Source organism: Massilia brevitalea, from assembly GCF_030711405.1.
In the GTDB taxonomy this organism is placed as follows: domain Bacteria; phylum Pseudomonadota; class Gammaproteobacteria; order Burkholderiales; family Burkholderiaceae_D; genus Telluria; species Telluria brevitalea.
Genome location: NZ_JAULSI010000018.1, coordinates 57429 through 114137, shown reverse-complemented (window position 1 = coordinate 114137; position 56709 = coordinate 57429). Strand labels below are relative to the sequence as shown.

Sequence of the window (56709 nt, the reverse complement as noted above, 5' to 3'; positions counted from 1 at the left end):
TCGTCGAAACGGTCGGCATCGACGCCGAGCCGTTCCAGGATCGCGCTGTGGTGCAGCGCTTTCATCTCGGATGGGGCCAGGTGGCCGTCCACGATCATCGACAAAGCCAGCAGGCGGCAGACGGCGTCGGGACTATTGGTGGCACAGAATCGCATGGTGTTCTCACTCGTTGTTGTTGATGCATCCAGCTTAGGGGCCGGCGACAAAATGAGAAACCGAGGTTTCCTTGATGATTACTCAGGTTTTTTCGAAGTATCCGGCGCAACTGTTGCGCATCTGGCTTGACGATCTTGAAAAGTGGATCTGCATCCCAATTTTCTTTTCCATCCAAGAACAACTCTCCAGGGAGCACTACCATGCGGCAAGACNTTCGAAGTATCCGGCGCAACTGTTGCGCATCTGGCTTGACGATCTTGAAAAGTGGATCTGCATCCCAATTTTCTTTTCCATCCAAGAACAACTCTCCAGGGAGCACTACCATGCGGCAAGACAAATTGACGACCAAGCTCCAGGAAGCGCTGGCGGATGCCCAGAGCCTGGCAGTCGGCAACGATAACCAGTACATCGAACCGGTCCACCTGCTCAACGCCCTGCTGAACCAGGACGACGGCAGCGCCCGCTCGCTCTTGCAGCGCGCCGGCGTGAACGTGGGCGGCCTGACGAATGCCCTGCGCAGCGCCTTCGAGCGCCTGCCGAAAGTCTCGGGCAACGGCGGCGAAACCCAGGTCGGGCGCGAACTGATGGCGCTGCTGAACCTGGCCGACCGCGAATCGCAAAAGCGCGGCGACCAGTTCCTGTCGAGCGAAATGATCCTGCTGGCGCTGTCCGACGACAAGTCCGACGCCGGCCGCCTGGCGCGCGAACACGGCCTCACCCGCAAGGCGCTGGAAGCGGCGATTGCCGCCGTGCGCGGCGGCGAATCCGTGAATTCGCAGGGTGCCGAAGGCCAGCGCGAGGCGCTGAAAAAATACACGCTCGACCTGACCGAACGTGCCCGCCTGGGTAAACTCGACCCCGTGATCGGCCGCGACGACGAAATCCGCCGTGCGATCCAGGTGCTGCAGCGCCGCACCAAGAACAATCCGGTGCTGATCGGTGAGCCGGGCGTCGGCAAGACCGCGATCGTCGAGGGCCTGGCCCAGCGCATCGTGAACGGCGAAGTGCCGGATTCGCTGAAGGGCAAGCGCGTGCTGTCGCTCGACATGGCGGCCCTGCTGGCCGGAGCAAAATTCCGCGGCGAGTTCGAGGAGCGCCTCAAGTCCGTGCTGAAGGAACTCGCCCAGGACGAAGGCCAGACCATCGTCTTCATCGACGAAATTCACACCATGGTCGGCGCCGGCAAGGCGGAAGGCGCGATGGACGCCGGCAACATGCTGAAACCGGCCCTGGCACGCGGCGAGCTGCACTGCGTGGGCGCGACCACGCTCGACGAATACCGCAAGTACGTGGAAAAGGACGCCGCGCTCGAGCGCCGCTTCCAGAAGATCATCGTCGACGAGCCGAGCGTGGAGGCGACGATCGCCATCCTGCGCGGCCTGCAAGAGAAATACGAGCTGCATCACCAGGTGGAAATCACCGACCCGGCCATCATCGCCGCGGCCGAGCTGTCGCACCGCTACATCAGCGACCGCTTCCTGCCCGACAAGGCCATCGATTTGATCGACGAGGCGGCCTCGAAGATCAAGATCGAGATCGACTCCAAGCCGGAGGTGATGGATAAGCTGGAGCGCCGCCTGATCCAGCTGAAGATCGAGCGCGAAGCCGTGCGCAAGGAAACCGACGAATCCTCGCTGCGCCGCCTGGACCTGATCGGCGAAGAGATCGCACGCCTGGAACGCGAGTACAACGATTTCGAGGAAATCCTGAAAGCGGAAAAGGCGGCGGTGCAGGGCACGACCCACATCAAGGAAGAGATCGAGCGCATCCGTCACCAGATGGAGGAAGCCAAGCGCCAGTCGAACTGGCAGCAGGTCTCGGAACTGCAATATGGCCGCCTGCCCGAACTCGAGGCGCAGCTCAAGCACGCCGAGGAAGCGGCGATCCGCAACGAAGGCGAGGCCGAGAAACCGAAACTGCTGCGCACGCAGGTGGGCGCCGAGGAAATCGCCGAAGTGGTGTCGCGCGCGACCGGCATTCCGGTGTCGCGCATGATGCAGGGCGAGCGCGACAAGCTGCTGCACATCGAGGAAAAGCTGCACGAACGCGTGGTCGGCCAGGACGAAGCCATCGAGGCCGTGTCCGATGCCATCCGCCGCTCGCGTGCCGGCCTGTCGGACCCGAACCGTCCGTACGGCTCCTTCATGTTCCTGGGCCCGACCGGTGTCGGCAAGACCGAGCTGTGCAAAGCCTTGGCCGCTTTCCTGTTCGATACCGAGGAAGCGCTGATCCGCATCGACATGAGCGAATTCATGGAGAAGCATGCGGTCGCCAGGTTGATCGGCGCGCCGCCGGGCTATGTGGGCTACGAGGAGGGCGGTTATCTCACCGAAGCCGTGCGCCGCAAGCCCTACAGCGTGATCCTGCTCGATGAAATCGAGAAGGCGCATCCGGACGTGTTCAACGTGCTGCTGCAGGCGCTCGACGATGGCCGCATGACCGATGGCCAGGGGCGCACGGTAGATTTTAAAAACACCGTGATCGTGATGACCTCGAACCTGGGTTCGCACAAGATCCAGTCGATGGACACCGACGAGCCAGCGGTGGTGAAGATGGCCGTGATGGCCGAGGTACGCGGACACTTCCGCCCCGAGTTCATCAACCGCATCGACGAGATCGTGGTCTTCCACGCGCTGGACGAACGCAATATCGGCGACATCGCCCGCATCCAGCTGCGCAACCTGGAAGGCCGCCTGGCGAAGATGGACATGGCGCTCGACATCGACGACGCGGCCCTGCAGAGGATCGCGGAAGCCGGCTTCGACCCGGTGTACGGCGCGCGGCCACTGAAGCGCGCGATCCAGCAGCAGATCGAGAATCCGCTGTCGAAGGCGATCCTGTCGGGCCGGTTCGGGCCGAAGGACACGATTCCGGTGCGCGTGCGTGGCGGCCAGCTGGTGTTCGGCGAGGATCCTGCGGTGGAGCTCGCGAAATAAGCGGTGTCTGGCGGTGCGGTCCTGTCTCCGCACCGCCAGATACGGCTGTTCGTTTGTGCTGATGCGGCATCGCCAGATACAGCTGTTCGACTGTGCTGATGCCGCACCGCGTGGACTCGGAAGTCCACCCTACAGGATTGCAGTGGTAGGGTGGACTCCCGAGTCCACGCTGTACTCCGGTTGCACATCGCGCCTTTTTATACGTCCAATCCTGCAGCTCAGCCATTGTTTTCGACGGTCCGTCTCATCCTGCCAACCTGGCGCCCGGCCTGATCCTAGAGTGCAGTTCCGATCCCGACACACGACCAGGCACCGATGAAGATCTCACACTGCACACTGCTCCCCCTGGCTTTCCTGTTCTCCCTGCATGGCGGCGCCCAGGCCGGCGTCGTCGCAGAGCATCCCGGCTACTGGATGGGCAACCTGACCCTGCCTGACGGGAGGGTCCTGAAAAGCGGCGTCGAGTTGTTCCAGCGTGCCGACGGTACGCCCTGGGGCAGCTTCTCCAGCCCCGACCAGGGCGCCTACGACATTCCGGTCCGGGCCTTGACCGAGGGGGGCGAAACGGTCGAGCTCGACCTGGGCTTCGGCAAGATGCAGATGGCCTGGCAGGGCGATCGCTTCAAGGCTGTGTGGAAGCAGGGCGGCGCCAGCTTCCCGGTCGAGCTCAGGCAAGTGGCGGGCTTTCCGAAGAAGCCGCGCCCGCAGGACCCGGTCGCGCCGTTTCCGTACACCGACGAAAGCCTGGCCATCCGCAGCAAGGGTGGCGTGCTGCTGGGTGCGACCCTGTCGCTGCCGAAGGGGGTGAAGAAACCGACCGTCGTCATCCTGGTGCCGGGCTCGGGTCCCCTGACGCGCGACGAAGAAGTGGCAGGCCACCGCGTCTTCGCGGTGCTGGCCGACTATCTGCTGCGCCAGGGTGTGGCGGTGCTGCGCTACGACAAGCGCGGCGTATCGCGCTCCACCGGCGACTATGACAATCATACCCAGGCCGATCTGGCGGACGACCTGGAAGCCGTGGTTGGCGCGGTCAAGGCGCGCGGGCAGTTCGGCCGCGTGGGCCTGGTTGGCCACAGCGAAGGGCCAATGGTCGCGGCCAGCGTCATCGGGCGCCAGCCGGCCGCGGCCGACTTCCTGGTGTCGCTGGCCGGGGTTGGCTTGCCGGGGCTGGAGATGCTGCTGTTGCAGGACGGCCTGCTGGCGAAAGACCGCGGCGCCTCGCCTCAAGAAGTCAAGCAATTGCTCGGTTATATAAGCCGCTGGTACGCCATCGTCATGGCCGAAGCCGACAGCACCGCCCGCGTCGGGGCCCTGAAAGCCTTGCAGGCTTCCTTGCCCGAGAGCGACAAGGCCCTGATCTCCAAGTACAAGATGCACGGCGGCACCTTGTCGCTGGAGATGGCAGCGCAGCCGGCGCTGGCCGCGATGCTGAAGGCCGATCCGCGCGCCGACTGGCGCCGCGTGGCCTGCCCGGTGCTGGCGCTGAACGGCAGCCTGGACCTGCAAGTGCCGCCGCAAAGCCTGGACGGCATCGTGGCCTCGCTGAAAGCAGGCGGGAACCGGCGCGTCGAATCCGCCGTCATGCCCTCGCTGAACCACCTGTTCCAGACCGCGCAGACCGGCAGCGAAAGCGAGTACGCGGTCATCGAGGAAACCATCGCGCCGGCGGTCATGCAGCGCATCGCGGCCTTCGTTCGCAAGCAATGATCCTGCAGGAAGTGCACAGCAGGGCCGGGTTGCGTGTCCCGGCGCCTGTATTCCCGCCTCGTATGCTTCCCGCATACGCGCACGCCGCAGATCAAGCCGATGCCGGCAAAGCCACAGGCTTTTGACTTACACTGGCAACCACATCGATTTCCAGTAAAAAAATGACGACTAGCCTGCGCCAGGACGCCCGCGTCATCGGCCTGGTCGGCACCTCGCACGGGGTGTCGCACTTCTACCACCTGATCCTGGCCGGGCTTTTCCCCTGGCTGAAGGAAGCCTTCGCGTTGTCCTACTCCGAGCTGGGCCTGTTGATGACGGTGTTCTTCGTCGTCTCCGGCGTCGGCCAGGCCTTGTCCGGCTTCGTGGTCGACCGGGTCGGCGCACGGCGCGTGCTGTTCACCGGCCAGGCGCTGCTGGGCGTGGGGGCGCTGGTGCTGGCCTCGGCGCCGAGCTACACCGTGCTGGTGGTCGGCTCCTTCGTTGCCGGCTGCGGCAACGCGGTGTTCCACCCGGCCGGCTACACGCTGCTGAACAACGGCGTGTCGAAGGAGCGCCTCGCCTACGCCTTCTCGGTGCACGGCATTTCCGGCAACATCGGCTGGGCCACGGCGCCGATCTTCCTGGCCGGCGTCGCCACGCTATCGAGCTGGCGCGTGGCGCTGGTGTCGGCCAGCGCGATTCCCTTTCTCATGCTGCTGGTGCTGTTCCTGAACCGCAAGGTGCTGCCGAACGAGGCCACCGTGGCCAGGCCCGGGGCCGAGGGCGGCAGCGCCTTCGGCTTCCTGCGCCTCAGGGCCGTGTGGATGTGCTTCGGCTTTTTCTTCCTGACCTCGATTGTGCTGGGCGGCATCCAGGCTTTTTCGTCGACCAGCCTGGTGGCGCTGTACGGCATCACCTTCGCCACCGCGGCTACGGCCTACACCACCTTCATGCTGTCCTCGGCGGGCGGCATGGTCGCAGGCGGCTTCCTGGCGGCGCGCGCCCACAACTACGACCGCACCATCACGGTGGCCTTTTTATTTGCCGCCGCGGCGGCGCTGTTACTGTCCGCCAGCGTCGTGCCGGGACCGCTGGTGGTGCTGGTGATGGGGGCGATCGGTTTCGCCACCGGCATTGCCGGTCCCTCGCGCGATTTGCTGATCCGCGCCGCGGCGCCGCCGAACGCCACCGGGCGCGTGTTCGGCGTCGTGTATTCGGGGCTGGACACCGGCATGTCGGTCGGCCCGCTGCTGTTCGGCATGCTGATGGATGGTGGGCATCCGGCGTCGGTGTTTATCGGCGTGGCACTGTTCCAGACACTGGCGATTGCCACCGCTGTCGGGGCGGGCAATAGCCGCCGCTCACCGGTAGTCAGCAAGACATAAACCTGGCGCCCTGCGGGCGGCAAGACAAGGACGCGCGTCGCTGCACAGTACGCGCGTTTTTTATTGCCCATTCTCAACGCGCGGAATGGTATGCACGCGAAGATGCAGCGTTGCGCAGCCGCGTTTAGCTTGCCGTTGTTTCACATTGTGAAACAGTCATGTCATCCAGTGAAAAGCCTGCGCCAGCTCATCCTTGCATCATCTCTCATTCTGAGAAATTTGGTTTCGTATCATGGAATGAAGCACGCAAGCTATTGAATTTGAAAAGTAAAAAAATCATTTACTGTCTTATATAAGAGTGATTGTGCTGTGCACAATCAGGTCTATCATTGATCTAACGGATTTCACTTCGCACACAGCTAAACTTTTCATCAGGAGAACAACATGGCAACTCGTGAACAGCAAATCGCCGCACTGCAAAACGACTGGGATACCAATCCACGCTGGCAAGGTGTCGTGCGCAATTACACCGCCGAAGACGTGGTACGCCTGCGTGGTTCGGTCCAGATCGAGCACACGCTGGCCAAGCGCGGCGCCGACAAGCTGTGGACGCTGGTCAACGAAGAGCCTTTCGTCAACGCCCTCGGCGCCCTGACCGGCAACCAGGCCATGCAGCAGGTAAAGGCTGGCCTGAAAGCGATCTACCTGTCGGGCTGGCAAGTCGCTGGCGACGCCAACCTGGCCGGTGAAATGTACCCGGATCAATCGCTGTATCCAGCCAACTCGGTGCCGATGGTCGTGCGCCGCATCAACAACACCTTCCAGCGCGCCGACCAGATCCAGTGGTCGGAAGGCAAGGACGACATCGATTACTTCGCACCAATCGTGGCCGATGCCGAAGCCGGTTTCGGCGGCGTGCTGAACGCCTTCGAGCTGATGAAGTCGATGATCGAAGCGGGCGCCGCCGGCGTGCACTTCGAAGACCAACTGGCCTCGGTCAAGAAATGCGGTCACATGGGCGGCAAGGTGCTGGTCCCGACCCGCGAAGCTGTCGAGAAACTCACCGCCGCGCGCCTGGCGGCCGACGTGATGGGCACCCCGACCCTGGTCGTGGCCCGTACCGACGCCGAAGCAGCCGACCTGCTGACCTCGGACGTGGATGCCAACGACCAGCCGTTCTGCACCGGCGAGCGCACCGTCGAAGGTTTCTACAAGACCCGCCCGGGCATCGAGCAGGCGATTTCGCGCGGCCTGGCCTACGCACCGTTCGCCGACCTGGTCTGGTGCGAGACTGGCAAGCCTGACCTGGCATTTGCCAAGCAGTTCGCCGACGCCATCCACGCCAAGTTCCCGGGCAAGATGCTGGCCTATAACTGCTCGCCTTCGTTCAACTGGAAGAAAAACCTGGACGACGCCACGATCGCCAAGTTCCAGAAAGAACTGGGCGCCATGGGATATAAATTCCAGTTCATCACCCTGGCCGGCTTCCACGCGCTGAACTACGGCATGTTCAACCTGGCGCACGGTTATGCACGCCGCCAGATGTCGGCCTTCGTCGAGCTGCAGGAAGCCGAATTCGCCGCCGCCGAGAAGGGCTTCACCGCCGTGAAGCACCAGCGCGAGGTCGGCACCGGCTACTTCGACGCCGTCACCCAGACCATCCAGCAAAACCAGAGCTCGACCACGGCGCTGCACGGCTCGACCGAAGACGAACAGTTCTTCGACGAGAAAAAGGTCGCGTAAGCACCGTTCCGGGCCAAGCGATGCGCTTGGCCCCGGATGATGACTTGATTTGACGTTCCAAAAGCCGCAGCTCCGCCTGCGGCTTTTTTCATTTTCCCGCGATTATTTTCGGCGCCGCCCGGTTGTGGTGGATAATGGCGGCAATTGCGCCGCCTCGCGCGGCCGCCGCATTGACCTCTTTGATTGGAATTCCCCCTTATGTTGAGCTACCGCCACGCCTTCCACGCGGGTAATCACGCCGACGTCCTCAAGCATTTCGTCCAGGTGCAACTGCACCTGTACATGAACCAGAAGGACGCCGCCTATACCTATATCGACACCCACTCGGGGGCCGGCGTGTATGCGCTCGACAGCAATTTCGCCACGAAAAACGCCGAGTTCGATACCGGCATCGGCCCGCTATGGAATCGCAGCGACCTGCCGCCGGCGCTGGCCGAGTACCTGAACCTGGTCAAAGCCATGAACCCGAGCGGCAAGATGCGCTACTACCCGGGCTCGCCATACGTCGCCGACCAGATGACGCGCCTGGAAGACCGCCTGCGCCTGTTCGAACTGCATCCGGCCGACAGCAAGATTTTGGCGGATAACTTCCGCAAGGCCGAGGCGCACCGGGCCGAGCAGGGCGAGCGCGCCCGTGGCCGCCGCGTGATCATCGAGCGCGGCGACGGTTTCCAGAGCCTGAAGTCCCTGCTGCCGCCGCCGTCGCGCCGTGCGCTGGTGCTGATCGACCCGCCGTATGAAATGAAGGACGATTACCGCAAGGTCAAGGATGCGCTGGAAGAGGCGCTGGGCCGTTTCCCGAGCGGCACGTACGCGGTCTGGTATCCGGTGCTGCAGCGCATGGAATCGCGCCAGTTCGCCGACAGGCTCAAGCGCCTGCCGGCCAAGGAATGGCTGAACGTCACGCTCACCGTGTCGACGCCAGGCCCGGACGGGTTTGGTTTGCACAGCAGCGGCATGTTCATCCTGAACCCGCCGTACACGCTGGAACCGATGCTGCGCGAAGTCATGCCTTACCTGGTGCAGGTGCTGGGCAAGGATGCGGGCGCCAGCTTCGTCATCGAGACCGGCACGCAAGTGACCGGCGCAGCGGCCGCGCGCCTGGGCAACAGCAACGGCCCGCGCGTCCCGGTCGGGAATGCGCGCCGCGCCAGCCCGCTGTCGGGCACCGGCAGCCTGCGCCTGCCGGGCCAGGCGATGCCGCAGCGCTCGGCCGAGAAGGCGCCTGCGGAAACTGCGCCGGGCGCCAAGGCGGGCGCGGCCAACCGGGCGAAGCGCTTCTCGCGTCCGGAGGGTGGGGCTGTTGAGCGTGCCGAGGGCCGTCCGGTGTCGCGTCCGCGCGACAATGCAGCGGGCGCCAAAGCACGTCCCGACGAACGCTTCGATCCTTCACGCGGCAGCGACCAGCCGCGTTATGCCGACCAGCGCCGTCCTGCTGCTGCGGCCAAGAGTGCCGGCCCGCGCCGCGAGGCCGGATCGGGCGGCGAGGGCGCCCGCCCTGGCCGTCCAGCGAATGGCCGGCCGCGCAGCGGTGGTCGCGGCTGAGGCGATACGGGACGACATATTTGACGCAGCTGTGACATTCAGCTGTGGAGAGCAGCTGTGCCATTCAACTGTGCAGCACGTCCCCTGACGCACCAGCATCGCGCACGTTTCGATGTAAAAATATAAATATTTACGTTCTGTAGTATAGTCGGCAAAGGCTCGCGTGCTGCGCGGGTCTTGTGCTGCGCGTGCCGCACTTCAAAGTTTCCGGGAGTTTTTACATGCATGCCGAAGTAACGGCAGTCTCATCCATGCCGTCCGACGAATTCTTCCTGGCGCGCCAGCCTATCCTGGGGCGCGACCAGCATCTGGTTGCCTTCGAGCTGCTGTTTCGTGCCGCCGGGGAGCATGAAGATGCACGCCTGACCGACGGCACTGCCGCCACCGCGGCCGTCATTTCCCACGCTTCGCAGCTCGGCCTCGAGCAGGTGGTTGGGGAGCAACTGGCTTTCATAAACGTCGATGCAGACGTGCTGATGAGCGATTTTGTTCGTTTTCTGCCGCCGCATAAAGTTATCCTTGAAATCCTGGAAACCGTCAAACCGACTGAGCCGTTGTTGGCGCGCGTGGCCAAGCTCAAGGAGCTCGGCTTCACCTTCGCGCTCGATGACGTCATCGACCATACCGAAGAGGTCGACAAGCTGCTGGGCCTGGTCGACGTTGTCAAGATCGATTTGAAGGGTGTAGAGCGCAACGCGCTGCCGCAACTGGCCGCCTCGCTGCGTGCGGCGAATAAAAAACTGCTCGCTGAAAAGGTCGAGACCGTCGAGGAATTCAACCTGTGCATGGAGCTCGGCTTCGAGTACTTCCAGGGTTATTACTTTGCGCGGCCGGTCATCCTCAGCGGGCGCAAGATCACGCCATCGGAATTGATGATCCTGCGCTTGCTGGAACTGTTGCATGCCGAGGCCGACGATGCCGCCATCGAAACCGCCGTCAAGCGCGACGCCCTGAGCAGCCTGAATCTGCTGCGCCTGGTAAACAGCCGCGCCGCCAGCAGCGGCCGGCGCATCGAAACGGTGAGCGAAGCGATTGCCAAGCTGGGCCGCAAGCAATTGCGGCGCTGGCTGCAGATTTTGCTCTACGCTACGGCGGGCAGCCCGGTGGAATTGCATTCGCCGCTGCTGCAGCTGGCCACCACGCGCGGCAAGCTGCTCGAATTGATGTCGCTGCATGTGCACCGGGACAATGCCGTGTGCGCCGAGCGGGCGTTTACGGTGGGGATCATGTCGCTGGCCGATGCGCTGTTCTCGATGCCGATGGACGAGATTCTCGAGAATGTCGAGCTGGCCGACGACGTGTGCGCTGCGCTCCTGCACCGCGAAGGCACGTTCGGCGCGATGCTGGATGTGGTCGAGCGGCTGGAGAAGGCGGATACGGGGCCGGTGTTCTCGGCGGCGCTGAAGCGGCTGGGCTTGACCGCGAAGCAGGTGCGCGAGATCGAGCTGGAAGCATTTGACTGGGTGCGCGAGCTGGCCTGCGAAGCGGCGTAGACGTTTGACGATTTTCGTAGGGTGGGCACTTGTGCCCACGCGGATTCATCGACGGATCATAGGCAACCTTACCAGCGATGCTAGTCGCGGAGGTCCTTTGCCAGCGTCGCATTTGATCAAAGGGTGAGACCGCGTGGGCACAGGTGCCCACCCTACGAAACCCCGAAACTCCGAAGTCCAGGGATTGTTGAACCGAAACCCAGCTGCTTACTGCCCCAGGAACAAGAACACCGTCGGCTTCTTGTGAAAATCCGGCGCCTTGCCTGCCGCCAGTTGCGCCTTCCACTTCGCCGCCGTCATCGTGCGCACCGATTCGCTCGCCAGCGACAAGTCCGTCGCCACACACACCAGCGTCCCCGGTTGGCAGCTCGCCACCAGCGCCTCCAGCATCTGCCCATTCCGGTATGGCGTCTCGATCAGCAACTGCGTCTGCTTCTCGTTTCGCGAGCGCGCTTCCAGGTCGCGAATCCGCTTGCTGCGCGCCGCTGCATCGGTCGGCAAATAGCCATTGAAGGCAAAGCTCTGCCCGTTCAGCCCGCTCGCCATCACCGCCAGCAACAGCGACGACGGCCCCACCAGCGGCCGCACCGTGATCCCGTGCTGGTGCGCCAGCCGCACCAGGTCGGCGCCCGGGTCGGCCACTGCCGGCACGCCGGCTTCCGACACCAGTCCCGCATCCTCGCCCGCCAGCAAGGGTTCGAGCAGGGCCGACAAGGCGGCCGCAGGCGTATTCACGTTCAGCTCTGCAATGCGAATCTCTTGCAGCGGACGCGACAGGGGATGGTCGACTGCCACCAGTTTTAAAAATGCGCGCGCCGTCTTGGCGTTCTCGGCCACGAAGTAGCCGAGCTGCGAGGTGATCGCCTGCACCTGGCCGGGCAGGACGCTGTCCAGCGCGCCGGCTTGGGCTTCAGTCGGGCCGAGGGTATTGGGAATCAGGAAAAGGGTACCGGGCATATCGTGAGTGAGAAAAATCAAACGCCAAAAAAGGAAACACCGGCGCGGCGCAGCATGCCGGTGAGTGCGATCAGGGGCAGGCCGGTGAGGGCGGTCGGGTCGCCCGACTCGATGCGTTCGAGCAGGGCGATCCCCAGGCCTTCGTTCTTGGCGCTGCCGGCGCAATCGTAGGGCTGCTCGATGCGCAGGTAGGCGTCGAGCTCGGCATCCGGCAAGTCGCGGAAGCGCACAAAGACCTGCACATTCTCCACCTGCGCGGCCGCGGCGGGATCGGCCACGCGCCCGTCCCACAGGCACAGCGCCGTATGGAACACGACTTCGCGCCCGCGCATGGTTTGCAGCTGGGCCAGGGCGCGCGCATGGTCGCCCGGCTTGCCGATCTGCGTACCATCGAGGGTGGCCACCTGGTCGGAACCGATCACCAGCGCGCCAGGGCGCAGCCGGGCGATGGCCTCGGCCTTGGCGCGCGCCAGGCGCAGGGCGGTCTCTTGCGGCGCTTCGCCGGCGAGCGGCGTTTCGTCGATGTGCGGGGCGATCGCTTCGAACGGCAGTTGCAGGCGCGACAATAATTCGCGGCGGTAGCTGGAACTGGAAGCAAGAATGAGGCGCGGCGGGGCAGAACTTGGTATCATGTCGGCGCTGTCGGGATAAAAGCGGAAGTATAAGCAAAACAGATAGATCGCTGGTCCCGGCAAGCAAAGCTGATAGTTCATCGGCAGATGCGGCTGGTCTGCGCGCCATGCGGGCACATCCTGCAACAGCGCGCCGCCACCATCCCGAAAAATCGCGTAAGTCTTTGACTGCACGAGGACAAGCCTGTTATTATCGCAGGTTTTCCGGGGACGTTTTCTGCAATGAGCGCTTTTGTCATCGACGCCTTTGAATTTTGCCGCAACCAGGGCTATCGCGAAGGTGTCACGCCAGTGGCGGAAATGACCCGCCTGGCCGCCGACTGCGCAGATGCCAGCGGCGATATTACCTGGTCCATCCAGGGCGGCACCACCCCGCAGGGCTATCCGACCATGACCTTGTCGGTCGCCGGTGTGGTCCAGTTGTCTTGCCAGCGTTGCCTGGCGCCGTTCGGCTACGAGATCGACTCGTCCACCCAGTTGGTGCTGGGCGTCGACGACGAGGAAGCCGACGGGATCGAGGAAGTCCTCGACGATGAAAGCATCGACGTGATCGTCGGCAGCCGTGAGTGCGATTTGCGCCAGCTGCTCGAAGACGAAGCACTGCTGGCCCTGCCGCAGTCGCCGAAGCACGATGTGTGTCCCGACACGAAGCTGTTGGATGCACTGAAGTCCGACAAGGTATCGCCGTTCGCCGGCTTGAAGAACCTGAAATCCGAATAAGTTTGTTTTTGTAGTTGTAGTACGTCAGAACGTGTCAAACGTGTGCACAGTCGAGTATGTCAGGGCAGCGTTTCATACAGAGTCGGCAATCGAAGGATTGCCGGTGGGATACTCGATGCGCATGTTTTTTGCAAATCGAATGTGTTAGAATTTTAGAACTTTAGTATTAGGAGTCATCATGGCAGTTCAGCAGAATAAGAAGTCCCCATCGAAGCGCGGTATGCACCGTTCGCACGATTTCCTGGTTGCCCCAAACCTGGCAGTCGAGCCAACCACCGGTGAAACCCACCTGCGTCACCACATCAGCCCGAACGGCTTCTACCGTGGTCGCAAAGTCCTGAAGACCAAGAACGACGAGTAATCGCCGTCTTGTTTTTCTGTACCATGAAAGCGGTGCAACGTATGATGAGTGCGTGGCGCCGCTTTTTCTTTATCCCCGGCTGCACCATCCGCACCGTCATTGCCCTGGCCTGGCGCCCCGCCGGCTTGTATCCTGCCGCCCGCTCCTGAGCCGCGGCTCGCATTCCCAAAATGACAATTAAAATTTCCATCGACTGTATGGGCGGAGACCACGGTCCTTCCGTGACGATCCCTGCAGCAATTTCCTTCCTGAAGAAGCAGCCCGAAGCCGAACTGATCCTCGTTGGCCTCGAAGATGTGCTGCGCGCGGAACTGAAAAAACACCATGCCGACGCGAATCCGCGCCTGACCGTGAAACACGCCTCTGAAGTAGTGGCGATGGACGATCCGGTCGAGGTTGCCCTGCGCCGCAAGAAAGATTCCTCGATGCGCGTGGCGGTCGAGCTGGTCAAGGACGGCACGGCGAACGCCAGCGTCTCGGCCGGCAACACCGGCGCCCTGATGGCCGTCTCGCGCTATGTGCTGAAAACCATGGCCGGCGTCGACCGTCCGGCGATCTGCTCGATTTTGCCGAACCAGAAGAACGGCCCGACCTACATGCTCGACCTGGGCGCGAACGTCGACTGCTCGCCGCATCACCTGCACCAGTTCGCCATCATGGGCTCGGTGCTGTTCTCTGCCATGGAAGGCGTCAAGAAGCCCACCATTGGCCTGCTGAACGTCGGCACCGAAGAGATCAAGGGCAACGAAGTGGTGAAGAGCACCGCGACGCTGCTGCGCGCCGACCACGAGCGCGGCTCGCTGAATTTCTACGGTAATGTCGAAGGCAACGACATCTTCAAGGGCACCACCGACGTGGTCGTCTGCGACGGTTTCGTCGGCAACGTCACCCTGAAGGCAATCGAAGGCCTGTCGCGCTACATGAAGTCGGTGTTCAAGAGCAGCCTGCTGTCGATGCTGGGCGCCCTGATCGCGCGCGGCGCGCTGAAAAAACTGAACCCGGAACGCTACAACGGCGCCGGTTTGCTGGGCCTGAAGGGCCTGGTGTTCAAGAGCCACGGCGGCGCGAATGCCTATGCTTTCGAGTGGGCGATCAAGCGCGCCTACGATGCAGCAAAATATAATGTACAAGAGCAATTGTCGGCGATGATAGCCGAACTCATGCCAGAAGCACCTGACGCCCCGCGCCAGGTCTGATTCATTGAATACGCGGAACAAGGTGGAGACGCAATGACTGTCTACAGCAAAATCATCGGCACCGGCAGCTATTTGCCTGAGCGCAGGGTTACGAATGCGGACCTGACCGCGCAACTGGCCGCCAAGGGCATCGAGACCTCGGATGAGTGGATCAGCTCGCGCAGCGGCATTTCCGCGCGCCACTATGCCGCCGTCGGCCAGAACTCCTCGGACCTCGCTGTCGAAGCGGCAAAGCGCGCGCTCGAGATGGCCGGCAAGACTCCGCTTGACGTCGACATGGTGATCGTCGCCAGTTCCACGCCCGACTTCCAGGGCAGCTTCCCGAGTACCGCCTGCATCGTCCAGCGTAAACTCGGCATGAACAACAACAGCGCCGCCTTCGACGTGCAGGCCGTGTGCAGCGGCTTCGTCTACGCTGTCGCCACCGCCGACGCCTTCATCAAGGCCGGCGTGCACAAGACCGTGCTGGTGGTCGGCGCAGAAGTGTTTTCGCGCATCCTGAATTTCGAGGACCGCACCACCTGCGTGCTGTTCGGCGACGGCGCCGGCGCCGTGGTCATGAGCGCCTCCGAGGAGCCGGGCATCCTGGCCACCAGGCTGCACGCCGACGGCACCCATGCCGACATCCTCTCCATTCCGGGCCATCCGGAAGGCGGCCCGGCCGCGGCAAATGCCGGCTTCCTGCACATGGATGGCCAGGCCGTGTTCAAGCTGGCCGTGACCGTGCTGGAGCAGGTGGCCGGCGAAGTGCTGGATGCGGCGCAGATGGCGCCGTCCGACGTCGACTGGCTGATCCCGCACCAGGCCAACATCCGCATCATGAAGAGCACCGCCAAGAAGCTCGGCCTGCCGATCGAGCGCATGGTGGTCACCGTCGACGAGCACGGGAATACCTCGGCCGCCTCGATTCCGCTGGCCCTCGACATCGCCGTGCGCGATGGCCGCATCAAGCCGGGCGACAATATTCTGATGGAAGGCGTGGGCGGCGGCTTCACCTGGGGCGCCATCGTGGCGCGTATGTAACTGCGCGCATGTAATCAAAGGGAAAATAACAAGATGAGCAAATTCGCATTCGTATTCACCGGCCAGGGCGCGCAAGCGGTCGGCATGCTGAACGGCTTCGCCGGCATCCCTGTCGTCGAGCAGACCGTGGCCGAGGCCTCGGAAGCGCTGGGCATGGACATCGGCCGCCTGATCGCCGACGGTCCGAAGGAAGACCTGGACCTCACCACGAATACCCAGCCGGTCATGCTGACCGCTGCGGTGGCCGTGTACCGCGCCTGGATCGCGGCCGGCGGCCCGGTGCCATCGCTGGTAGCTGGCCACAGCCTGGGCGAATATTCGGCCCTGGTGGCTGCCGGCGTGATCGACTTCAAGGATGCGGTGCCGCTGGTACGCTTCCGCGCGCAATCGATGCAGGAAGCGGTGCCGGTCGGGCAGGGCGGCATGGCCGTCGTGCTGGGCCTGGGCGCCGATGACGTGCGCGCCGTCTGCCAGGAAGCGGCCCAGGGTGAGGTAGTGGAAGCCGTGAACTTCAACGAGCCGACCCAGATCGTCATCGCCGGCCACGCCGCCGCGATCGACCGCGCCTGCGAGATCGCCAAGGCCAAGGGCGCCAAGCGCGCCATGAAACTGTCCGTCTCGGCGCCGTTCCATTCCTCGCTGCTGAAGCCCGCTTCGGACCGCCTGCGCGAGTACATGGCCGGCCTGACGTTCAACGCGCCACGCATCGATTTGATCAATAACGTCGATGTCGCTATCCTGAACGATCCGGAGCAAATCAAGGATGCGCTGGTGCGTCAGGCCGCCGGTCCGGTGCGCTGGGTCGAAACCATGCAGAAGATGGCGGCCGAGGGTGTGACCCAGGTCATCGAATGCGCGCCGAGCAAGACCTTGATCGGCATGGCCAAGCGCATCGATCCGGTACTGGTTGGCGAAGCACTGGTCGACCAGGCGGCGCTCGAGCGCGTGCTGGCCAGCATCCAGGGCGCCTGAGCCCTTTTGAACAGATAAGGACACGTAACACATGAATTTGCAGAACCAAGTTGCTCTCGTCACCGGCGCCTCGCGCGGTATCGGCAAAGCCATTGCCCTCGAACTGGCCCGCCAGGGCGCGAAAGTCGTCGGCACCGCCACCAGCGAGTCCGGCGCCGAAGCGATCACCGCTTACCTGGAAGAATTCGGCGGCAAGGGCGTGGTCCTGAACGTCACCGATGCAGAGCGCTGCGGCGCCGTCGTCGACGAAGTGCAAAAGACCTTCGGCAGCCTGTCCATCCTCGTCAACAATGCCGGCATTACCCAGGACAACCTGGCCATGCGCATGAAAGACGACGAGTGGGACAGCGTCATCACCACCAACCTGACCGCCGTCGGCCGCCTGTCGCGCCTGGTGCTGCGCGGCATGATGAAAGCCAAGGCCGGCCGCATCATCAACATCACCTCGGTGGTCGGTTCGAGCGGCAACCCGGGCCAGATGAACTACGCCGCCGCCAAGGCCGGCGTGGCCGGCATGACCCGCGCCCTGGCGCGCGAAATCGGCAGCCGCAACATCACCGTCAATTGCGTGGCGCCCGGTTTCATCGACACCGACATGACCAAGGGCCTGGGCGAGGGCCAGCACGAAGCGCTGCTCACGCAAATCCCATTGGGCCGCCTCGGCCAGCCGCAAGACATCGCCAATGCGGTGGCTTTCCTGGCCGGTCCGACCGCTGCTTATGTCACCGGCACCACGCTGCACGTGAATGGCGGCATGTACATGAATTGATGCGGAAAGTGCCGGGTGCGACGTTTATAGGACGCGTGTGATTTAATAACCCGGCGAATTCTCATCTTTTAGCAGGAGTTTCGGCTGACTTAGCGTCAGACGCCGAAAATAGTTTTTCGGCGCGCAAACCTGATAAAATGCGCGCACTTTCCGCAACACATACCTAATGGAGCCTTAACATGTCGGATATCGAACAACGCGTTAAAAAAATCGTCGCTGAGCAACTGGGTGTTGCAGAAGCCGACATCAAAATCGAGTCCTCGTTCGTTGACGACCTCGGCGCAGATTCCCTGGACACCGTCGAGCTGGTGATGGCCCTGGAAGACGAGTTCGAAATGGAAATCCCTGACGAGCAGGCTGAGAAAATCACCACCGTCAAGCAAGCCATCGACTACGCCACCGCGCACGTCAAGGCCTAAGCTGTCTTTAGTTTTCGGGAGAATCGCTTGAGTCGTTCACGCAACCGCCGCGTCGTCATTACCGGCCTGGGCTGCGTTTCACCTATCGGCAACACCGTTGCCGAAGCGTGGGATGCGGCACTGGCAGGCAAGTCAGGCATTGCCAACATCACCAGGTTCAATGCCGAACCGTTTTCGACCCGTTTCGCGGGCGAGGTGAAGAACTTCAATATCGAAGATTACCTGCCGGGCAAGGAAGGCCGTCACATGGATACGTTTATCCATTACGGCATGGCTGCCAGCATCCAGGCCCTGCAGGATTCCGGTATTCAGGTCACCGAGGAAAACGCCGACCGCATCGGCGCCATTGTCGGTTCGGGTATCGGCGGCTTGCCGATGATCGAAGCGACCAAGGAAGAATACGATAGCCGCGGTCCGCGCCGCATTTCGCCATTCTTCGTGCCGGCCTCGATCATCAACATGATCTCGGGCGACCTCTCGATCAAATTCGGGTTGCGCGGGCCGAACCTGGCCATCGTGACCGCCTGCACCACCGGCCTGCATTGCATCGGCGCGGCGGGCCGCCTGATCGAATACGGCGACGCCGACGTCATGGTGGCCGGCGGCGCCGAGTCGACCATCTCGCCGCTGGGCCTGGGCGGTTTCGCCTCGGCACGCGCACTGTCGTCGCGCAATGACGATCCGGCCACGGCTTCGCGTCCCTGGGACCGCGACCGCGACGGCTTCGTGCTGGGCGAGGGTGCAGGCGTGCTGGTGCTGGAAGAATACGAGCACGCGAAAGCGCGCGGCGCGAAGATCTACGCCGAGCTGCTCGGTTTCGGCATGAGCGCCGATGCGAACCACATCACGGCGCCGGTCGAAGACGGCAGCGGCGCGAGCCGTTGCATGGTCTCGGCACTGGCCAACGCCGGCCTGAACGCCGACCAGGTGGATTACATCAACGCGCACGGCACCTCGACGCCGCTGGGCGACCTGGCCGAGGTACAGGGCATCAAGCGCACCTTCGGCGACCATGCCCACAAGCTGGTCGTCAACTCGACCAAGTCGATGACCGGCCACCTGCTGGGCGGCGCCGGCGGCATCGAGTCGGTGTTCACGGTGCTGGCGATCCACAACCAGGTCTCGCCGCCGACCATCAATTTGTTCAACCAGGATCCGGCCTGCGATCTCGATTTCGTGGCGAACACCGCACGCGATATGACGATCAACTATGCCGTGAAGAACAACTTCGGTTTCGGTGGTACCAACGGTACCCTGGTCTTCGCCAAAGTCTGAACCTGCCGCGCACGTTCCTGTCTAAAGGAACGGGCGCCTGACCCTGCCGCACCCCGCGCGCGGCAGGCGTTCCGTTTCATATCCCCTTTTTGTCATGTCTTCGATCGCCGTCAGCGCGCTCGTCGTTCCGTCATGCCGCCTGCGCCTTGCGCTCGGTGGGTATGCGCTCGCCCATCTCGGCGCAAGCTGGCTCTGCCTTGCAATTTTGCCGCAACGCCTGCTTTTTTCTTCTGTCTGCGCATTGTTTTTCCTCATTGCAGCGCTCTTCTTGCTGCACGGATGCACCCGCCTCGATAAGACGCACCGGATTGATGTATCTGGAACCGGCGCCCTGCGCCTGACGGTACAACAGAAGCTGGGAACCGGCCCTGCGGCCGCTACCGACATCGCCGTGAGCTTGTTGCCTGGGAGCCTGTTATGGCCGCAACTCATGCTCTTGCGGCTTGGCGATGCGGGTGGCGCCACGCACACGGTGCCGGTGCTGCGCGACAGCCTGAGTCCCACCGAATACCGGCGCCTGCGCGTCGCGCTCGGCGTCCAGGATGGGCGCGTGGCGCGTTCTGCGGCAGGCATCGAAATACTTTGAACTTATTGCAGCGGGCCAACTCTTAAGCGAGAGGTGGTTCAAGAAACCGTAGCGGGCCGGATGGAAGGGGCGAGGGCGCAGCTGGTAGGCCGCGCATCGCAGGCCGCCAATCCGGCACGGCAGGTCGATTGAGCCATCTTGCCCGGTTGCGAGCTGAACGGGATGCGGTCAGTGACAACAGAGCGCGAGGGTGATCAATTGCTGGTCGAACGCGTCCAGGCCGGTGACAGGCAGGCGTTCGATTTGTTGGTGGCGAAGTATCAGCGCAGGCTGATGCGGCTGGTGTCGCGCCTCGTGCACGACCCTGCCGAGGCCGAAGACGTGGTGCAGGAAACCTTTATCAAGGCTTTCCGCGCATTGCGCCACTTCCGCGGTGAGTCGGCGTTCTATACCTGGCTGTACCGAATAGGCATCAACACGGCAAAGAATTTTCTCGTCACACAGGGCAGGCGCGCGCCGACCTCGACCGAGGCAGATACGGAACGTGCTGAAGCGTTTGACGATGCGGACAGCTTGCGCGACATTAACACACCCGAATCCGTGTTAGCGAGCAAGCAGATCGCGTACACGGTCAATGCCGCGATGGAAGCGCTGCCGCTGGAATTGCGGACCGCGATTGTCCTGCGCGAAATTGAGGGTTTGAGCTACGAGGAAATCTCCGAAGTGATGGCGTGCCCGATTGGCACGGTGCGCAGCCGGATCTTCCGCGCACGCGAAGTCATCGCCGAAAAATTGAAGCCCTTGCTCGATATTTCAGGTGATAAACGTCGGTAGCGATGATTGCACCACAACCTGTTTAACTTTTTGGATCACACGACTACCGTGACGGAATTACCGATGGATACGAACAAGAAAGCCCGCGAACACATCTCCGCGCTCAGCGACGATGCGTTGCCGGAAGAAGACCTGGAACTCGCGGGCCTGGCCCTGCGTACAGCCGATGGGGCCGGGGCGTGGGGAGTCTACCACCTGATCGGCGACACCTTGCGCACGCTTGAGACGCCGCCGCTGTCAACCGGTTTCGCAAGCAGTCTCGCGTCGCGCCTGGCCATCGAACCCCTGCACGCGCGGCGCAGCAGCAGCGCCGAGGCCGAAGCCGGGAAGCCGGCGGCCCTGGCAGCGTCTGCACCCTCGTCCTGACCCGGCCGGGTGGGCGCATCGGGGCGGCGCCCGCTCCGCTCGCCGCGCCCACGCTTCATTCTTCATTTGCGAAGGCCGGCCTCGCTTGCCGGCGCTTTGCTCGCCGATGCCGGCGTGGCCACTTTCATTGCCCCCTCGGCAGCGTCCACCTTCCGGGTTGCAGCGATTACCATTCCTGGGGCCGCTTCCATCTTCCTGCTGTCGCTTTCATCGTTCTGGCAGCGTCTTCCTCCTCCCTCAGGCCGCCTCCACCGCTACCGCGGCAGCATGCGCGACAAGGCGCCAGGATTTGGCTTACCATAACGTCAATTCCCGACCTGAGTCCCCACTCCCATGACAAGCACATCCCTTCGCGTTGTCCTCTCTGCACTGCTGATGGCCGGCGCCGGCCTGTCCGTTACCGGCACGGCCCTGGCCGCCGCGCCGGTGCCGACCCCGGTCGTGACCGGCCTGCCCGATTTCTCCGACCTGATCGACAAGGCCGGCCCGGCGGTAGTCAACATCCGTACCACCGAGAAGGTGCGCCTGGGGCAGGGCGGTCCGGGCGAGGAAGAGATGCAGGAATTCCTGCGCCGCTTCTTCGGCCAGCCCATCCCGCGCCGCCGCGCGCCCCAGCAGCAGCCCCAGGAAGAAGTCGAGCGCGGCGTCGGCTCCGGTTTCATCATTTCCGACGACGGCTATGTCCTGACCAATGCCCACGTGGTCGAAGGCGCCGACGAAGTCACGGTCACGCTTACCGACCGCCGCGAGTTCAAGGCCAAGGTGCTCGGCGCCGACCGTCGCTCCGACGTCGCCCTGCTGAAGGTCGGCGCCACCAGCCTGCCCTACCTGCGTACCGGCGACTCGAGCAAGATCCGCGTCGGCGAATGGGTGATCGCCATCGGCTCGCCCTTCAACCTCGACAACACGGTGACCGCCGGCATCATCTCGGCCAAGTCGCGCGACACCGGCGAATACCTGCCGCTGATCCAGAGCGACGTGGCGGTAAATCCCGGCAACTCCGGCGGCCCGCTGATCAACATGCGCGGCGAAGTCATCGGCATCAACTCGCAGATCGCCACGCTCTCCGGCGCCTACAACGGCATCTCGTTCGCGGTCCCGATCGACGAAGTCATGCGCGTGGCCGACCAGCTCAAGAAAACCGGCCGCGTCACGCGCGGGCGCCTGGGCGTGCAGATCAGCGAAGTCACGCGCGACGTCGCCGAGTCGCTCGGCCTGGGCAAGGCGCGCGGCGCCGAGGTCTCGATGGTCGAGCCGGGCGGTCCGGCCGAGAAGGGCGGCGTGAAGGTCGGCGACATCATCCTGAAATTCAACGGCCAGGCGATCGACACCACGCGCGACTTGCCGCGCCTGGTCGGCGCCAGCAAGGTCGGCGCCAAGGCCAGCGTCACCGTCTGGCGCCGCGGCGCCCAGCTCGACGTGCCGGTGACCATCGTCGAGCTCGAGGACGAAAAGACTGCCTCCGCGAAACCGGCGCCGAACAAGCCGGCGCCGGGGCCGGCCCCGAACGCGCTTGGCCTGCATGTGTCGAACCTGACGCCTGAACAGCGCCGCGAACTGCGCATCGAGGGCGGCGTGCTGGTCGATTCGAGCGAGGGCAGGGCGGCCACGGCCGGCGTGCGTCCGGGCGACCTGATCCTGCAGATGAACAATGTCGAGATCAAGGACGCAGCCCAGTTCAATGTGCTGGCGGGCAAGCTCGATCCGAAGAAAACCGTGGCGGTGCTGGTGCGGCGCGAGAACGTGACCCAGTACCTGGTCGTGAAGCCGGCTGCCGCCAAGTGATCCGCTTCACTTTGTACTCGCGCACCTGGTGCCACCTGTGCGAGGACATGCTGGCCGCCTTGCGCGCGCTGGAACAGCCCGGGCAGGCGTTTGAAATCGACGTGATCGATGTCGATGCCGATCCGGCGCTGGAAGCGCGCTTCAACGAATTGGTGCCGGTGCTGTATGGCGAGCCGGATGGGCCCGAGCTGTGCCACTATTACCTCGACGAAGCCGCCGTACGCGCCTACATCGAACGTAAGACAGCGCTGCCGGCCTGAACCGTGCGGCGCCCGATGTCCTCGCGGTGTGTGCGCGTTTTGTTGCCAGATGCAAGCAACCGTAGGGTGGGCACTCTGTGCCCACGCAGACGTCTGCATCGTGTTGGCCTATGAGCGCGGCGATGCAGCAAACGGATCAACGCAAGCGTTTCGCGGATCATCCCGAACGCCGCCGCAGTGACGCCGTCTCTCGGTTGCAAACACCGTCAACACAGCGGTGCGTTCCGCGTGGGCACGGGGTGCCCACCGTACGGTTGCTGCCGTCGACTCCGGCCGCTCTGTTCGCCCTCCGCCTCTCCATTGCCGATTTCCCTCAGAAACCGGGCTTTCTACCCTGAAATCCGGTAAAATGCTCCGTTTGGAAAAGCTCCTGTCGACAGCACATCAGCTTCTCATGTTGCAATTAGTAGCGATAAGGCGCTCGCCTGGGGACGGACCAGTCCGCACGGGGCGCTTTTTTCGTATTGCGCTGGCATCATCGCGGCGCCGGTCACCGCCAGGTAACCTGCCTCGCCTTTTTTGGTTTTGAGCTTTGTTAATGAACAACATACGTAACTTCTCCATCATCGCCCACATCGACCACGGTAAATCGACCCTGGCCGACCGTATCATCCAGTTGTGCGGCGGCCTGTCGGACCGCGAAATGGACGCGCAGGTGCTCGACTCGATGGACCTGGAGCGCGAGCGCGGCATTACCATCAAGGCGCAGACCGCGGCCCTGCAATACAAGGCGCGCGACGGCCAGACCTATAACCTGAACCTGATCGACACGCCCGGCCACGTCGACTTCAGCTACGAAGTGTCGCGCTCGCTGTCCGCGTGCGAAGGCGCGCTGCTGGTGGTCGACGCCTCGCAGGGCGTGGAAGCGCAGACGGTCGCCAACTGCTACACCGCGCTCGACCTGGGCGTGGAAGTGGTGCCGATCCTGAACAAGATCGACCTGCCGCACGCTGACCCCGACAACGCCAAGAAGGAAATCGAGGATGTCATCGGCATCGACGCCTCCGAGGCGACCACCTGCTCGGCCAAGACCGGCCTCGGCGTGGAAGACGTGCTGGAAGACCTGATCAAGCGCGTGCCGCCCCCAAAAGGCGACCCGGACGCGCCACTGCAGGCCCTGATCGTCGACTCCTGGTACGACCCGTATGTCGGCGTCGTGATGCTGGTGCGCGTGGTCAACGGCACCCTGCGCCCGAAAGACAAGATCCTGCTGATGGCGACCGAATCGGTGAACCTGGTCGAGAACATCGGCGTCTTCACGCCGCGCTCGGTCTCGCTGCCGGAACTCAAGGCCGGGCAGGTGGGCTTCATCATCGCCGGCATCAAGGAACTGACCGCCGCGAAAGTCGGCGACACCGTGACCCTGGCCAACAAGCCGGCCGCCGCGCCGCTGCCGGGCTTCAAGGAAGTCCAGCCGCAGGTGTTCGCCGGTTTGTTCCCGGTGGAAGCGAACCAGTACGACGCCCTGCGCGACTCGCTGGAAAAGCTGAAGCTGAACGACGCCGCCCTGATGTACGAGCCGGAAGTGTCGCAGGCGCTGGGCTTCGGCTTCCGCTGCGGCTTCCTGGGCCTGCTGCACATGGAAATCGTGCAGGAACGCCTGGAACGCGAATTCGACATGGACCTGATCACGACGGCGCCGACCGTGGTGTATGAGGTCGAGATGCGCGATGGCTCCATCATCCGCGTCGACAACCCGTCGAAGATGCCGGAACCGTCGAAGATCAACGAAGTGCGCGAGCCGATCGTCGACGTGAATCTGTACATGCCGCAAGAATATGTCGGCTCGGTGATGACGCTGTGTAACGGCAAGCGTGGCGTCCAGATGGACATGGCCTACCACGGCCGCCAGGTGAAGCTGCACTACGAAATCCCGATGGCGGAAATCGTGCTCGACTTCTTCGATCGCCTGAAGTCGACCTCGCGCGGCTATGCCTCGATGGACTACGAGTTCAAGGAAAACCGCGCCGCCGACGTCGTCAAGGTCGACATGCTGATCAACAGCGAGAAGGTCGATGCGCTGGCGATCATCGTGCACCGGGCGAATGCGCCTTACCGTGGCCGCCAGGTCGCGGCCAAGATGCGCGAACTGATCCCGCGCCAGATGTTCGACGTGGCGATCCAGGCGGCCATCGGCGCCACCATCATCTCGCGCGAAAACGTGAAAGCGCTGCGCAAGAACGTGCTGGCCAAGTGCTACGGCGGCGACGTCAGCCGCAAGAAGAAACTGCTCGAGAAACAGAAAGCCGGTAAGAAACGCATGAAACAGGTGGGTTCGGTGGAAATTCCACAAGAAGCATTCCTGGCCATCCTTCAAGTGGAAGATAAATGAACCTGCAACCGATCCTGGGGAATTTCGCGCTCATCCTGTTCGTGCTCATGGTGGTCACGGGCATTGTCTGGTGCCTGGACGTCTTTGTATTGGCGAAGCAGCGCCGCGCCGCGGCCGACGCCGCCCTGGCCGAGTACGACGCACGCAATGCCAAGCTGACGCGCGAGGGCATCAAGGTCGACACGAACGGCAACCGCGCCGCCATCGAGGCGGCGCACCTGCGCCAGCCGACCTGGGTCGAGTATTCGGGCAGCTTCTTCCCGGTGATCGCGCTGGTCTTCATCCTGCGCTCCTTCCTGTGGGAGCCGTTCAAGATCCCGTCGAGCTCGATGGTGCCGACCCTGCTGGTGGGCGACCTGATCCTCGTGAACAAGTACACCTACGGTATCCGCCTGCCGATCATCAACAAGAAAATCATCCAGTTGAACGATCCGCAGCGCGGCGACGTGATGGTGTTCAAGTATCCGAAGGACATGAGCCAGGACTACATCAAGCGCGTCATCGGTGTGCCCGGAGACAAGATCACCTATGAAAACAAGCGCCTGACGGTGAACGGCAAGGCGGTAGACTACACGCCGCTCGACGATTATCTCGACGAAGAACGGCCGGTGTACCACAAGCAGTTCGTCGAAAAACTGCCGGGCAGCGAGCACCGCATCCTGAACGACGAACCGGCGCGCTCGTTCAACCTGGACGGCGTGGAGAACTTCCCGAACCGCGAAGCCTGTGACTATTCGTACGACAAATTTACCTGTATCGTACCGGCAGGCAACTACTTCATGATGGGCGACAACCGCGACAACAGCGCGGACAGCCGCTACTGGGGTTTTGTGCCGGACAAAAATATCGTCGGCAAGGCTTTCCTGGTGTGGATGAACTTCGGTGATCCGAAGCGCATCGGCGGCATCCGGTAAGTCCGGTTCGCAAGGAGAAGGCACGATGCAATACCGCAAAATCACTCTCGCCAAGCAGCATGGGATCTCGCTCACCAGCGTGATCCTGGTGCTGATCGTCGTCGGCCTGGTGGCCGTGGTCGGCATCAAGGTGTTCCCGTCGTGGCTGGAATACCGCTCGATCAAGGACGGCATCGTCCGGGTCAAGGCGGAAGGCGGCACCGTCGCCGAGATGCAGCGTGCCTTCGACAAGTTTGCAGACATCAACAGCGTCGAGTCCGTGAAAGGACGCGACCTCATCATCAGCAAGGACGGCGGCGAGCCTGAAATCAGTTTCGCCTACCAGAAACGCATCGTCTTGACCGAGAAGGCCAGCCTGGTCATCGACTACGACGGCACGACCGACCCGAGCGGCGTCGTGGCCGCCAGCGCCGACTGAACGCTGGCGCCAGGCAGGCCGTTTGCAGGCCTGCCGCGAACGCCAAGCCCGGCATGCGCGCCGGAAGCCGAAATACCGGTATCCTCGGTGTTTCGGCTGCGGCATTTCTGGAACCGGCCTGTACTATGAAAAATAAACAATGAATCTACAGTTATTGCAAACCCGCTTGGGCTACACGTTTCGGGACAGCGGCCTGTTGCAACAGGCCCTGACCCACCGTAGCCACAGCAGCTTGCATAACGAACGCCTGGAATTCCTGGGCGATTCGATCCTCAACTGCGTGGTGGCCTCGATCCTCTACGAGCGTTTCAACAACCTCGACGAGGGCGATCTGTCGCGCCTGCGCGCCAACCTCGTCAAGCAGCAGTCGCTCTACGAAATCGCCCAGAAGCTCGAACTCTCGCAGTTTTTGCGCCTGGGGGAGGGCGAGCTGAAGTCGGGCGGGTTCCGCCGCCCGTCGATCCTGGCCGACACCCTCGAGGCCCTGCTCGGCGCAATCTTCCTCGACGCCGGCTTCGAGGCCGCGCGCGGCGTGATCCGCGCCTTTTATATTCCGCTGCTCGACACCGTCGACCCGCGCACCCTGGGCAAGGACGCCAAGACCCTGTTGCAGGAGTTCCTGCAAAGCCGCAAGATTTCGCTGCCGACCTATAACGTCATCGCTACCCACGGCGCCGCCCACAGCCAGGAATTCGAGATCGAATGCCTGGTGCCGAAGCTTGCCATCAAGGTCTTCGGCCGTGGCGGCAGCCGCCGCGCCGGCGAACAGGCCGCCGCCCGCCTGGCGCTCGAAGCGGCGGAACTGGCCTTGCGCAAGACGCCCGCTGCCTCGCGCAAGGCCAAGCCGCGCGTGACCCAACTGAAACTGGCCGGCATCGCCACCGTACAGAGCAATCATCCTGGCGACAGTCCGGGCGACGGCGCCTCCACCAAACAAGCATCCTGATATGAACACCGACATCCAACAAGACGACGCCGACAGCAACGACGGCACGCCAGACAACTTCCGCTGTGGCTACATCGCCATCGTCGGCCGCCCGAACGTCGGCAAGTCGACGCTGATGAACGTGCTGATCGGCGCGAAGGTTTCGATTACCTCGCGCAAGGCGCAAACCACGCGCCACCGCATCACCGGTATCCAGACCCACGACGATGCCCAGTTTATCTACGTCGATACGCCAGGCTTCCAGACGCGTCATGCGAACGCACTGAACAAAACCCTGAACAAGACTGTCTCGAACACGCTCACGGCGTCGGACGTGGTGCTGTTCCTGGTCGAGGCCGGCACCTTCGGCCCGGCCGACCAGCAAGTGCTGGATTTGTTGCCGAAAAACGTGCCGGTGATCCTGGTCATCAACAAGTCGGACCGCATGAAGGACAAGGCCACGCTGATGCCGTTCGCCCAGAAGGTTGCGGCCCTGCGCGACTTCACGGCTATCGTGCCGGTGTCGGCCAAGCTGCGCTTCCAGTGCGACGCGCTGGAGCGCGAGATTCGTTCGCACCTGCCGCAGAATCCGCCGATCTTCGGACCCGACGACATCACCGACCGCAGCGAGAAATTCCTGGCCGCCGAGATCGTGCGCGAGAAAGTCTTCCGCCTGCTGGGGGATGAGCTGCCCTACACCAGCACCGTGGTGATCGAGCAATTCATCCAGGAAGGCAACCTGCGCCGCATCTTCGCCGCCATCCTGGTCGAGCGCGATACCCATAAATCGATGATCATCGGTAACAAGGGTGCGCGTTTGAAAGAGATCTCGACCCAGTCGCGCCTCGACATGGAAAAGCTGTTCGACGGTCCGGTGTACCTGGAGATCTGGGTCAAGGTCAAGTCCGGCTGGGCCGACAACGAAGCCGGCCTGCGTGCCTACGGCTACGAGTAAGCCTTCACGGTTCGCCTCCCACGCATGACGAGCCCCGACAACCACGATCACGACCACGCTGCAGCGGCGCCTGATGTTTCCGAGGCGCCGCCAGCGCCTCCTGCGGTCAACGACATGCCGGTGGCGGAACTGCGCATCACCGAGATGCAGCCACCGGTCCTGCAGGTCGCGGAAGCGAGCCCGGCCTATGCGCCGCCGCCCGTGCGCCGCAGCCGCGCGCCAATCCGCGAAACCCGCGTGAATGGCCAGCCGGCCTTTGTGCTGCACAGCTATCCCTACAAGGAAACCAGCCTCATCGTGGACCTGTTCACGCGCGATCATGGCCGCATCGCGGTCGTGGCCAAGGGCGCGAAACGGCCGCTGTCGAAGCTGCGCGGGGTGCTGCAGACCTTCCAGCCTTTATCCGTGTCGTGGAGCGGCAAGTCGGAGCTGCGTACGCTGATCGACGCCGAATGGGTGGGCGGCATGCTGCCGATCGAGCGCACGGCCTTGCTATGTGGCTTTTACCTGAACGAATTGCTGGTGAAATTGCTGGCGCGCGACGATGCGCACCGGGCCTTGTTCGACCACTACGTGTCTACCCTCAACGAACTGGCGCACGACGAACCTGCACAAATCGTCTTGCGAAAATTCGAAAGAGCCCTACTTAAGGAAACAGGCGTCGCTGCCAACCTCGGCCGCTCGACCGGCACGCGCGAGGCGGTCGACCCCGGCGAGCGCTATGTGGTCGACCCCGAACGCGGTGCGCGCGAAGCCTCCATGTCCGATGTCTGGCCCGTGGTGTCCGGCAAGACCCTGCTCGACATGGAGCGCGAGGATTATGCCGACCCGGTAACGCAGAGCCAGAGCAAGCAGCTGATGCGCTTCCTGCTGGCCCACCAGTTGAACGGGGCGCCGCTGAATACCCGGCAGATTTTGATTGACCTGATGCAGTTATAAGAAAAGAACAACCATGAGCTTCCTCCAACCCGTCGGCCCCGTCATCGACCTGGGCGTGAACATCGACCACATCGCCACCGTGCGCAATGCGCGCGGCACCGTCTATCCGGACCCGCTGCGCGCCGCGCTGCTGGCCGAACAGGCCGGCGCCGATTTGATCACGCTGCACCTGCGCGAAGACCGCCGCCACATCAAGGATGCCGACGTGCTCGCCATTCGCCCGCAATTGGCCACGCGCATGAACCTGGAAGCGGCCGTGACCCGGGAAATGATCGACTTCGCCTGCCAGGTGCGTCCGCAGGACGTCTGCCTGGTGCCCGAGCGGCGCGAGGAAGTAACGACCGAAGGCGGGCTGGACGTGATCCGCTACTTCAACGAGGTGGAAGCGGCCGTGAAGCAGCTGAAAGGCGAGGGCATCCGCGTGTCGCTGTTCATCGACGCCGACGCGCAGCAGATCGAGGCGGCGGCGAAAACCGGCGCCACCGTGATCGAGCTGCACACGGGGCGCTATGCCGAAGCCGAAGGCGCCGAAGCGGCGAGCGAGCTGGCGCGCATCAAGGTGGGCGTTGCCGCCGGCGTCAAGCACGGCCTGGTGGTGAACGCCGGCCACGGCCTGCACTACACGAATGTGCAGGCGGTGGCGGCCATCAAGGACATCGCCGAACTGAACATCGGCCACGCCATCGTTGCCCACGCCCTGTTTGCCGGCTGGGAAAACGCGGTGCGCGAGATGAAGGCGATCATGGTCGCGGCGCGCCTCGGCGTGAGCCTGGGGGCGCAATGATCTACGGCATCGGCACCGACATCGTCCAGATTTCGCGTGTCGAGGCCGCGCTCGCACGCAACGGCGATCGCTTCGCCGAAAAGATCCTGGGGCCCCAGGAACTCGAGAAATACCACGCGCGCCGTGCCCGCAGCGAAGTGCGCGGCCTGCGTTTCCTGGCCACGCGCTTCTCGGCCAAGGAAGCGTTTTCGAAAGCCATCGGCCTGGGCATGCGCATGCCCATGACCTGGCGCTCGGCGCAGATGCTGAACGACCCGAGCGGCAAGCCGACCATCGTATGCAGCGGCGCCCTGGCCGACTTCATGCAGCAGAAGCAACTGAGCGCCCAGGTGACGATCAGCGACGAGGCCGACTACGGCGTCGCATTCGTCATCGTCACCCGCGACGTGCAAACCTGATCGTGCAAACCTGATCGTGCAAACCTAATACATCGAGCAAGCGACAAGCCAGTGACCAAGGAAGTGCAAGCCCCCGAATTGCCGGACAGTCCGGAACCGAGCCAAGCCCTTGCCGATACGGCAGCGGAGGCGCCCGCAGCGTACGCAAGGCCGGACGAGGACACGGCCCAGCCGCCCCAGGCTGCCGAGGGCAAGCCGCCCTATATTCCCGGCCCCGAGGCGGGTGAGGCGATGTTGCAGGCGGACCCGGCCACACGTTCGCGCCCCGACTCGCGGCAAGCGGTCAAGGAAGAACTCAGCGCGACGCTGAAACAGGATGCCGCCGGCCCCGTGCAGGTGACCGCCACTGCGCGCGAACTGGTGCTGGCGACCGTGGCCAAGCTGCCCGATCTGCCGGGCGTGTACCGCTACTTCGACGCCAACGGGAGCGTGCTGTACGTCGGCAAGGCGCGCAACCTCAAGAAGCGCGTGTCGAGCTATTTCCAGAAAAACCTGTCGAGCCCGCGCATCGCGATGATGGTCTCGCAGATCGCGAACCTGGAAACCTCGGTGACGCACAGCGAAGCCGAAGCCCTGATCCTGGAAAACAACCTGATCAAGGCACTCAAGCCGCGCTACAACATCCTGTTCCGCGACGACAAATCCTATCCGTACCTGAAGATCACGCACGGCGACTTCCCGCGCATGGCCTATTACCGCGGCGCCCTCGATCGCAAGAACCAGTACTTCGGCCCCTTCCCGAGCGCCTGGGCGGTGAAGGAGTCGATGCAGATCCTGCAAAAGGTGTTCATGCTGCGCACCTGCGAGGACAGCGTATTCGCGAATCGCACGCGCCCCTGCCTGCTGCACCAGATCGGCCGCTGCAGCGGGCCTTGCGTGAATCTCATCGACAAGGATGCGTACAAGGTAGACGTCGAGAACGCCGCGAAGTTCCTGCGCGGGCGCCAGAACGAGGTCATGGACGACCTGCAGCAAAAGATGCAGAGCTTCGCCGAAAAGCTGATGTTCGAGCAGGCCGCCGGCGTGCGCAACCAGATCCAGTCGCTGTCGCGCGTGCTGCACCAGCAGAGCATGGAAACCACGGGCGACGCCGACGTCGACGTGATTGCCGTGGTGGTGCAGGGCGGGCGCGCCTGCGTCAACCTGGCCATGGTGCGCGGCGGGCGCCACCTGGGCGACCGCGCCTATTTCCCGACGCAGGTGGGCGAGGCGATTGCCGAGAAGTCGATCGAGTGCGAGGTGCTGGCCGCTTTCCTGGTCCAGCACTACACCGGCAGCTTTATCCCCGGCACGCTGATCCTGAACATCGAGTTCGACCAGCCGGAACTGATGGTGGCGCTGACCGAGCAGTGCGGGCACCGCATCAACCTGATCTTCCAGCCGCAAGGCCAGCGCCGCCAGTGGCTTGAGCTCGCTCAAAAGGGCGCCGAGATCTCGCTGGCCCGTTTGCTGTCTGAACAAGGGTCGCAGCAATCGCGTACGCGCGCGCTGGCCGAGACCTTGTCGCTGGACGCGGCCGATCTCGACTCCCTGCGCATCGAATGCTTCGACATCAGCCATACGGCAGGGGAGGCGACGCAGGCATCCTGCGTGGTGTTCCATCATCACGCGATGCAGAACGCGGAATACCGGCGCTACAACATCAACGGCATCACGCCGGGCGACGACTATGCCGCGATGCGGCAGGTCCTCACGCGCCGCTACGAAAAGGTCGCGAGCGGCGACGGCATCATGCCCGACGTGGTGCTGGTCGACGGCGGCAAGGGCCAAGTGGAAATGGCGCGCCAGGTGTTGACCGAACTCGGGCTGGATATCGGCCTGATCGTCGGCGTGGCCAAGGGGGAAGGGCGCCGCGTGGGCCTGGAAACCCTGATCTTCGCCGATGGCCGCGCGGCCCAGGAGCTGGGCAAGGAATCGGCGGCGCTGATGCTCGTCGCCCTGATCCGCGACGAGGCGCACCGCTTCGCCATCACCGGCATGCGCGCCAAGCGTGCCAAGGCGCGCCAGGCCTCGCGCCTCGAGGAAATCGAAGGCATCGGCGCCAAGCGCCGCCAGCGCCTGCTGGCCCGCTTCGGCGGCCTGCGCGGCGTGGTCGACGCCAGCGTGGAAGACCTGTGCCAGGTCGAGGGGATTTCCACTGCCCTGGCGGAAGAGATTTATCGCCAGCTGCACTGATAATCCGGCGCATCGGGCTTTTCGTAGGGTGGGCACTCGTGCCCACGCGGTACGGCGGTTGATCATTTGCGACTGTCCGCGAAGCGGCCCGGACAATCGATCATTGTTGAAACAGCGGCATGATTCCGTTTTTCGACCAATCATCCGTGGCACCGCGTGGGCTCAAGAGCCCACCCTACGAAAAGCCATCCAACCAACATCCAGGCCCGCGTCCGTTACGGCTGAGCTCACCTAGTCCAATTTGCAATACCCATGTAGACTAGCGGCGACCCTTTTTAACGGTAAGCCAGTTCACGCCCTCATGCCTTTCAACATCCCGATTCTCCTGACCTGGTTACGTGTCGCCCTGATTCCCCTCGTCGTCGGCGTTTTCTACCTGCCCGATCACTGGCTCACGCGTCCCGAGCAAAACCTGGCCGCCACGCTGATTTTCATCATCGCTGCCGTCACCGACTGGTTCGATGGCTTCCTGGCGCGACGCTGGAACGAAACCTCGGCCTTCGGCGCCTTCCTCGACCCGGTGGCCGACAAGCTGATGGTGGCCGGCGCGCTATTGGTGCTGATCCAGCTCGACCGCGTGAACGCCATCATCGCCTTCGTCATCATCGGCCGCGAGATCACCATCTCGGCGCTGCGCGAATGGATGGCCGAGATCGGCGCGCGCAAGTCGGTGGCGGTGAGCTCGATCGGCAAGGTAAAGACTGCTGCCCAGATGGCCGCGATCCCGATGCTGCTGTTCCACGAGCACCTGTTCGGCATCGACATGTACTACTGGGGCCAGGTCTTCCTGTGGATCGCCGGCCTGCTGACGGTATGGTCGATGTTCTACTATCTGCGCCGTGCGTGGCCATTGATTAAGGAAAAAAGCGGGAATATGTAAAATTAATTCTCTGCCATCCTTGACGTACGGATCAGATCATCTATAATGCTTGCCTGTTGTGAACGACATCGCAGCAAGCGAAAGACAAAGCGGGAGTAGCTCAGTTGGTAGAGCGCAACCTTGCCAAGGTTGAGGTCGAGAGTTCGAGACTCTTCTCCCGCTCCAGGTTTGCAAAATGTCGGCGTAACACAGTAGAAACAAGTTGTCTTGGAAGTTGAAACGATTTCTGCGATAATGCGTGTCTCCACAATGCGGGAGTAGCTCAGTTGGTAGAGCGCAACCTTGCCAAGGTTGAGGTCGAGAGTTCGAGACTCTTCTCCCGCTCCATAAAGCGAGTGTCAAAAGCAGTACCTCAATGCGGGAGTAGCTCAGTTGGTAGAGCGCAACCTTGCCAAGGTTGAGGTCGAGAGTTCGAGACTCTTCTCCCGCTCCATAAAGCGAGTGTCAAAAGCAGTACTCCAATGCGGGAGTAGCTCAGTTGGTAGAGCGCAACCTTGCCAAGGTTGAGGTCGAGAGTTCGAGACTCTTCTCCCGCTCCATTCGGAAGCACAGTAGTAAAAGTGGTAGCAAGTCGGCAGTACACTCCGTGCGGGAGTAGCTCAGTTGGTAGAGCGCAACCTTGCCAAGGTTGAGGTCGAGAGTTCGAGACTCTTCTCCCGCTCCATAAAGCGAGTGTCAAAAGCAGTACTCCAATGCGGGAGTAGCTCAGTTGGTAGAGCGCAACCTTGCCAAGGTTGAGGTCGAGAGTTCGAGACTCTTCTCCCGCTCCAGAATTCAGGAAGACAAGCTCTTCCCTTGTTGATGTGGCTCATAACCGTCCGCATCGATCAAGCGCACTATATCCTCTGGCGAGGTAGCAAAGCGGTTATGCAGCGGCCTGCAAAGCCGTCTAGGTCGGTTCGACTCCGATCCTCGCCTCCAAATAATAAACGCACGGGCCTCATTCGAGGCCCGTTTCGTTTTGTACATCTCTTTACTATCGATCCCTGACGGCCCCAACAAAGCTGTTGCTTGCCCGCGCCCGATCGAACCCTCCGATCATGCGTACGCGGTAAAATGCAGCATTCATCATTACGTACACGACATCAGCATGGAAGCCATCGACCAGCGTTACCTCGTCCAGCAAACCAAACGCAGCGAAGAGGGCAAACCCTCTGTATTCGCCAGGGTGATGCGCAGCAAAGACGGCAAGTTTGAAGGCGTTTCCTTCATCAAGAACAAGGAAAAAGCGACCGTCATGACCATCGCCGACGCTCAGGAGGTCATCGATTGGGCTGCCAAGAAGAAAGACAATGCAGCCGCATACGAGACCAGGATTATTTGCGTCGGTCAGTAGCCGTGACGCTGGCCTTCCGCTGCATGCCTGACGCCTGTCGATGATAGTGCACTTTAGGGCGCCTGGCGCCGCAGCGTGATGCGGGTCAGCTCGGCAGGCACCCCCAGTCGAAGCGCAAAGCCTGGCCAGAGTGCCGTGCCGTTGTTCAGGTAGAGCGTCATGCCGTCGACCTCGTAGCGGCCCGACACGAAGCCGTTGTTCGCCCGCGCCACGACGCGGTCGAGCCCAATGATCATGCCGCCGTGCGTATGGCCGGACAATTGCAGCGCAACGCCGCGGCTGGCCGACAAGCGCGCATTCCTGGGCTGGTGATCGAGCAGGATGACCGGCACGCCCGCCGGTGCGCCGCGTAACGCAGCATCGAGGTCGGGCGCCGGGGCGCCGGTTTGCGGGGCGGTGACGTCGTTCACGCCGGCGAGCACGAGTTGCCCGGCTCCCCGTTTGATGACGGCGTGGCTATTGTCCAGCGGCGTCATGCCGAGCCCTGCGAAATACGCCATCCATTCGCTGTGGCCGAAAAAATACTCGTGGTTGCCGGGAATGACCCAGACCCCGTCCGGGGCGCTTAAATCGCGTAGCGCGGCCACGTCGGCTTCGCGCTGCGCAATATTGCCATCGATAAGGTCACCGGTAATGACGATCAGGTCGGCGCCAAGCGCATTCGCATCGTCGACGACCTTGCGCGTCCATGGCGCGTCGAACAGGCGGCTGATGTGCAGGTCGGTCAGGTGCAGCACCCGGTAGCCATCGAATTCGCGCGGCAGATTCCTGACCTCGATCTGCACGTCTTTCAGCTGTGGCGGCTTGATTGCCTGCATGACGCCGAGCGCGGCCAGCAGCATCGCCGCGATGCCGATCGCAGCGCGCAGTCGCGCAGGGGTGGCGACACGCCTGCGCCGCACCAGTGCGACGACGCATGCGCCAAGGTCGACCAGCAGCTGGAACACGGCCAGCAGCAATATTGCGCCGAACGCCCAGTTCAACACGATCACCAGGAACTTCGGAAACTCCGGCGAAAACACGCTGCCTGACGACAGGCGCGACCACAGGTGATATTGCGAGGCAAGCAGCAGCACGACTGCGCTCGCCAGCTTGCTACGTCCGGATACGGGCAGCGGCCAAAGCCAGCGCACGAGCACGACCAGGCAGGGGAGGCTGAACATCAGATGAAACATCAGGCGCGTGCTCCCCGGTCATGGTTGCGGCCCACGCCTTCCGAAGTGCCCTGCGGGCATGGAATGGCGTCCGGAGAATAAATCGTCAAAATACGCATCGTGCCCTTGTGCATGAACTGTCGAACGGACAAGCATAGCGTAGATCGCATGAACGTACCGGCAGCGCGGCCATTCCGCCCGTTGGCATTGCTGCAAGCACCGAAGTCCGCGATAATCCATCCTTCTGCCCATTCGGGATTCCAACCGCCCCATTCATTCCAGCCGGTCGCACGGCTGGCAGTCGCCCTTACGATGACCAATCCGCTCCGCACGCTCACTCGCAAACCCATCGCCCTCCTGGCACCGCTCCTCCTTACCGCATGCGCCCATAGCGCCGGCCCGGCGCCAAAGGCGGCGTCGGCGCCGCCCGCCCAGATCGGCGTCGCCTCGTTCAACCTGGCCTGGGCCGGTTCGCAGCAGGACTTCGACCACCACGCGGCCGTCTGCACCGCCGTCAACTGGTGCGATACCCGTCCGAAGCGCGAAAAGGGCCAGTCGCGCCCGACGGACGAAGCCGTGCAGGCCGCGCGCCAATGCGTGGCCGATACCGAACGCCTGGCTGGCGGCCCGGAGAAAGCCGGGATGATGGTGCCGTGTAACGCCTACCTGGGCCGCGACAACGCCACGCCGCCCACGGGCGCCGACTACGCCGCCAAGCTGACCGGCCTGCAGACGACCATCGCCAACCTGATCGAAAAACAGGGCGTGAAAGTGATCGCCTTCCAGGAAGTACGCTCGGCCGAGGTGATCAAGACCCTGCTCGGCAAGTACGCCGACCGCTTCGGCACCTGCGACGCCCCGCACGACGGTTTCCAGACCACGGCTTTCGCCTGGGACAAGAGCATGGGCGAGACCAATGCCAAGTGCAGCGTGAATACCGACCTGGCGGTGAGCGACAACCCGGGCGCCAAGGATGCGCGCAAGGTGCGCCCTGGCCTGACGCTGGAGCTGGACTGGGCGGGCCGCCGCATCAGCTTCCTGAACGTGCACCTGAAGTCGAGCTGCGCCAACATCGTGCCGACCCCGATCTACCAGGCGCGCCTGCTCGACGATCCGAATCCCGCCTGCCAGGTCCTGAACCGCCAGGTCGCGCCGATCGAGCGCTGGCTCGACAGCGTGGGCCAGCGCAGCCCCGACTTCGTGCTGCTGGGCGATTTCAACCGCCGCATCGACGAGGAAGCCGCCGCGAATATCCCGCCGGAGAAGGTGCGTACCGATGGCAGCAACCCCGCCGGCGTGCCGCACCAGGATGCCATCGGCAAGGTCGCCACGCGCTACCTGTGGCAAGAACTGAACGATGGCACCCGTGCGCTGAAGCAGGTGCCGCTGACCGGCATCGAAGAAGGCTGCCGCGGCTTTACCGGCCTCGACCACATCGTGCTGAGCGGCGCACTGGCGGCGCGCCAGGCGCCGGACATCGGCTCGCGCAAGACGGCCGTCGTGCAGGCGCCGGGCCAGCGCATCGATACCAGCGACCATTGCCCACGCAGCGTCACGCTGAATCTGTAATGCGCTCCGGGACCCGCCGCCGGTCCCCGCGTCAACCAGCATCGCCGGCTTCCATGCCGGCGATGTGCATTCCGGCCTCCGCTTCCGCGATGACTACAGCGGCAACGTCGTCTCGTACTTCACCTCGCGCAGCGCCACGCTGGTATTCACCTGCGCCACCCCGTTCAGCTTGACCAGCACGTTGTGCAGGAAGTCGTGGTAGGCATCCATGTCGGCCACCACCACCTTCACCATGTAGTCCGAGCTGCCGGTCGTCTCGTAGCACTCCACCACTTCCGGGCGCAGCCGCATCGCTTCCTCGAACTGCTCGACCACGCCCTCGGCATGGCGCGCCAGCGACACGTGCAGCAGGCACACCACGGCCAGCCCCAGCTTGCGCCGGTCGAGCAGGGCGGTGTAGCGCAGGATGTAGCCGTTTTCCTCGAGTTCCTTCTGGCGCCGCCAGCATGGACTGGCCGACATGCCGATCTTTTCCGACAGTTCGTTCGACGACACGCGGCCATTTTTCTGCAGTTCCGCCAGGATCTTGATCGAGGCCTGGTCCAGCGGTGTGTTTTTCATTTATTGCTCAGGTTTTAGAAAGATTCTTGCCAGTTTAGCTGCTGGAACTCAGGAATTAGAAAAAATCTTTCCCGTCGTGCGGCATATCCTGTCCCCTTACAAGAACCACAACGAGACCATGAATTCGATGACCACCCCGCCAGCCGTCCTGGCCGACCCCGACTACGCCCTCGACGACAACCTGCGCCGCGAAAGCGGCCGCGTCTTCCTCACCGGCACCCAGGCCCTGGTGCGCCTGCTGTGCATGCAAAAAGTCTTCGATGAGCGCCAGGGCCTGAACACGGCCGGCTTCGTCAGCGGCTACCGCGGCTCGCCGCTGGGCGCGGTCGACCAGGAACTGTGGCGCGCGAAAGACCTCTTAAAGCAGCGCAGCATCGACTTCCTGCCGGCGATCAACGAAGAACTCGGCGCCACCGCCGTCATGGGCTCGCAGCAGGTAGAGGCCGACCCGACGCGCAAGGTCGACGGCGTGTTCGGCATGTGGTACGGCAAGGGCCCGGGCGTCGACCGCGCCGGCGACGCCCTGAAACACGGCCACGTGTATGGCTCCTCGCCCCACGGCGGCGTGCTGGTGATCCTGGGCGACGACCACGGCTGCGTATCCTCGTCGATGCCGCACCAGAGCGAGCAGGCGCTGATTGCCTGGAGCATGCCGGTCATCAATCCCGCCAACATCCAGGAATACCTGGAGTTCGGCCTGTACGGCTGGGCGCTGTCGCGCTTCTCCGGCGCCTGGTGCGGCTTCAAGGCGATTTCGGAAACCGTGGAAGGCGGCGCCGTGGTCGAGCTGCCGCCGATGCCCTCGTTCACCACGCCCCAGGATTACGTAACGCCGCCGGACGGCCTGCACAACCGCTGGCCCGATTTACCGGGGCTGGCGCTGGAAGTGCGCGCCGACGCCAAGCTCGAAGCGGTGCAGGCCTTTGCCCGCGCCAACTCGATCGACCGCCTGACGGTGGCCGCGCCACAGGCGCGCATCGGCATCATCAGCGCCGGCAAGGCCTACCTGGACCTGGTCGAAGCGCTGGAACGCCTGGGCCTGCCGCTGTCGCGCCTGGAAGAACTCGGGGTGCGCGTCTACAAGCCCGGCCTGACCTTCCCGCTGGAGCGCACCCGCCTGGCCGCGTTTGCCGCCGGCCTGGAGGAAATCCTGGTGGTGGAAGAGAAGGGGCCGGTGATCGAGCAGCAGGTGAAGAATTTGTTCTACAACCTGCCGACTGAAAGCCGCCCCGCAGTCGTCGGCAAGGCCGGCCGCGACGGCGCGCCGCTGCTGTCGGCGCTGGGCGAGCTGCGTCCTTCGCGCATCGCGCCGGCGCTGGTGCACTGGCTGGCACCGCGTTTCCCCGAACTCGATCTGAAACGCATGCTGCCCGACTTCTGCGCCGCCGCGCTGCCCTCGAACGGGGCCGACGGCGTCAAGCGCACGCCGTACTTCTGCTCGGGCTGCCCGCACAATACCTCGACCCGCGTGCCGGAAGGCAGCCGCGCCTATGCCGGCATCGGCTGCCACTTCATGGCGACCTGGATGAAGCGCGACACGAACTACCTGTCGCAGATGGGCGGCGAGGGCGTCAGCTGGGTCGCATCCTCGCGCTTCGTGGACGAGCCGCACGTGTTCCAGAACCTGGGCGACGGCACCTTCTACCATTCGGGCTCGCTGGCGATTCGCCAGGCAGTGGCCGCGCGCACCAACATCACCTATAAAATCCTGTACAACGACGCCGTCGCGATGACCGGCGGCCAGCCGGTGGACGGCAGCCTGTCGGTACCGCAGATCGTGCAGCAGGTGGTGAGCGAAGGCGCGCGCAAGACCGTGGTCGTGACCGACCAGCCCGAGAACTACCACGGCGTCACGCTGCCGGGAGGCGTGACGGTGCATCACCGCGAAGAACTCGATGCCATCCAGCGCGAACTGCGCGAGATCCCGGGCGTGACGGTGCTGGTCTACGACCAGACCTGCGCCGCCGAAAAGCGCCGCCGCCGCAAGAAGAACAAGCCGGGCAGGACCGTCTTCCCCGACCCGGCGCGCCGCATGGTGATCAACCCGGCGGTGTGCGAAGGCTGCGGCGACTGCGGCGTGCAGTCGAACTGCCTGTCGATCCTGCCGCTGGAAACCGAATTCGGCCGCAAACGCCAGATCGAGCAGTCGTCCTGCAACAAGGATTACTCCTGCGTCGAGGGCTTCTGCCCGAGCTTCGTCTCGGTGCTGGGCGGGTCGCTGCGCAAGCCGGAAGTCAGCACGCTGTCGCTGGCCGACATCGAACAGGCCCTGGCCGCGTATGCCGCGCCGGCGCCGGCGGCCCTCGATAAACCCTTCGAGATCCTGGTCGCGGGCGTGGGCGGCACCGGCATCGTCACCGTCGGCGCGCTGATCACCATGGCCGCCCACCTGGAAGGCAAGGGCGCTTCGACCCTGGACTTCATGGGCTTTGCGCAAAAGGGCGGGGCCGTGCTGTCGCACGTGCGCGTCGCTTCGTCGCCGGCGCGGCTGAACCAGGTGCGCATCGATTTGCGCCAGGCCGACGCCGTCTTCGCCTGCGACCTGGTAGTGGCCGCCATGCCCGACAGCCTGTCGGTGATGCGCGCCGGGCACACCAGGGTCGTGGCCAACGACCGCGAGATCCCGACCGCCGACTTCACGCGCGAGCGCGATGCCTCGATCAACAAGGATGGGCTGCTGGAAAAGCTCGGCCTGGCGGCGGGCATGGAGAACCTGGTGCGCCTCGACGCCCACGAAACGGCGGCGCGCTTCCTGGGCGATCCGATCGGCGGCAACATCCTCTTGATGGGCTATGCCTGGCAGGCGGGCCTGGTGCCGGTGGGGCTGCCGGCGCTGCTGCGCGCGATCGAACTGAACGGCGTCGCCATCGACATGAACAAGCGCGCCTTCATGCTGGGCCGCCTGGCCGCGGCGGATGCGCAGGCGCTGGAGCGCCTGGACCGCAGCGAGCGCAAGGTGATCCAGTTCAGCGCACCGAAGCCGCTGGCGGAGCTGATGGCCGTGCGCACGGATTTCCTGACGCAGTACCAGGACGCGGCCTATGCCGGGCGCTATGCGCAGGCAGTGGCGGCGCTGGAGCGGCGTGAAGCCGAGATCGACCCGCTTGGCTCGCGCAAGCTGAGCAAGCTGGTGGCGCGCAATCTGTTCAAGGTGATGGCCTACAAGGACGAGTACGAAGTGGCACGGCTGCACGCCGACCCGGCCTTCCGCGCCCAGATCGCCGCCCAGTTCGAGGGCGACTACAAGCTGGCCTTCCACCTGGCGCCGCCGCTGCTGGCGCGCCGCAAGCCGGGCTCCGAGGTGCCGGCCAAGATGCGCCTCGGCGGCTGGATGATGCCGGTGTTCGGCGTGCTGGCGAAATTCAAATCCCTGCGCGGCGGTCCGCTCGACGTGTTCGGCTATACCGCCGAGCGCAAGCGCGAACGGGCACTGCGCGAACGCTACCTGGCTTTCGTCGAGACGCTGGCCACCAGCCTGAATCCTGGCAACCGCGAAGCGGCGCTGAAGCTGGCCCAGATGCCCGATCAGGTGCGCGGCTATGGCCACATCAAGCTGGCGGCGATGGACAAGCTGGACGCCGAATGGCCGAAGCTGATGGCGATCTACCGTGGCGAGCAGGTGATCGAGCTGAAGCGGCGCGCCTGAGGCGGCTCGCGTTTAAACGATCGCCGCCATCGCACTGCAGCGATGGCGGCTATCCCTGAAACCCGCCGGGTCAGTTGGCCGGTTCGGCCGCTTTCCTGCGGCGCTTGCGGAACGGATAGGCCTGCTGGCTCAGGTAGCCTTCCGGGATCTTGCTGCCCACGACCCCATAGGTTGCCGGGAATTGCTGGTCGGTCTTCACCGCCGTGCCGAACAGGTAGTCGATGAAGGCGAAGTGGGCCGCGTAGTTCTTGTCGATGGCGACCTGCTCGCTGCTGTGGTGCCAATGGTGGAAATCCGGCGTCACGATCAGGTATTTCAGCGGACCCCAGGGAATATGCACGTTCGCATGGTTGAACACGGCCTGGAACCCGACGATCACGATGTACATGTCGACCACGCTCTTGTCGAAACCGAGCAGGAACAGCGGCGTGAGGACGGCGATGCGGGTCACGATAATTTCCAGCATGTGCAGGCGCGAGCCGGCCAGCCAGTCCAGCGTATTCACGCTGTGGTGCACGGAATGGACTTTCCACAGCCAGGGTACTTCGTGATAGGCGCGGTGCACGGCGTACTCGGCCAGGTCCGCTACCAGCAGGCAGAGCAGCAGCTGCGGAATGAAATGCATCGAGCTGATGAATTGCTGCAGCCCTTCCTCGCCCACCACGATCACCTGCGCACGGTGCACGAAGAAGTTCACGATCAGCAGCATCAAGCCGACCAGCAGATGGTTCACGCCAAAGTGAATCAAATCGGTCTGCCATTCCTTGCGGAAGATCGGCTGGTTCCTGTACAGCGGGAACAGCTTTTCGAGGATGACGAACACGGTGGTTGAACCGAGCAAATCGAGGATCAGCCAGTCGAAGCCGAGGTAGGGCGTGTGGTCCGGAAAATCGCCCACCGGAACCTTTGCGCCGCCTAACGCAATCGTCACCAGCACGAACGCAAAGGCCAGCACATTCACGTTGCGGCGCCGGTTGAAGACGATGTTGAACAGCGACAGCATGCCGGCCACCAGCAGGCCCGAGAACAGCAGGGCGCGGCACCAGTCGACGTTGTAGGCGCGGCGCAGCTCGGGTGTGGTCAAGTATTCCGGGAACAAAAAGGCGAGCACGCCCAGGAAACTCAGGAAGCCCAGGCCGAGCGCCAGGGCGGTCGTGATCGTGCCTTGTCCGGGCGTCAGCTCGCCGTCGGCGCTCAGCAAGTCGGTGGCGTCGACGACGATCTCGCCGACGCGCGGCAGGAGTACGGTGGAGGCGTTCTGCGAAGAAGGGGAGGGATCCTGGTTTTGCATGGCGGTAGATGAAAGAGTTCGATCTGCAGCGCAGGCTACCTTAGTTTCTTTTAAAACACTAGACTCTCAGGAATATCTTTGTGGTGAGTCGAAGTTGTTATGAGTGAGGCAACAGCTGTGTCGACCACTGACGCTCCCACCGTCGCCCGGCTCGGCCCCCATGCCGTGTACAGCCTGCCCGCACCCAGGCGGCAGGCCAGGTGGGCCGCCAGTGCGCCTGGCGCCGCAGTCTGCAAATGCCCATCCTCGACATACGATACCGCCGGCCCCACCTGGTCCAGGCAGCTGACCGCCAGGTTCAGCGTCGCGCGCACGCCGGGGCAGGCCAGGGCATCGGCGAAGTCGGTACGGATGGTCTGCACCAGCAAATCGAGGTCGAGGTGGGCGAAGCGCAGCCTGCCCTGGAACTCGTTCGGCACATTGGTGTGGTCTTCGATCCCGGCATAGGGTTTATCCGGCAGTTCCCCGGCCAGCGGACCGGCGCCGTGGCGCGTGAGGTAGGCGCGAGTGGCATACGTGATATCGAGTGTCCCGATTCCAGCCTCCGTGGCGACATCGAGCGCATTCCGGATGCCCGTATGCGAACGCGTCACGTAGGGGAAGGCGCCGCGCTGCTGGTCGAGCAGCAAGCCCTGCGCGCCTTCGAACATGACCTGCCTGTACGCACTCAGCACTTCAGGCCGCGCACAGCGTGTCGCACGGCGGAACTGCATCGCGGCGTGCGCATAGCGCTGCAGCGCGGTGTCGCTGGCCAGCCACCCGGCGTCCTGCGCACCGAGGGCGGGAATGCCGAGCGCGGCCAGGCGCTGCGGCACATAGCCGTCGCGGATCGCCGCCAGCCGGCGCAGCAGGTAGCCCGCGCCCTGCTGCAGGTCGGCCACGCTCAAGGCGAACTCCGGGTCGAGGTTGCGTTCGATGGTCTCGCCGAAGCCCATCCCGCAGCTGCCGTGACGGCCATTGCCGCGCTGGCGCTCGATGGCCTGGTTGAGCAGGATGTCGTACAGCGTCGATACCGGCGCGCGCTCGTCGACGAAGACCGGCGGCAAGCTGATACCACTTGCCGCCAGCACGTCCGCCTCCTTCAGGAACAGCGAAGGATGGCAGACGAAGTGGCGCGACAGGAAGGTGGCCGCGCCGGCCAGGGTGCCGCTGCCGACATGAGAGAACACATGCCGCAGGCCATCCGGCGTGGTGACGGTGTGGCCAGCCTGGGCGCCGCCATTGAAGCGCACCACGATCGCATCGCGACCGGCCGGCGCCGCGTGGTAGTCGGTCATCAGGCCCTTGCCTTCGTCGCCGTAGCTGGCGCCGATGACGGCTTTCGCAGTGTGCTGCATGGTGTTCTCCTGGTCCCGGTCAAAAACGAACCAGCGCGCGCAGCGCTCCCGTGCGGCTGGGCGGCAAGCTGCCCAGCGCATGCGCCACCACCACCGAGGTGTCGCCCGACCAGCTCTTTGCTACCTCCCCGCGGTCGCGCCCTTCGTTGACTTCCATGGCCGAGACCACGACTTCGGCGAGGCGCCGGTAATCCTTCAGGCGCAGCACGCGCTGGCCAAGCAGCGCCTGCCACTTCTTCAGTACCTGCGGCAGGTAGGAGCGCGCGTAATTGCCTTCCTCGACCACCACGTGGAACACGTGGTACATGCGCGAGACCATGGTCAGCAGTTCGCCGGCCGACAAGTCGCGCTGCAGCGAGTCGCCGAAGATTTCTCGGGCGTGCTGGGCCAGCAGCTCCTCGGGCGGTTCCTCGTCGCCGACGGTGAACAGGTAGCCCTTCTTGCCGCGCTTCTCGAAGCAGTCAACCTGCGTGTGCTGGGCCGCGAAGTACCAGGGCAGGTGATAGCCTTCGTGGCTATTGCCGCCGCCGCCTTTTTCGAGCCAGATCATCTTCAGCTGGTCGGCGATGCGAATGTCGGCTTCGAACTGCGTGATTTGCAGCGGGGCGTCGTCGTAATAAGCGTCGCCGATGCCGCAGGCCAGGATGTGCGGGTCCGACACCGGCTTGCGCTTCAGGATTTCCTCGACCAGCGTACCGAGGCCCTCGCGCGCCATCGAATCGGCGATGATGCCCATCGAGCCGGTAACGTCCAGCCCGATGATGACCGCGGTCGATGCCGGATTGACCAGCGAATCGCGCGACTCCCTGGTCACTCCATATGGATTCAGGCTCGGGTGCATGCCCGAGGATGCAAAGATGTCCTCGGTGCGTTTGCCGGCGGTGGCCTTCGAGGCCCGTTTCCAGTCGTCTTCGTCCCAACGTGCTCCACCCATGATGTTCTCCTTAATAGTCCACTGCGTAGATATCGCTTTGCGTGAGCGGCAGTTCGGCGAAGCGACGGGCGCCGAAACTGTCGTGCAGAACCTGGGTGCGCCAGGTCCGGTATTCGTCGATGGCATCGTTCGATGCGGGCAGGCGCAGCCAGTGGACAAACGCACGCGGCACGCCGCCGCCGTCCGCCAGGCGGCTGCCGCCGATGTCGCCCAGCAGTTCGCGCCCGATGGCGCGCACCAGTTCCAGGTCGGTGCGGATGCTCGAGCATTTGGTCGCCAGCAGGTCGTGCGGCCCCCAGTCGAGCGTGCTGGCCGGCGCCGCGACCATCGGCATGCCGGCGCCGGCCGCGTACCACCATCCCCCCAGGATCGCCACGCTGTGCGCCTGCGGCGATATGAAGCAGGTGTCCGGCGACAGGGCGTTGTGCGCGATGCCGGCGTATTGCAGGTAGCAGCACAGGTTCAGCAGCGAGCTGACCACCCAGGCCACGTGGCGCGGATCGAGGCGCCCGCCGAAGTGGTCGAGCACGTCGCGCAGCAGCAGCTGGTCCGGCGACTTGCGCATCACGACGACATAGGCGGCGTCGGTCTGGAAGGCGCCGGCAAACGGATAGGCGGGCAGGTGCGGGGCGACCTGGCTGCGCATGCGGTCATTGGGGTAGTCCAGGCTGGCGATGGTGCGTTCGGCGCGTTGTACCAGGTCGGCATGATCGCGCTCGATGACGAAGGCGGCCACCGTGCCGGCCACGTACAGGCTGCCCAGTTCGAAGCGGTGGCAGCGCAGGTAGTTGATGTCGTAGCGCTTGCCGTCGAGCGCGGTCAGCTGCAACTGGCCACTGCCTGGCGCCGACAGTACGCCGGCCTGCTCGTACAGGCGCCCGATGTGCTGGAAGACCGCGTGCGCATCGGGATCAAGGCTGCGGTCCGGATGCCACTTCATCGCCAACAGGCGGTAGGCCTGCTTGATGTCGTCGGCGCTGCCGCTGAACAGGCACTCGGGCTGCTCGGGCGGAATGGCCAGCAAGGCGGCGGCAGACAGCTTGGCAAGATCGGTGTGCATGCGTTCCTCCATCGGACGCCATCATCCTAGACCCGTTAATCGTAAAATGCAAGTAACAACTAATAGATCCGAATTCATTCTTTATTGCAACGGCAACGCGGTATCGTATGATGCTGGCGTTGATTGCAGCTGATAACGATCATGACCCAATACGAAAGTCCGCTGGCGCTGGTCGACGTGGCGCTGTTCACCATCCAGCAGGGGCGGCTCTCGCTGCTGCTCGCCGTGCGCCAGAACGACAAGGAACCTTACTGCGGCGCGCTGGCGCTGCCGGGCGGCGCCATCCATACCGACGAGGACGACAATGCGCAGGCAGCGGCCACGCGCGTCGTGCGCACCAAGCTCGGCATCGACCCGCCTTACCTGGAGCAGCTGTACACGTTTTCGGGCCGGCTGCGCGATCCGCGCCGCTGGTCGCTGTCGGTGGCCTACTACTCGCTGGTGCCCGAAACCGTGCTCGATGACACCCCGGTCGAAGGCCTGCAGTTCGTGCCGGTGGACGCGATTCCCGCGCTGCCGTTCGATCACAATGCAATTGCCGACCTGGCCATCCGGCGCCTGCGCAACAAGTCGACCTATTCCTCGCTGCTGACCTTCCTGTTGCCGGACGCGTTCACGATCCCGGAGCTGCACGCCGTGTACGAGCAGGTGACGGATTCGACCACCAACATCGCGGCCTTCCGCAAGAAGGTGCTGGACGAGGACATGATCGAAGCGACCGGCGAGCGGCGCAAGGGCGGGCAGCACCGCGCGCCGGACCTGTACCGGCGCAAGGGGAGTGGACTGCAGGAGCTGAAGCGGACGATCTAGTCCGCTTCCGAAAAGTGGATATTAGCCGAGCGCGATGCGGCGGCCCGTCACGCGCGCCACGATATCGGCGTCGTGCGTCACCAGCAGCAGCGCGCAGCCGCTCGCGCGCACCTGCTCCAGCAGCAGCGCGAACACTTCTTGCTGGGTTACCGGGTCCAGGCGCGAGGTCGGTTCGTCGGCGAAGATCAGCGCCGGTTTCATGAGCAGCACGCGCGCCAGCGCGATGCGCTGCAGTTCGCCGCCCGACACCTGGTGCGGCAGCCGGTCGAGCAGGGCAGGGGCCAGGCGCATGCGCTGGAGCAGCGTTTCCAGCTCGCTCCAGTCGAGGCGGTGCAGCTTGACCAGGTCGCGCAGCGACTGGCGCAGGGTGATCCGCGGCGCAAAGGCGGCGCCCGGGTCCTGCTGGATCTTCTGGAAGGCGGTCGGCGCCAGGCCTGGCGTGCGCGTCACGCGGCCCGCATCCGGCTGCAACAGGCCCAGCACGATGTTGCCGAAGGTGGTTTTGCCGGAGCCGCTGGGGCCGCTGACCGCGACGATCTCGCCTGGAGCGATGGCGGCATCGATGCCGGCGAACAGGGTCTGCTGGCCGAAGGCCTTGGCGACACCCTCGACGCGGACCAGCGCGCCGGTGCCGGCGCCGGCCGCCTGTGGCGCAGTCCAGCACGCCGGATCGGCTGCCAGCAGGCGCTTCGTGTATTCCTGCCGCGGCGCCGCCAGCACGGCCGCTGCTTCGCCCTGTTCGATCACTTCGCCCTTCAGCATCACGCCCAATTGCCCGCCCAGCGCCCGCGCCAGCCAGATGTCGTGGGTGATGCACAGCAGGCTCATGCCCTTGCGCTGGGCCGCGCGCAGCAGTTCCAGTACTTCGCCGCGGCGGTCGGCATCGAGCCCCTTGGTCGGTTCGTCGATGATCATCAGCGGCGCGCCGGCCGCGTGCGTGGCGAGGAAAGCCACGCGCTGCGCCATGCCGCCCGAGATCATGAACGGGTATTTGTGGGCGGCGTCGCCCAGGCCGAGCGAAGCCAGCGCACGGTCGGCGCGCGCCCGGGCATCGGCAAACCGCGCGCGCCATCCGCCACGTTTGCCGCTTGGAGTGCCAACCAGGGCATAAGTCTCGGCCACCTGCGACCGCACCTGCATGGTCGGATCCAGCGCCAGCCAGGGTTCCTGCGGCAGCAGGGCCAGGCGCCGGCCCCAGAGCGCATGGCGGCTGCGCGCATCGGCAGCGTCGTTCACCTCGCCCGCGATCGCCACGCGGCCCGTGCAGCGCAATGAGGCCGGCAGGTTGCCCATGATCGCCTGCGCCAGCAGCGACTTGCCGGAACCGCTTTCTCCCAGCAGCGTCAGCACGCCGCCGGGCGAGATCGCCAACGACACGCCGCTTACCAGCGCCTGCTCGCCGTGCAGCACGGCCAGGTTCTCGACCGCCAACGCGGGAATCGTCGAACGCGCATTCATGCCGTCTCCTTTTCCGGCGACAGCAGCAACAGCCCGAGCAGCGTCAGGAACAGGGTCAGCACCGGGGCGCCGACCAGCCAGGGCGCCTCGCCGTAGTAGGGCAGCAGCTCGATCATCATCACGCCCAGTTCCGGCGTGGGCGGCTGCAGGCCGACCCCGACGAAACCGAGGGCCGACATCGCCAGCACCGCGCCGGCAAAGCCGAAGCGCATCAGCGTGAACAGGCGCGGCAGCAGTTCCGGCAGCAAGTGGCGGCGCACGATGTGCAGCGGGCCGAAGCCGAGCAGGCGCGCCGCTTCCACGTGCGGGCTGGCCATCAGGATGCGCGTGGCGGCGCGCACCACGCGGAAGTATTCGACCCACAAGGCCAGCGCAATACCGACGTACAGCGGCCAGAAGCCGCCCGGCGCAAAGGCGGCGAGCAGCAGCACCAGCAGCAGGCCGGGCAGGGCCAGCACGGCATCGGCCACTGCCGCCAGCACGCGCTCCAGCCAGCCGCCGCGCCAGGCCGCGAGCAGGCCGACCAGGGTGCCGGGAATCGCCGCCGACAGCACGCTGACCAGGGCCAGCGCCAGCGACAATTGCGCCGCATGCGCGAGCCGCGCCAGCGCGCTGCGTCCGAGCTGGTCGAAGCCAAGCGGGTGCGCCAGGCTGGGCGCTTCCAGATAACGATCGAGCTGCTGGGCGGCCGGGTCGATGCCGACCAGCCAGGGGCCGAACAGGGCAAAGGCGCCGATGGCCGCCAGCAGTGCGATGCCGGCCAGCTGTGCGCGGCCCAGGCGGGGCTGCGGCGCGGTATCGATGAAGTCGTCGGAAGAAAGCGAATGCATGCTCATGGTCAGGGCCGGCGGCGCGGGTCGATGAAGGCACAGGCCGCGTCGACCAGTGCGTTGAAGAGGACGAACATCAGGCCGAGCACCAGAGCGGTGCCCTGGATCATCGGCACGTCGCGCCCGAAGATGGCGTGCACCAGCGCGTGGCCGATGCCGGGCCAGGCGAAGATGGTCTCGACCAGCACCACACCTTCGACCAGGTACACCAGCTGCACGCCGAGGTAGGCGACGACCGGCGCGGCCACATTCCGCAGCCCATGGCGCAGCAGCGCCTGGCGCAGGCTCAGGCCCTTGGTCAGGGCAAAAGCGAAGTAGGCCGAGCCGCGCACCTGCACCATGGCGTCGCGCGCCACGCGGCAGGAGACGGCGGCCATGCCCAATGCGAGGGTGAGCGCCGGCAGCATGATGCTGCCATGGTCGTCGTGCCCGGCGGCCGGCAGGACGCCCAGCTTTACCGAGAACAGCAGCACCAGCACCAGGCCAAGCAAAAAGGAAGGCAGGGCGCGCAGCACGGTCGACACGGCCAGCGTCAAGCGGTCGAGGAAACCGCCGGGCTTGAGACCGGCCAGCACGCCGAGCGTCGGGCCGATCAGCAGCGACAGGCTCATGGCCATCAGCGACAGGCGCACGGTCGGCCCCAGCTGCCAGGCGATTTCCATCGCCACCGGCTGCGCCGTCACCTGCGATACGCCGAGGTCGAACTGCAGCAGGCGGCCCCACCATTCGACGAGGGCCGCCGGCCAGGGCCGGTCCAGGCCCAGCTCCAGGCGCACCGCCTCGGCGGCGGCGGTGGTCACCATGTCGTAGCCGTAGCGGCCGGCCGCGACGCGGTAGGCCATGTCGCCCGGCAGCATGCGCGTCATGAAGAAGCACAGGGTGCCGACCAGCAGCGCCACCAGTACGGCCTGCAGCAGGCGGTGGGCCAGCGCGGGCGCAATGCGGCGCCACGCCTGTGCCGGGAAGATTGTCATGTCCATTGCAATTGCGAGATCCTGTAGCTGCGCTCGAAGGGGTCGATGCTGACGCCGGCGATGCGGCGGCTGGCCGCGCACACTTGCCGGTACCAGACCACGGGAATCATCGGCAGCTCGGCCTGCAGCACCGCTGCGACCCGGGCGCGCGCAGCGGCGTCCGGCGCCGGGTCAGGCCGGGTGGCCGCCGCCAGGCGCGCCAGCGTGGCTGGTACTTCGGCGTTGCGCCAGCCCATCGCGCCCCAGTCGCCGCCTTCGACACCGAAGTCCTGCAGCAGGGTGGCCACCGGGTCCGGCAGATTGCCGAAGTTGCGCGCCACCAGGCCCAGTTGCAGGTTGCCGCTGCGGTGGCTGGCCGGGATGTCGCTGGAGTTGCCGATGACGACGCGCACGGCGATGCCGATCTGGCGCATTTCTTCCTGCAGCGCGGCGGCGATCAGCGGCAGCTCCGGGCGGTCGACGAAAGTGGTGAGACTCAGCGCCAGGCGCTGGCCATTTTTATAGCGGATGCCGTCCGGGCCAGGCAGCCAGCCGGCGTCGGCCAGCAGGCGCCGCGCCGCCGCCGGGTCGGTGCGCAGCGGCGCCAGCGCCGGGTCGTGCCAGCCGCTCATCGAGGGCGGGAACAGCTGCGATGCGCCGAGGTCCGCGTCGCGCAGGAGGGCGCGCGCGATGCCCTGGCGCTCGACGCACAGCGAGATGGCGCGCCGCACGCGCACGTCGGCCAGCAAGGGATGGCCGCTATTCAGCTTCAGGAAGGTGGTACGCGGCAGCATCTGCGTGACGAGTACCGCTTTCGGGCTGGTGCGCAGCGCGCGGATGCTGGGCGGGTCGAGCGAGAACGCCAGTTCGGCCTGGCCGCTCTGCACCAGCAGGGTACGCGTCTCGGCGCGCGCCACGCTGATGTAGCGCGCGCGCCGCACCTGGCCCGGCACCGCCAGGCCGCCGTAGCCGTCGAAGCGCTCGACGTCGAACTGCTGCGGCATCGAGATCGAGACGATCCTGAACGGCCCGCTGCCGACGATGCGCACCACGTTGCCTTTGGCGTCGAACGAGGCCGGCGCCAGGATCTGCACCGAGAAGTGCGTGAGCAGGTAGGGCAGCGGCGCGAACGGCCGGTTCAGCGCGATCGCGATGTCGCCGCCTTCGGCGGAGATGGCGCGGATGTCGGCCAGGCGCAGCACGCCGGGACGGGCATGGGCGCGGCGCAGGCACATCAGCACGTTCTCCGGCGTGATCTCGCTGCCGTCGTGGAAGCGGCGGTTGCCGCGCAGGCGGAAGCGCCAGTTCAGGCCATCATCGGACACCTGCCACGAGGTGGCCAGGCGCGGCTGCAGGCGGCCGCGGTTGCTGACGTCGAGCAGGTTCTCCACCACCTCCATGCGCTGGAACATGTAGCCGGCGCGCGAAGGATCGAGCCCGGTCATTTCCCAGGGGCCGACCACGGTCAACATGTCCTTGCCGGCGGCGGTGAACGCATGCGCGTGCGGGCCGGCGCGGTCGCCCGCCGTGGCGCCGCGCCAGGGCAGGAGCGAGGCCGCCGTGACCGTGGCCGCCAGCACGCTGCGGCGCCGGCGGGATACTTCGCTTGATCGACTCATGTCAGGAAAACCGTGTTAGGACGCTCGCCTGCCAGGGCCGCGACGAAAGGCCGTGATTATAACGGCAAGCGATTCGACCACCTGCCATGGCGGCGGTGCAGGCAATCCGTGAAGAGCAAAAAAAAACCGGCGCCAAGCGGCGCCGGTTTTTTAACGACCGCTGTATCAGCGGAAGGTGTAGTTCACGCTGGCATAGAAACGCCGTCCGCGCGGATCGGTGTAGCTCGGATCGTAGCCCGACAGGAAGTAATAGGCCTGGTTCGAGTAGGGCGGGGCACGGTTGAACACATTCTGCACGCCGACCCGCAGCTTCAGCTTGTCGTCGAACGCGTAGGCGCCCGACAAATCCCACAGCGAATACGACTTTACGCGGTTCGCCGCCACCACGCTGCCGTCGTCGATGTTGATCGCCGTGTTCTGGTCTTCGTAGCCGCTCGACCAGGTGTTTTGCAGGTTGGCCGACAGCGGGCCCCCGTCCCAGTCCAGGCTCAGGGTATGGCGCCAGCGCTGGACCACGCCGTCGGTGACGAAGCGGTTCAGGTTACTGACGAAGGCGTCCCCTGGCGCATTCTGGATCTTCGAGGACAGCACATAGGTGCCGTTCAGGCGCCCGCCGAAGTGGCCGTAGGGCGTGTTCACGCCGCGCACCGTCACCGCCAGGTCGAGGCCGCGCGCCAGCTGGGCGCCGCGGTTTTCCTTGCGCAGCTCGATGTAGTCGATCAGGCCGTCCTCGTCGCGGTAGACCAGGTCGCCGTATTTCGCCAGGTTACCCAGGATGATGTCGTCGCCGATCTCGCTGATCAAGTCGGTGCGCTTGATGTTCCAGTAGTCGAGCGAGGCGTTCACGTGGCTGCCGAGGGCCGCCACGGCGCCCAGCGAGAACTGGCGGCTGCGCTCGGGCTTCAGGTTCTCGTTGCTGTAGCGGCGCGTGTCCCAGTTGTCGGCGCAGTCCGAATAATTGTTGTCGACCGTGGCGCAGTACACGGGGTCGGGCAGGGTGGCGGTGGCGCTGTAGACGGTCGGGCGGTGCAGCTCGGTCATGGTCGGTGCGCGGAAGCCGCGGCCGGCCGACGCGCGCAGCAGCACGCCGGCTTGCGGGCGGTAAGAGAGGCCGATCTTCGGGCTGGCCGCGCCGCCGACCTGCTCGTAGTGGTCGTAGCGTGCCGACAGCTGGGCTTCCCACTGCCTGGCAAACGGCACCAGCAGCTCGCCGTACAGCGCCGCGACCTGGCGGCTGTCGCTGGTGGCGCGTCCGCCTTCGGGCGCCGCATCGTTGTTGATGTTGTCGCTCAGGAGCAGTTCGGACGGCGTGAAGCGATTCCGTTCGCGCCGCGCTTCGCCGCCGATGGCCATTGCCAGGTCGCCGCCGTCCATCTTCGAGAGGGCGCGCGAGAACTTGAAGTCGACCGAGTCCAGCGTGCCGCGCGCGCGGCGCACCACGTCGTTCACCTGGATGCTGTCGATCAGGGCCTGGCCTTCGGCGCTCGACGAGCCGAAGGGGTTGATGCGGCCGTCGTAGATCCCTTCCAGCAGCTCGTTATACAGAACGTAGCCGTGGGTATCCTTGTCCTTGACGGTATTCACGCTGTGGTTGAAGGCGGCGTCGTAGTCCCAGCCGGCCACGGTGCCGGTGGCGCCAAGCACAAAGCGCACGCCTTCGCTGGTCAGTTCGCTGGTGCGCTGGCCGGCCTCGTTCAGGCGCATGCGCAGTTCGAGTTCGCCCGGGTAATCGTCGTCGAGTTCGTCGAGGCCGGTGCCGGCCAGTTGCGGCACGCGGCTGTAGTCGATGTAGCCGGTCACGCGCGCGGCCGAGCCGGTGTACCAGGTCTTGGCGCGGCTCAGCGCCACCTCGGCATAGGCCTGGTGGCCGCCGCCCAATTTCACCACGCCGCGGCTGAGCAAACTCGCCTTTTCCGACTTCGGATACAGCTCGGTGTCGCCCATGTAGTTATAGGTGCAGGCATCCACGCCGCCGGTACCGGCCGGTAGATACACGTTGGCCGGCGGGGCGCAGTCCGGCACCGACAGGTTGATCAGGCGGTTCGTGATCGGCTGGCCGTTGATGGTGAAGCCGAGTTCCTGCAGGCGGTCGCGCTGGTTCGAGGTCAGGCGGATGTTGGCCGGGCTGGTGTAGCCCGACAGCAGGTGGCCGAGGCGTTCCTCGACGCGCAGGTTCGGAATGAACGAGCGCTGCGAGGTGTTCAGGGAATTCGTGCGCTGGAAGTCGGCCACCGCGAACACGTTGTAGCCGTCGGCGTCGAGCGAGCCGGTGCCGGCGCTGATGCTCAGCGTGCGCTTGCCGGCGCCGCCTTCGTCGGTCTTGCCGACGTAGCCGCCGATTTCCAGGCCCTGGTAATCCTTGCGGGTGATGAAGTTGATCACGCCGCCGATGGCGTCGGTGCCGTACAGGGCCGAGGCGCCGTCGAGCAGCACCTCGACGCGTTCCAGCGCCGCGGCCGGGATGTTGTTCAAATCGACGCCGCTGTCGTCGCCGGGCGAGGCGAAGTTGGCCATGCGCCGGCCATTCAGCAGGACCAGGGTCGACGAGGTGCCGATGCCGCGCAGGTTGGCGCTGTTGAAGCCGCGCTGGTCGCCGCCGACGTTGATGCTGGCGCCATCGGTCAGGCCGTTGACGTTGGCGGACACGCGGCCCAGCAGTTCGGCGGCGGTGGTGATGCCGGTCTTCTCGATCTCTTCGCGCGAGATCACCTGCACCGGCAGCGCGGTCTCGGACTCGACGCGGCGGATGGCGGAACCGGTGACTTCCACGCGCGGCATGTCGCGGGAGGCGGCGGCAACGTCGACCGCGGTGACGTCCTGTGCGAATGCCGGGGCGGCGAGGGTGCCGCCGAGTGTCCAGGCGCCGGTGAGCAGGAGGCCGCGTACCGCGCGTGCACCTGCTTTCATATTTGTTTTCATTGTTTTTCCTTGGATAAAACTTGGGCTCATCCGCGATATTAATGCGGCGCCGCTGCGCCCAATAAAAAATTGGATGTTTGGAAAGAACTGTAGTGAAAATGATACGCACCGGCCCCGGCGCGCGCCGGCGGGGATTGACAGACGGGGCAGGCGGCGATCTCGTGCTTGTGGCTGCCAGCCCGTGCTGTTAAGCTGTCCGGTTCTGCGCAAAACCGGCATGCGAACTTACGCGCCGTGCACCACTTTCCCCGGACTGTCACACCGCTCGCCGCCTGCCGGCGATTTGGCCTTCCGGGCTTGACCCAAGATTTCCGACATGACTACCCGACGTACTCCCCCCACCGTCAAGGGCATCGCCGCGCTCACGCTGCGCGTCTGGCGCGACGCCGCCGCCTTCTTCCTCAGCATCGAACTCGGCCTGATGCTGCTCGTCGTGGCCGCCACCGTCGGCGGCGTCTGGCTTGCCGTGATGCACGAGGCGTCCAGCCTGCTGGCGTTCGGCTTTGCCGTTGCCTACGTTGCCACGCGCGTCACGCTGCACGTCAAGCGCATCCTGACCTGGCCGTTCATTTAAAAACGCGCCCATGATGGCCTTGCATGCCCGAGTCCGTTAGGTAGTTAACAGTCCGATCCCCTTCCTGCATGTAGACTGGCCTGCCCGTTTGCGGATACGCCCGCAAATGGTTTTGACGCCAATCCATCAGGAAAGGAACTACATGAAAGCGCTCGTTTATAACGGTCCCTGCGACGTGCAGGTGAAGGACATGCCCGACGCCAAAATCGAAAAGCCGACGGACGTGCTGGTGCGCATCACCACCACCAATATCTGCGGTTCGGACCTGCACATGTACGAAGGCCGTACCAGCATGGAAACCGGCCGCATCCTCGGCCACGAGAACATGGGCGAAGTGATCGAGGTCGGCAACGCCGTCGACCGCGTGAAGGTGGGCGACATCGTCTGCCTGCCCTTCAATATCGGCTGCGGCTTTTGCGAGAATTGCGAACGCGGGCTGTCCGGCTTTTGCCTGACGGTCAATCCCGGCAGCGCCGGTGGCGCGTATGGCTTTGCCGGCATGGGCCCCTACAGCGGCGGCCAGGCCGAACTGCTGCGCGTGCCCTACGGCGACTACAATTGCCTGGTGCTGCCGCCCGACGCCAATGAGAAGGAAAACGACTACGTGATGCTGTCGGATATCTTCCCGACCGGCTACCACGCCACCGAACTGGCGGGCCTGAAACCCGGCGACTCGGTCGTCATCTACGGCGCCGGCCCGGTCGGCCTGATGGCCGCCATGTCGGCCGGCATCAAGGGCGCGAGCCAGGTCTTCGTGGTCGATACCCACAAGGACCGGCTGGCCCTGGCCGAGAAACTCGGCGCGATTCCCATCGACGACACCGAAGGCGCGGGCGTGCAGCAGATCCTCGACATGACCGATGGCAAGGGCGCCGATTGCGGCTGCGAGTGCGTCGGCTACCAGTGCTGCGACAAGCACGGCAAGGAAGTGCCGAACCTGACCATGAACAACCTGGTGC

The 56709-nt window shown here is 64.4% G+C and carries 49 protein-coding genes and 7 tRNA genes (2 of these 56 running past the window's edge); 42 read left to right on the top strand and 14 right to left on the bottom strand.

All coding sequences use genetic code 11. The annotated features are described in order from the left end of the window. On the bottom strand, window positions 1-155 hold the beginning of the coding sequence (locus tag QWL29_RS13460) for a tellurite resistance TerB family protein (RefSeq protein ID WP_305823391.1). 259 nt of this gene lie to the left of the window's left edge; the window shows 155 of its 414 coding nt (coding positions 1-155); the start codon lies at window positions 153-155; its stop codon lies off the left edge, out of view. A 324-nt stretch (window positions 156-479) separates the two neighbouring features. Here QWL29_RS13460 and clpB point away from each other — a divergent pair, with 324 nt between their 5' ends. The 6 genes from clpB to QWL29_RS13430 all read left to right on the top strand — a co-directional run bounded on the left by clpB (window position 480) and on the right by QWL29_RS13430 (window position 10884). After that, a complete protein-coding gene (clpB, locus tag QWL29_RS13455; RefSeq protein ID WP_305823390.1) occupies window positions 480-3092 on the top strand; it encodes an ATP-dependent chaperone ClpB in 2613 nt (870 codons plus the stop codon). A gap of 315 nt (window positions 3093-3407) precedes the next feature. Continuing rightward, a complete protein-coding gene (locus tag QWL29_RS13450) occupies window positions 3408-4799 on the top strand; it encodes an alpha/beta hydrolase family protein (RefSeq protein ID WP_305823389.1) in 1392 nt (463 codons plus the stop codon). A 161-nt stretch (window positions 4800-4960) separates the two neighbouring features. Beyond that, the gene (locus QWL29_RS13445) at window positions 4961-6163 is read left to right on the top strand and encodes an MFS transporter (RefSeq protein ID WP_305823388.1); all 1203 of its coding nucleotides are present in this window, start codon (window positions 4961-4963) and stop codon (window positions 6161-6163) included. Between the two features lie 384 nt (window positions 6164-6547). After that, window positions 6548-7846, top strand: a complete 1299-nt coding sequence (aceA, locus tag QWL29_RS13440; RefSeq protein WP_305823387.1) for an isocitrate lyase — start codon at window positions 6548-6550, stop codon at window positions 7844-7846. 198 nt (window positions 7847-8044) lie between these two features. After that, window positions 8045-9391 carry a 23S rRNA (adenine(2030)-N(6))-methyltransferase RlmJ gene (locus tag QWL29_RS13435; protein WP_305823386.1) on the top strand — a complete coding sequence of 449 codons (1347 nt, stop codon included), beginning with the start codon at window positions 8045-8047 and terminating at the stop codon, window positions 9389-9391. A 221-nt stretch (window positions 9392-9612) separates the two neighbouring features. Continuing rightward, window positions 9613-10884, top strand: coding sequence for an EAL and HDOD domain-containing protein (locus QWL29_RS13430; protein ID WP_305823385.1), 1272 nt, complete (start codon window positions 9613-9615; stop codon window positions 10882-10884). A 207-nt stretch (window positions 10885-11091) separates the two neighbouring features. On the opposite strand, the gene QWL29_RS13425 is transcribed toward QWL29_RS13430, so the two are convergent. Both QWL29_RS13425 and QWL29_RS13420 read right to left on the bottom strand, forming a co-directional pair. Then, window positions 11092-11841: an SAM-dependent methyltransferase gene (locus tag QWL29_RS13425; protein ID WP_305823384.1), complete on the bottom strand. Its 750-nt coding sequence runs from the start codon at window positions 11839-11841 to the stop codon at window positions 11092-11094. Window positions 11842-11858: 17 nt separating this feature from the next. Beyond that, window positions 11859-12473 (bottom strand): Maf-like protein, encoded by a 615-nt coding sequence (locus tag QWL29_RS13420; RefSeq protein ID WP_305823383.1) that lies wholly within the window; start codon window positions 12471-12473, stop codon window positions 11859-11861. A 222-nt stretch (window positions 12474-12695) separates the two neighbouring features. Here QWL29_RS13420 and QWL29_RS13415 point away from each other — a divergent pair, with 222 nt between their 5' ends. The 31 genes from QWL29_RS13415 to QWL29_RS13265 all read left to right on the top strand — a co-directional run bounded on the left by QWL29_RS13415 (window position 12696) and on the right by QWL29_RS13265 (window position 35035). Continuing rightward, window positions 12696-13193 carry a YceD family protein gene (locus QWL29_RS13415; protein ID WP_305823382.1) on the top strand — a complete coding sequence of 166 codons (498 nt, stop codon included), beginning with the start codon at window positions 12696-12698 and terminating at the stop codon, window positions 13191-13193. A gap of 178 nt (window positions 13194-13371) precedes the next feature. Continuing rightward, window positions 13372-13554 carry a 50S ribosomal protein L32 gene (gene rpmF, locus QWL29_RS13410; RefSeq protein ID WP_028104096.1) on the top strand — a complete coding sequence of 61 codons (183 nt, stop codon included), beginning with the start codon at window positions 13372-13374 and terminating at the stop codon, window positions 13552-13554. Window positions 13555-13724: 170 nt separating this feature from the next. Continuing rightward, window positions 13725-14750, top strand: a complete 1026-nt coding sequence (gene plsX / locus QWL29_RS13405; RefSeq protein WP_305823381.1) for a phosphate acyltransferase PlsX — start codon at window positions 13725-13727, stop codon at window positions 14748-14750. A gap of 33 nt (window positions 14751-14783) precedes the next feature. Continuing rightward, window positions 14784-15773: a beta-ketoacyl-ACP synthase III gene (locus QWL29_RS13400; RefSeq protein ID WP_305823380.1), complete on the top strand. Its 990-nt coding sequence runs from the start codon at window positions 14784-14786 to the stop codon at window positions 15771-15773. 33 nt (window positions 15774-15806) lie between these two features. Further along, the gene (fabD, locus tag QWL29_RS13395) at window positions 15807-16745 is read left to right on the top strand and encodes an ACP S-malonyltransferase (protein WP_305823379.1); all 939 of its coding nucleotides are present in this window, start codon (window positions 15807-15809) and stop codon (window positions 16743-16745) included. Window positions 16746-16776: 31 nt separating this feature from the next. Beyond that, a complete protein-coding gene (gene fabG, locus QWL29_RS13390) occupies window positions 16777-17514 on the top strand; it encodes a 3-oxoacyl-ACP reductase FabG (protein WP_305823378.1) in 738 nt (245 codons plus the stop codon). Window positions 17515-17693: 179 nt separating this feature from the next. Beyond that, entirely contained in the window at window positions 17694-17933 is a 240-nt protein-coding gene (gene acpP / locus QWL29_RS13385; protein ID WP_020653257.1) for an acyl carrier protein, read from the top strand. A gap of 27 nt (window positions 17934-17960) precedes the next feature. Then, window positions 17961-19208: a beta-ketoacyl-ACP synthase II gene (gene fabF, locus QWL29_RS13380; RefSeq protein WP_305823377.1), complete on the top strand. Its 1248-nt coding sequence runs from the start codon at window positions 17961-17963 to the stop codon at window positions 19206-19208. 94 nt (window positions 19209-19302) lie between these two features. After that, window positions 19303-19794 (top strand): protein YgfX, encoded by a 492-nt coding sequence (locus tag QWL29_RS13375; RefSeq protein WP_305823376.1) that lies wholly within the window; start codon window positions 19303-19305, stop codon window positions 19792-19794. 162 nt (window positions 19795-19956) lie between these two features. Then, window positions 19957-20568, top strand: a complete 612-nt coding sequence (rpoE, locus tag QWL29_RS13370) for an RNA polymerase sigma factor RpoE (RefSeq protein WP_305823396.1) — start codon at window positions 19957-19959, stop codon at window positions 20566-20568. A 63-nt stretch (window positions 20569-20631) separates the two neighbouring features. After that, window positions 20632-20934 (top strand): sigma-E factor negative regulatory protein, encoded by a 303-nt coding sequence (locus tag QWL29_RS13365; protein WP_305823375.1) that lies wholly within the window; start codon window positions 20632-20634, stop codon window positions 20932-20934. Between the two features lie 333 nt (window positions 20935-21267). After that, entirely contained in the window at window positions 21268-22719 is a 1452-nt protein-coding gene (locus QWL29_RS13360; protein ID WP_305823374.1) for a DegQ family serine endoprotease, read from the top strand. Continuing rightward, entirely contained in the window at window positions 22716-22979 is a 264-nt protein-coding gene (locus QWL29_RS13355) for a glutaredoxin family protein (protein WP_305823373.1), read from the top strand. The genes QWL29_RS13360 and QWL29_RS13355 overlap by 4 nt, the downstream gene beginning before the upstream one ends. Window positions 22980-23517: 538 nt before the next feature. Continuing rightward, a complete protein-coding gene (gene lepA / locus QWL29_RS13350) occupies window positions 23518-25311 on the top strand; it encodes a translation elongation factor 4 (RefSeq protein WP_305823372.1) in 1794 nt (597 codons plus the stop codon). Then, window positions 25308-26225 (top strand): signal peptidase I, encoded by a 918-nt coding sequence (gene lepB / locus QWL29_RS13345; RefSeq protein ID WP_305823371.1) that lies wholly within the window; start codon window positions 25308-25310, stop codon window positions 26223-26225. Before lepA ends, lepB begins: the two co-directional genes overlap by 4 nt. A gap of 25 nt (window positions 26226-26250) precedes the next feature. Next, window positions 26251-26643: a DUF4845 domain-containing protein gene (locus QWL29_RS13340; RefSeq protein WP_305823370.1), complete on the top strand. Its 393-nt coding sequence runs from the start codon at window positions 26251-26253 to the stop codon at window positions 26641-26643. 139 nt (window positions 26644-26782) lie between these two features. Next, entirely contained in the window at window positions 26783-27589 is an 807-nt protein-coding gene (gene rnc / locus QWL29_RS13335) for a ribonuclease III (protein ID WP_305823369.1), read from the top strand. Window position 27590: 1 nt separating this feature from the next. Continuing rightward, on the top strand, window positions 27591-28523 hold the full coding sequence (gene era, locus QWL29_RS13330; RefSeq protein ID WP_305823368.1) for a GTPase Era: 933 nt from the start codon (window positions 27591-27593) through the stop codon (window positions 28521-28523). 144 nt (window positions 28524-28667) lie between these two features. Continuing rightward, window positions 28668-29462: a DNA repair protein RecO gene (recO, locus tag QWL29_RS13325; protein WP_305823395.1), complete on the top strand. Its 795-nt coding sequence runs from the start codon at window positions 28668-28670 to the stop codon at window positions 29460-29462. Window positions 29463-29475: 13 nt separating this feature from the next. Next, window positions 29476-30246: a pyridoxine 5'-phosphate synthase gene (locus QWL29_RS13320; protein WP_305823367.1), complete on the top strand. Its 771-nt coding sequence runs from the start codon at window positions 29476-29478 to the stop codon at window positions 30244-30246. Further along, window positions 30243-30644 carry a holo-ACP synthase gene (gene acpS / locus QWL29_RS13315; RefSeq protein WP_305823366.1) on the top strand — a complete coding sequence of 134 codons (402 nt, stop codon included), beginning with the start codon at window positions 30243-30245 and terminating at the stop codon, window positions 30642-30644. The genes QWL29_RS13320 and acpS overlap by 4 nt, the downstream gene beginning before the upstream one ends. A 234-nt stretch (window positions 30645-30878) precedes the next feature. Then, complete coding sequence (gene uvrC, locus QWL29_RS13310) at window positions 30879-32819, top strand: excinuclease ABC subunit UvrC (RefSeq protein WP_370663696.1); 1941 nt, start codon at window positions 30879-30881, stop codon at window positions 32817-32819. Between the two features lie 301 nt (window positions 32820-33120). Then, window positions 33121-33699, top strand: a complete 579-nt coding sequence (pgsA, locus tag QWL29_RS13305; protein WP_305823364.1) for a CDP-diacylglycerol--glycerol-3-phosphate 3-phosphatidyltransferase — start codon at window positions 33121-33123, stop codon at window positions 33697-33699. Window positions 33700-33788: 89 nt separating this feature from the next. Continuing rightward, a tRNA-Gly gene (locus tag QWL29_RS13300) sits at window positions 33789-33864 on the top strand. An 86-nt stretch (window positions 33865-33950) separates the two neighbouring features. Beyond that, window positions 33951-34026 (top strand) — tRNA-Gly (locus tag QWL29_RS13295). 30 nt (window positions 34027-34056) lie between these two features. Beyond that, window positions 34057-34132, top strand: a tRNA-Gly gene (locus tag QWL29_RS13290). Window positions 34133-34162: 30 nt separating this feature from the next. Then, window positions 34163-34238 (top strand) — tRNA-Gly (locus QWL29_RS13285). 49 nt (window positions 34239-34287) lie between these two features. Continuing rightward, a tRNA-Gly gene (locus QWL29_RS13280) sits at window positions 34288-34363 on the top strand. A 30-nt stretch (window positions 34364-34393) separates the two neighbouring features. Next, window positions 34394-34469 (top strand) — tRNA-Gly (locus tag QWL29_RS13275). A 77-nt stretch (window positions 34470-34546) separates the two neighbouring features. Next, window positions 34547-34620 (top strand) — tRNA-Cys (locus QWL29_RS13270). Between the two features lie 169 nt (window positions 34621-34789). Further along, a complete protein-coding gene (locus QWL29_RS13265; RefSeq protein ID WP_305823363.1) occupies window positions 34790-35035 on the top strand; it encodes a hypothetical protein in 246 nt (81 codons plus the stop codon). A gap of 53 nt (window positions 35036-35088) precedes the next feature. Here the strand turns inward: QWL29_RS13265 and QWL29_RS13260 are convergent, their stop codons facing one another. Continuing rightward, on the bottom strand, window positions 35089-36198 hold the full coding sequence (locus QWL29_RS13260; RefSeq protein WP_305823362.1) for a metallophosphoesterase: 1110 nt from the start codon (window positions 36196-36198) through the stop codon (window positions 35089-35091). A gap of 303 nt (window positions 36199-36501) precedes the next feature. Between QWL29_RS13260 and QWL29_RS13255 the strand changes: the two genes are divergently transcribed. Further along, window positions 36502-37758 carry a hypothetical protein gene (locus tag QWL29_RS13255; RefSeq protein ID WP_305823361.1) on the top strand — a complete coding sequence of 419 codons (1257 nt, stop codon included), beginning with the start codon at window positions 36502-36504 and terminating at the stop codon, window positions 37756-37758. A 93-nt stretch (window positions 37759-37851) separates the two neighbouring features. Here QWL29_RS13255 and QWL29_RS13250 read toward each other — a convergent pair whose 3' ends face one another. Then, a complete protein-coding gene (locus QWL29_RS13250; RefSeq protein WP_305823360.1) occupies window positions 37852-38319 on the bottom strand; it encodes an Lrp/AsnC family transcriptional regulator in 468 nt (155 codons plus the stop codon). Between the two features lie 127 nt (window positions 38320-38446). Between QWL29_RS13250 and QWL29_RS13245 the strand changes: the two genes are divergently transcribed. Then, window positions 38447-41965 (top strand): indolepyruvate ferredoxin oxidoreductase family protein, encoded by a 3519-nt coding sequence (locus tag QWL29_RS13245; RefSeq protein ID WP_441295508.1) that lies wholly within the window; start codon window positions 38447-38449, stop codon window positions 41963-41965. Window positions 41966-42035: 70 nt separating this feature from the next. Here the strand turns inward: QWL29_RS13245 and QWL29_RS13240 are convergent, their stop codons facing one another. From QWL29_RS13240 to QWL29_RS13225, 4 genes are read right to left on the bottom strand one after another with little or no spacing between them, the layout of a single operon-like run. After that, window positions 42036-43256, bottom strand: a complete 1221-nt coding sequence (locus QWL29_RS13240) for a sterol desaturase family protein (protein ID WP_305823358.1) — start codon at window positions 43254-43256, stop codon at window positions 42036-42038. A 50-nt stretch (window positions 43257-43306) separates the two neighbouring features. Continuing rightward, window positions 43307-44593 carry an adenylosuccinate synthetase gene (locus tag QWL29_RS13235; protein WP_305823357.1) on the bottom strand — a complete coding sequence of 429 codons (1287 nt, stop codon included), beginning with the start codon at window positions 44591-44593 and terminating at the stop codon, window positions 43307-43309. Window positions 44594-44612: 19 nt separating this feature from the next. After that, window positions 44613-45527, bottom strand: a complete 915-nt coding sequence (locus tag QWL29_RS13230; protein ID WP_305823356.1) for a hypothetical protein — start codon at window positions 45525-45527, stop codon at window positions 44613-44615. Between the two features lie 10 nt (window positions 45528-45537). Further along, window positions 45538-46587, bottom strand: coding sequence for a J domain-containing protein (locus QWL29_RS13225; RefSeq protein ID WP_305823355.1), 1050 nt, complete (start codon window positions 46585-46587; stop codon window positions 45538-45540). Between the two features lie 141 nt (window positions 46588-46728). Between QWL29_RS13225 and QWL29_RS13220 the strand changes: the two genes are divergently transcribed. Then, window positions 46729-47397 (top strand): NUDIX hydrolase, encoded by a 669-nt coding sequence (locus QWL29_RS13220; protein ID WP_305823354.1) that lies wholly within the window; start codon window positions 46729-46731, stop codon window positions 47395-47397. Between the two features lie 21 nt (window positions 47398-47418). Here the strand turns inward: QWL29_RS13220 and QWL29_RS13215 are convergent, their stop codons facing one another. From QWL29_RS13215 to QWL29_RS13195, 5 genes are all read right to left on the bottom strand, one after another. Then, on the bottom strand, window positions 47419-48855 hold the full coding sequence (locus tag QWL29_RS13215) for an ABC transporter ATP-binding protein (RefSeq protein ID WP_305823353.1): 1437 nt from the start codon (window positions 48853-48855) through the stop codon (window positions 47419-47421). Continuing rightward, a complete protein-coding gene (locus QWL29_RS13210; protein WP_305823352.1) occupies window positions 48852-49685 on the bottom strand; it encodes an ABC transporter permease in 834 nt (277 codons plus the stop codon). The genes QWL29_RS13215 and QWL29_RS13210 overlap by 4 nt, the downstream gene beginning before the upstream one ends. An 8-nt stretch (window positions 49686-49693) precedes the next feature. Beyond that, window positions 49694-50665 (bottom strand): ABC transporter permease, encoded by a 972-nt coding sequence (locus QWL29_RS13205; protein ID WP_305823351.1) that lies wholly within the window; start codon window positions 50663-50665, stop codon window positions 49694-49696. Further along, on the bottom strand, window positions 50656-52257 hold the full coding sequence (locus QWL29_RS13200; RefSeq protein ID WP_305823350.1) for an ABC transporter substrate-binding protein: 1602 nt from the start codon (window positions 52255-52257) through the stop codon (window positions 50656-50658). Before QWL29_RS13200 ends, QWL29_RS13205 begins: the two co-directional genes overlap by 10 nt. Window positions 52258-52422: 165 nt before the next feature. Beyond that, window positions 52423-55164 carry a TonB-dependent receptor gene (locus QWL29_RS13195; RefSeq protein WP_305823349.1) on the bottom strand — a complete coding sequence of 914 codons (2742 nt, stop codon included), beginning with the start codon at window positions 55162-55164 and terminating at the stop codon, window positions 52423-52425. Window positions 55165-55492: 328 nt separating this feature from the next. Here QWL29_RS13195 and QWL29_RS13190 point away from each other — a divergent pair, with 328 nt between their 5' ends. Both QWL29_RS13190 and QWL29_RS13185 read left to right on the top strand, forming a co-directional pair. After that, complete coding sequence (locus QWL29_RS13190; RefSeq protein WP_305823348.1) at window positions 55493-55750, top strand: hypothetical protein; 258 nt, start codon at window positions 55493-55495, stop codon at window positions 55748-55750. Window positions 55751-55892: 142 nt separating this feature from the next. Further along, window positions 55893-56709 carry the 5' portion of a glutathione-independent formaldehyde dehydrogenase gene (locus QWL29_RS13185; protein WP_305823347.1) on the top strand. Its footprint extends 323 nt past the window's final position, so 817 of the gene's 1140 nt are visible here — the first part of the coding sequence; the start codon lies at window positions 55893-55895; its stop codon lies off the right edge, out of view.

What these genes read in the sequence shown, in the direction of transcription:
- recO (WP_305823395.1), top strand. Translation starts at nt 28,668, where the DNA reads ATGCAGCCACCGGTCCTGCAGGTCGCGGAAGCGAGCCCGGCCTATGCG.
- QWL29_RS13210 (WP_305823352.1), bottom strand. Translation starts at nt 49,685, where the DNA reads ATGCATTCGCTTTCTTCCGACGACTTCATCGATACCGCGCCGCAGCCC.
- QWL29_RS13360 (WP_305823374.1), top strand. Translation starts at nt 21,268, where the DNA reads ATGACAAGCACATCCCTTCGCGTTGTCCTCTCTGCACTGCTGATGGCC.
- fabD (WP_305823379.1), top strand. Translation starts at nt 15,807, where the DNA reads ATGAGCAAATTCGCATTCGTATTCACCGGCCAGGGCGCGCAAGCGGTC.
- fabG (WP_305823378.1), top strand. Translation starts at nt 16,777, where the DNA reads ATGAATTTGCAGAACCAAGTTGCTCTCGTCACCGGCGCCTCGCGCGGT.
- QWL29_RS13190 (WP_305823348.1), top strand. Translation starts at nt 55,493, where the DNA reads ATGACTACCCGACGTACTCCCCCCACCGTCAAGGGCATCGCCGCGCTC.
- era (WP_305823368.1), top strand. Translation starts at nt 27,591, where the DNA reads ATGAACACCGACATCCAACAAGACGACGCCGACAGCAACGACGGCACG.
- QWL29_RS13195 (WP_305823349.1), bottom strand. Translation starts at nt 55,164, where the DNA reads ATGAAAGCAGGTGCACGCGCGGTACGCGGCCTCCTGCTCACCGGCGCC.
- acpS (WP_305823366.1), top strand. Translation starts at nt 30,243, where the DNA reads ATGATCTACGGCATCGGCACCGACATCGTCCAGATTTCGCGTGTCGAG.
- lepB (WP_305823371.1), top strand. Translation starts at nt 25,308, where the DNA reads ATGAACCTGCAACCGATCCTGGGGAATTTCGCGCTCATCCTGTTCGTG.
- QWL29_RS13200 (WP_305823350.1), bottom strand. Translation starts at nt 52,257, where the DNA reads ATGAGTCGATCAAGCGAAGTATCCCGCCGGCGCCGCAGCGTGCTGGCG.
- QWL29_RS13215 (WP_305823353.1), bottom strand. Translation starts at nt 48,855, where the DNA reads ATGAATGCGCGTTCGACGATTCCCGCGTTGGCGGTCGAGAACCTGGCC.
- clpB (WP_305823390.1), top strand. Translation starts at nt 480, where the DNA reads ATGCGGCAAGACAAATTGACGACCAAGCTCCAGGAAGCGCTGGCGGAT.
- QWL29_RS13260 (WP_305823362.1), bottom strand. Translation starts at nt 36,198, where the DNA reads ATGTTCAGCCTCCCCTGCCTGGTCGTGCTCGTGCGCTGGCTTTGGCCG.
- QWL29_RS13205 (WP_305823351.1), bottom strand. Translation starts at nt 50,665, where the DNA reads ATGGACATGACAATCTTCCCGGCACAGGCGTGGCGCCGCATTGCGCCC.
- QWL29_RS13375 (WP_305823376.1), top strand. Translation starts at nt 19,303, where the DNA reads ATGTCTTCGATCGCCGTCAGCGCGCTCGTCGTTCCGTCATGCCGCCTG.
- rpmF (WP_028104096.1), top strand. Translation starts at nt 13,372, where the DNA reads ATGGCAGTTCAGCAGAATAAGAAGTCCCCATCGAAGCGCGGTATGCAC.
- QWL29_RS13265 (WP_305823363.1), top strand. Translation starts at nt 34,790, where the DNA reads ATGGAAGCCATCGACCAGCGTTACCTCGTCCAGCAAACCAAACGCAGC.
- plsX (WP_305823381.1), top strand. Translation starts at nt 13,725, where the DNA reads ATGACAATTAAAATTTCCATCGACTGTATGGGCGGAGACCACGGTCCT.
- QWL29_RS13420 (WP_305823383.1), bottom strand. Translation starts at nt 12,473, where the DNA reads ATGATACCAAGTTCTGCCCCGCCGCGCCTCATTCTTGCTTCCAGTTCC.
- aceA (WP_305823387.1), top strand. Translation starts at nt 6,548, where the DNA reads ATGGCAACTCGTGAACAGCAAATCGCCGCACTGCAAAACGACTGGGAT.
- QWL29_RS13220 (WP_305823354.1), top strand. Translation starts at nt 46,729, where the DNA reads ATGACCCAATACGAAAGTCCGCTGGCGCTGGTCGACGTGGCGCTGTTC.
- QWL29_RS13430 (WP_305823385.1), top strand. Translation starts at nt 9,613, where the DNA reads ATGCATGCCGAAGTAACGGCAGTCTCATCCATGCCGTCCGACGAATTC.
- QWL29_RS13435 (WP_305823386.1), top strand. Translation starts at nt 8,045, where the DNA reads ATGTTGAGCTACCGCCACGCCTTCCACGCGGGTAATCACGCCGACGTC.
- QWL29_RS13240 (WP_305823358.1), bottom strand. Translation starts at nt 43,256, where the DNA reads ATGCAAAACCAGGATCCCTCCCCTTCTTCGCAGAACGCCTCCACCGTA.
- acpP (WP_020653257.1), top strand. Translation starts at nt 17,694, where the DNA reads ATGTCGGATATCGAACAACGCGTTAAAAAAATCGTCGCTGAGCAACTG.
- rpoE (WP_305823396.1), top strand. Translation starts at nt 19,957, where the DNA reads ATGCGGTCAGTGACAACAGAGCGCGAGGGTGATCAATTGCTGGTCGAA.
- QWL29_RS13235 (WP_305823357.1), bottom strand. Translation starts at nt 44,593, where the DNA reads ATGCAGCACACTGCGAAAGCCGTCATCGGCGCCAGCTACGGCGACGAA.
- QWL29_RS13230 (WP_305823356.1), bottom strand. Translation starts at nt 45,527, where the DNA reads ATGGGTGGAGCACGTTGGGACGAAGACGACTGGAAACGGGCCTCGAAG.
- QWL29_RS13245 (WP_441295508.1), top strand. Translation starts at nt 38,447, where the DNA reads ATGACCACCCCGCCAGCCGTCCTGGCCGACCCCGACTACGCCCTCGAC.
- QWL29_RS13365 (WP_305823375.1), top strand. Translation starts at nt 20,632, where the DNA reads ATGGATACGAACAAGAAAGCCCGCGAACACATCTCCGCGCTCAGCGAC.
- QWL29_RS13400 (WP_305823380.1), top strand. Translation starts at nt 14,784, where the DNA reads ATGACTGTCTACAGCAAAATCATCGGCACCGGCAGCTATTTGCCTGAG.
- QWL29_RS13415 (WP_305823382.1), top strand. Translation starts at nt 12,696, where the DNA reads ATGAGCGCTTTTGTCATCGACGCCTTTGAATTTTGCCGCAACCAGGGC.
- QWL29_RS13450 (WP_305823389.1), top strand. Translation starts at nt 3,408, where the DNA reads ATGAAGATCTCACACTGCACACTGCTCCCCCTGGCTTTCCTGTTCTCC.
- QWL29_RS13250 (WP_305823360.1), bottom strand. Translation starts at nt 38,319, where the DNA reads ATGAAAAACACACCGCTGGACCAGGCCTCGATCAAGATCCTGGCGGAA.
- QWL29_RS13340 (WP_305823370.1), top strand. Translation starts at nt 26,251, where the DNA reads ATGCAATACCGCAAAATCACTCTCGCCAAGCAGCATGGGATCTCGCTC.
- QWL29_RS13225 (WP_305823355.1), bottom strand. Translation starts at nt 46,587, where the DNA reads ATGCACACCGATCTTGCCAAGCTGTCTGCCGCCGCCTTGCTGGCCATT.
- lepA (WP_305823372.1), top strand. Translation starts at nt 23,518, where the DNA reads ATGAACAACATACGTAACTTCTCCATCATCGCCCACATCGACCACGGT.
- QWL29_RS13425 (WP_305823384.1), bottom strand. Translation starts at nt 11,841, where the DNA reads ATGCCCGGTACCCTTTTCCTGATTCCCAATACCCTCGGCCCGACTGAA.
- pgsA (WP_305823364.1), top strand. Translation starts at nt 33,121, where the DNA reads ATGCCTTTCAACATCCCGATTCTCCTGACCTGGTTACGTGTCGCCCTG.
- QWL29_RS13255 (WP_305823361.1), top strand. Translation starts at nt 36,502, where the DNA reads ATGACCAATCCGCTCCGCACGCTCACTCGCAAACCCATCGCCCTCCTG.
- QWL29_RS13320 (WP_305823367.1), top strand. Translation starts at nt 29,476, where the DNA reads ATGAGCTTCCTCCAACCCGTCGGCCCCGTCATCGACCTGGGCGTGAAC.
- QWL29_RS13445 (WP_305823388.1), top strand. Translation starts at nt 4,961, where the DNA reads ATGACGACTAGCCTGCGCCAGGACGCCCGCGTCATCGGCCTGGTCGGC.
- rnc (WP_305823369.1), top strand. Translation starts at nt 26,783, where the DNA reads ATGAATCTACAGTTATTGCAAACCCGCTTGGGCTACACGTTTCGGGAC.